Source organism: Brevundimonas sp. DW-iso22, from assembly GCF_058725425.1.
This window is the reverse complement of sequence record NZ_JBZXEB010000002.1, coordinates 54,910-111,394: the sequence shown is the minus strand read 5'-3', so window position 1 is coordinate 111,394 and position 56,485 is coordinate 54,910. Positions and strand designations below refer to the sequence as shown.

The following is a 56,485-nucleotide window of genomic DNA, read 5'->3' as shown; positions in this document are numbered from 1 at the left end:
CGACGGGCATCGCCCAGCGCGTCGTCAGCGACTGGCGTGCAAGCCCGCGTGGTGCGGACCTGCGTCCGGCCATGGGTGTCACCAACGGCGACGCCTATGCCAAGCTGGCCTCAGGCTCTGACGCTCGCTACCTGCTGCCGGTGGGCGCGGTTCTGTCCGTGAACAATGGCGACGTGGTCAAGCCGGGCGAGATCATCGCCCGCGTCCCGACCGAAGGTGCCAAGACCCGCGACATCACCGGCGGTCTGCCGCGGGTGGCCGAGCTGTTCGAGGCCCGTCGTCCCAAGGACTGTGCGGTCATCGCCGAGATGGACGGCCGCGTGGAATTCGGACGCGACTACAAGAACAAGCGTCGCATCAAGATCACGCCGGAACTGGACGCCGATGGCAACCAGGCTGAACCGGTCGAATTCCTGATCCCCAAGGGCAAGCACATCTCCGTCCACGACGGTGATCTGATCAACAAGGGCGACTACATCATCGACGGCAACCCGGATCCGCACGACCTGCTGCGCATCCAGGGCGTCGAGGCGCTGGCCGAATATCTGGTGAACGAAGTGCAGGAGGTCTACCGACTGCAAGGCGTGCCGATCAACGACAAGCACATCGAGGTCATCGTCCGTCAGATGCTGCAGAAGGTGGAAATCCTGGATTCGGGTGAAACCACCCTGATCCGCGGCGACACCGTCGAAGTGGCCGAAGCCGTTCTTGAAAACGCCAAGGTCGAGAAGCGTGGCGGCCGGATCGCCACCACCCAGCCCGTCCTGCTGGGCATCACCAAGGCGTCGCTGCAAACGCGCAGCTTCATCTCGGCGGCGTCCTTCCAGGAGACCACCCGCGTCCTCACCGACGCCTCGGTCAACGGCAAGAAGGATATGCTGGAAGGCCTGAAGGAAAACGTCATCGTCGGTCGCCTGATCCCGGCGGGCACGGGGGCCTATCTCCGCAGCCTGCAGAAGATCGCCAACGAGCGCGACGCGGTCCTGACGTCCGCCCGCGAAGAGGCCATCGAGGAACTGCCGGCCGATCTGGCCCTGGAGTTGGAGGGCAGCGAAAGCTGATCTTCGGGTTCAGACTGAACTGAAGAAAGCGGTCCCGGAAACGGGACCGCCTTTTTCTTTTTTAGGGCCTATCGCTCGGCCCACGGGGCCTCTCTACGTGAGCGCGTCTGCGTGTTCAGCCTGTTCAGCGCGGTCCGTCGCGGCGATTGGTGCGGACATTTTCGGTTGAGTCAGGACGGAGCGAAGGGTCCAGGTGTGCACCCGCCACGCCCATTCCGAAGTTGGAGCCCGGTCCGTCCTGGGGGCCGACATTGCCGTTGCCGCCCGACAGCGGGCGACGCCGCGCCTCGTATTCAGCCAGTCGTGCGGCACCTTCGCGGGCAAAGCGACTGTCGGTGTCGGGATCGCCGGAGCCGCGCATGGCCGGGGTGCTGTTGGCCGCATTGGCCATGCGGTCTGAGCAGCGGTCACGTTCTGCGGGCGTCAAAAGTTCCGGCGTGCGGCAGGCCAGGTTGCTACCGATCAGGCCGCGCTGAATCCGGTCGCCCAAAGTCTCTGGCCGCACGGTCCATCCCCCGGATGCGGCAGATCCGGAAGGGGCGGGGACGCCCAGTGCCGGTGTAGCGACACGCGGGCTGGGGGCCGAGGGCAGGCCCTGGGCTGCCTCTTCGTCTTCACGTGGATCGCGCAGGGGCAAGGCCTGGCTGGCCGCCGCCTGATCGGGCAGGGTCAGACGGTCGGGCGTGGCTTGCGTGGTTGTCGGCGTCCGGACTCGCGCCGTCTCGTCTCTCAGCATCGGTCGAGGCGCGATGTCGAGGAAGACGACGGGCGGTTGAGGCTGGTTCGGGGCTTCGTTGAATTCAACCGCCTGAAGGCCCAGCACGGCCAGCACGACAGCGTGAAACGCCACCGACGCCGCGACCAGCGCAGGCTTGCGCCACCGCTCGGGCAGTCCCCGCCTGCTGACCTGCGCCGCGTTCATCTGTCCCCCAAACCCCGTTCGAGGACAGGGGAGGGTGTCAGCATGGCGGTATTGGGGCGGGCGTTCCTGATCGACAATGTAGCTTGGAGGAGCTGGCCTTTCGAAGCCTACGGTAAAGGCCCTTCTGCAAATCTGGACATCTGATAGTTTACTCAGACGAACTGGTTGGGCTCATTCTCAAAGAACAAAAATGCCTCTGCTAATAGCGATGCTCGTTGGGCTTGAACTGGTTGGCCAGGAGGTGGCCCCGCAGGTGCATCCGCCAGCGGTGCAGCCTTCTGTAGCCGCGAGGCTGGATAGGTCCTCTACCGCGGCGGAAGGAGAGGTCACGTTGCTATGCGGCTTTGGCCCAGATGGCAGTCTGAAAGATTGTGTCATCGTTTCCGAAACTCCCCCCGACCGAGGTCTTAGCCAATCTGCCTTGGCAACCACTGAACGTGCACGACTATCACCAAGCACCGTCGAAAGTTTTCGGGCTGGCAGTAAGGTTCGCTTCACAATGCGGTTTCCGCTCGTTGAGTGACCGCCCTTGACCAAACCGCCCCTCCGGCGTAGAAGCCGCGCACTTTCGAGGTGTCCGGTTCGCCGGGCGTCGGGATCGTGACAATTGAACGGACGGGCTGTGTCCCGCCGGAACGCCCGAAGCGCGCGTTCCGGTTTTTTCGTTTGGCAGTCATCTCACGGCTCGAAACTCAACCCGGGGCGGCGCAATCGCGTCGTCCGAAAAGAAGGCTCACGAGGCGCTCCGGCCGAAAGGCACACGCCTCCACCGATTTGAAAGAGACGAGACCTCTATGCCGACTATCAACCAGCTGATCCGCAAGCCGCGCCAACCCAAGCCGGTCCGCAACAAGGTGCCTGCCCTGAAGGGCTGCCCCCAGCGCCGCGGCGTCTGCACCCGCGTCTATACGACGACCCCCAAGAAGCCCAACTCGGCTCTGCGTAAGGTCGCCAAGGTTCGCCTGACCACGGGCATCGAAGCCGTGTGCTACATCCCCGGCGAGGGCCACAATCTGCAGGAGCACTCGGTGGTCCTGATCCGCGGCGGCCGCGTCAAGGACTTGCCCGGCGTGCGTTACCACATCCTGCGCGGCGTGCTCGACACGCAAGGCGTCAAGGACCGCAAGCAGCGCCGTTCGCACTACGGTGCCAAGCGTCCGAAGTAAGCGATCCGCTTCTCCATTCGCCGGTGAGAACCGGACCCCTCGATACGTCTTTAGAAGGCCAAGCCCATGTCACGTCGTCACCGCGCCCAGAAACGCGAAGTTCTCCCGGATCCCAAGTACAAGGATCTGATCGTCACCAAGTTCATGAACTACGTCATGTACGAGGGCAAAAAGGCCGTCGCCGAGAACATCGTCTATGGTGCGTTCGACATCCTGGCCGACAAGAAGAAGGACCAGGAAGCGGTCGCCACCTTCCATTCGGCCCTCGACAACGTCGCCCCGTCGGTCGAAGTGCGCTCGCGCCGCGTCGGTGGTGCAACGTACCAGGTGCCGGTCGAGGTTCGCCCCGAGCGTCGCCGCGCCCTGGCCATCCGCTGGCTGGTCAATGCCGCACGCAAGCGCGGTGAGAACACCATGACCGAAAAGCTGGCTGCCGAGCTGCTGGATGCGTCCAACAACCGCGGCACTGCCGTCAAGAAGCGTGAAGACACGCACAAGATGGCCGAAGCCAACCGCGCCTTCTCGCACTACCGCTGGTAAACGCCTTCAAAGCGTCACTTGCGCTGACTATCTAAGGGTTTCCGGCGCGGGCGGTTTGAGCTAAATCGCCCGCGCTCGCTTATCCGCACAGACTGATCTTCCCGAGGGCGCCTGACGCGTCCTGAACTCACTTCAAGGCACGCCTCATGGCCCGTACGCACAAAATCGAAGACTACCGCAACTTCGGCATCATGGCCCACATCGATGCGGGCAAGACGACGACGACCGAGCGGATCCTGTTCTACACCGGCAAGTCGCACAAGATCGGCGAAGTGCACGACGGTGCCGCCACCATGGACTGGATGGACCAGGAGCAGGAGCGCGGCATCACCATCACGTCCGCCGCGACGACCGCCTACTGGAAAGAAAAGCGCCTCAACATTATCGACACCCCCGGTCACGTGGACTTCACCATTGAGGTCGAGCGTTCGCTGCGCGTGCTTGACGGTGCCGTGACTGTTCTGGACGGCAACGCGGGCGTCGAGCCCCAGACCGAAACCGTCTGGCGCCAGGCCGACAAATATTCCGTGCCGCGCATCGTCTTCGTCAACAAGATGGACAAGATCGGTGCCGACTTCGACGCCTCGGTTCAGTCGATCCGCGACCGCCTGGGTGCCAAGGCCGTGCCGATCCAGTTCCCGATCGGTTCGGAGAGCAGCCTGTCCGGCCTGGTCGACATCGTCGAGATGAAGTCGGTCGTCTGGGACAACGATGCCCTGGGTGCCAACTACACCGTCGGTGAAATCCCCGCGGACCTCGTCGACAAGGCCAATGAAGCTCGCCAGTACCTGATCGACAACGCTGTCGAACTGGATGACGAGGCGATGGAAGCTTACCTCGAAGGCACCGAGCCTTCGGTCGAGGTTCTGAAGAAGTGCATCCGCAAGGCTGTGCTGACCGGTGCCTTCTATCCGATCCTGTGCGGCTCGGCCTTCAAGAACAAGGGCGTGCAGACCCTGCTGGACGCCGTGGTCGACTACCTGCCTTCGCCGCTGGACATCCCGCCGACGCCGGGCATCGACTTCAAGACCGAAGAGCCGATCACCCGCAAGGCCTCGGACGACGAGCCCCTGTCGGTTCTGGCGTTCAAGATCATGGACGACCCCTTCGTTGGTTCGCTGACCTTCTGCCGCCTGTACTCGGGCAAGATGGAAACCGGCATGTCCCTACTCAACTCGTCGCGCGACAAGCGCGAGCGCGTCGGCCGCATGCTGCAGATGCACTCCAACGACCGTCAGGACATCAAAGAAGCGTTTGCCGGCGACATCGTCGCCCTGGCCGGCCTCAAGGAAACCCGCACCGGTGACACCCTGTGTGACCCGCTGAAGTCGCCGGTCATCCTGGAGAAGATGGAATTCCCGGCCCCCGTGATCGAGATCTCCGTCGAGCCCAAGACCAAGGCCGACCAGGAGAAGCTGGGCGTCGCCCTGGCCAAGCTGGCATCGGAGGATCCGTCCTTCACCGTCTCGACCGACCACGAGTCGGGCCAGACCATCCTGAAGGGGATGGGCGAGTTGCACCTGGACATCAAGATCGACATCCTGAAGCGCACCTACAAGGTCGAGGCCACCATCGGTCAGCCGCAGGTCGCCTATCGTGAATCGCTGGGTCGCAAGGTCGACATCGACTACACCCACAAGAAGCAGACCGGTGGTACGGGTCAGTTCGCCCGCGTCATGCTGACCTTCGAACCCGGCGAGCCGGGCTCGGGCTTCGTGTTCGAGAACTCGATCGTCGGCGGTGCCGTGCCCAAGGAATACATCCCCGGCGTCGAAAAGGGTCTGAACTCCATCAAGGATCAGGGCCTGCTGGCGGGCTTCCCGCTGATCGACTTCAAGGCGACGCTGACGGACGGCAAATACCACGACGTCGACTCCAGTGTGCTGGCGTTCGAAATCGCGGCCCGCGCCGCCTTCCGCGAACTGAAGGAAAAGGGTTCGCCCAAGCTGCTCGAGCCGATCATGGCGGTCGAGGTCGTGACCCCCGAGGAATACCTGGGTTCGGTCATCGGCGACCTGAACGGCCGTCGCGGCATGATCCAGGGTCAGGACATGCGCGGCAACGCCACCGTGGTGAACGCCTTCGTGCCGCTGGCCAACATGTTCGGCTATGTGAACACGCTGCGTGGCATGTCGCAGGGTCGCGCCCAGTTCACCATGCAGTACGACCACTACGAGCCGGTGCCGCAACACGTCGCCGACGAAGTGATCAAGAAGTATTCCGCCTGATAACTTTGGATAAGCCGGCGGATATTTCCCGCCTTCACCCCTGATAAACTGGATAGAGCCCCTGCTCAGGGGACGGAGAGAAGAGAATGGCCAAGGAAAAGTTCGAACGTAACAAGCCGCATTGCAACATCGGCACGATCGGTCACGTTGACCACGGCAAGACGACGCTGACGGCGGCGATCACGATGACGCTGGCGAAGGCCGGTGGTGCCAAGGCGATGGCCTATGCGGACATCGACGCTGCGCCGGAAGAAAAGGCCCGCGGCATCACGATCAACACCGCGCACGTGGAATATGAGACGGCCAACCGTCACTATGCCCACGTCGACTGCCCCGGCCACGCCGACTATGTGAAGAACATGATCACCGGTGCCGCCCAGATGGACGGCGCGATCCTGGTGGTGTCGGCCGCCGACGGCCCGATGCCCCAGACCCGCGAGCACATCCTGCTGGCCCGTCAGGTCGGCGTGCCGGCCCTGGTCGTGTTCATGAACAAGGTGGACCTGGTCGACGACGCCGAGCTGCTGGAGCTGGTGGAAATGGAAATCCGCGAGCTGCTGAGCTCGTACCAGTTCCCGGGCGACGACATTCCGATCACCGCCGGTTCGGCCAAGGCCGCCACCGACGGCGTGAACCCGGAAATCGGCGAGCAGCAGGTGCTGAAGCTGATGGAAACCGTCGATAGCTACATCCCGCAGCCTGAGCGTCCGGTCGACCTGCCGTTCCTGATGCCGGTGGAAGACGTGTTCTCGATCTCGGGCCGCGGCACCGTGGTCACGGGCCGCGTCGAGAAGGGCATCGTCAAGGTCGGTGAGGAAGTCGAGATCGTCGGCATCCGTCCGGTCCAGAAGACGACCTGCACGGGCGTGGAAATGTTCCGCAAGCTGCTGGACCAGGGCCAGGCGGGCGACAACGTCGGCGTGCTGCTGCGCGGCACCAAGCGTGAAGACGTCGAGCGCGGCCAGGTGCTGTGCAAGCCCGGCTCGATCACCCCGCACACCAAGTTCCTGGCGGAGGCCTACATCCTGACCAAGGAAGAGGGTGGCCGTCACACGCCGTTCTTCACCAACTATCGCCCGCAGTTCTACTTCCGCACGACGGACGTGACCGGCATCGTGCACCTTAAAGAGGGTGTCGAGATGATCATGCCCGGCGACAACGCCGAGCTGAACGTCGAGCTGATCACGCCCATCGCCATGGACCAGGGCCTGCGCTTCGCCATCCGCGAAGGCGGCCGCACCGTCGGCGCCGGCGTCGTGGCCAAGATCGTCGAGTAGTCGCCGGTCTTCCAATCAGCCTCGCTGAGGCTTGTTGAACCGAACAATCAGCCCCGCTGGAGCAATCCGGCGGGGCTTTTTGCTGTGAATTTGTCGCCGGCTACGCGAGGCGTGTTGCAAGGAACCGCGATCCCCGTCTTAACGTTCTTCACTGACGTTAAGGATTTGGTAACTATGATGCGATCGATACGCACCGGCCTGTTCATCGGCATCATCATCGGCATGTCGGCGTGCGCGACCCAGCCCACCGAGGGCTTCAAGCCTGGGGCCTATGGCACAGTCGATGCCGGGCGCAGCGGCAACTGATCGACCTTTGACAGGAAACCGTGGCGCACGCCGGGATTTCCCACTATCATCGTCGGTGCGGACTGCCGACTGTCGCGCCGCGCCGGTTCCGCCTCACTAGATGTTAGCCATCGCCATTGTCGTCGTACTGCTGCTCGTGGTGCTGAACGGCCTGTTCGCCATGACCGAGCTTGCGGTCGTTTCCTCGCGCAAATCCAGGCTGCAGAGTCGCGCCGAGCGGGGAGACAAGGGGGCGAGAGCCGCCCTGAAGCTGTCCGAAAATCCGACCCATTTCCTGTCGGCCGTCCAGGTCGGCATCACCGCCATCGGCATTCTGGCCGGTGCCTATGGTCAGGCGACCATCGCGGGTGAGCTGGACAAGATCCTGACCGCCGCCTTTCCGGCGCTGGATGACTATACCCAGATCTTCTCCACGGCCCTGGTGGTGCTCTGCATCACCTATGTGTCGTTGATCGTCGGCGAACTGGTGCCCAAGCGGCTGGCGCTGATCTTTCCTGAGGCGATCGCGGCGAAGATGGCGGCTCCGATCTCGACCCTGGCGATCGTCCTGCATCCGTTCGTGGTGCTGCTGACGGCCTCGACCTCGGGTATTCTCAAGATCATGGGCGTCAAGGACCGCGACGGCTCTGACGTCACCCAGGAAGAGGTGGAGACCATGATCGCGGAGGGCACCTCCGCCGGTCTGATCGAGCCCGAAGAGCAGGAGATGATCGAGGAGATCCTGACCCTGGGCGACCGGCCGGTGCGGGTGGCCATGACGCCGCGCACGGATGTCTACTGGGTTGCGCTGGACGACACGCCCGAGGTGCTGCGCGAGGAAATCCGCGTCTGTCCCTATTCGCGCATCGTAGTGGCCAAGGACGGTGATCTGGATCACCCCATGGGCGTGGTGCACAAGAAGGACCTTCTGGACAGCCTGCTGACGACCGGCGAGCTGGACGTGTTCAATCACGTGGCCGAGCCCGCCTTCATCCCTCAGTCGACCTCGGTGCTGAAGGCGCTGGAGATTTTGAAGGGCACCCATGTCCACATGGCCTTCATCGTCGATGAATACGGTGCCTTTGAAGGCGTGATAACGGCGACTGATATTCTGGAAATGATCGCCGGCGACTTCAACGAGGGTCACGACGACGACCACGCCTATGTCACCCAGCGTGCCGACGGCAGCTGGCTGGTGGACGGGCGGACCGATCTGGACGAACTGTGCGACATCCTCGGCGAGGATTTCGGTGAGAACGACAGCTTCCACACCGTCGCCGGACTGATTCTGCATCAGCTGTCGCGCCTGCCTGACGAGGGTGAAGTGATGCAGGTCGGACGGTTCGAGGTCGAGGTCATCGACATGGACGACCGCCGTATCGACAAGCTGATCTTCCGACAGGTGGTGAAGCCCGAGGACGAGGCCCGAGCCGTGGCCAGTCATCACGACGATTGATCCTCCCCAATGGGGGAGGAATAGGCAGGATAACCCTTGAAAACCCTGTCCCGGTCGGGCATACGCCCCGGTCTGGCGATGCGCACGCGCCGTTGGGGAAACCCACGGCGCGTTGTGTTTTGTCCGGAACCTGAAGGAGTGTAGCTCAGCTGGTAGAGCATCGGTCTCCAAAACCGAGGGTCGTGGGTTCGAGTCCCTCCACTCCTGCCATTTTACCCCTGTCGCCGCCGGGTGGGACTTCCCATCTGGTGGGCAGGATCAAGAGTTGAAGAGACGATAGATGGCCAAGGCCAAGACCCCCAAGGGGCGTCGCACCCCCACAGCCCAGACTGCCCAGCCCGTGCTGGCGGGTCAGGCCGTGGGCACCGATGCGCCAACGCCGAAGAAGCGGACCTCCATCCCGCAGTTCTTCAGCCAGGTCCGCGCCGAAGGCCGCAAGATCGTCTGGCCGTCGCGCAAAGAGACCTGGATCACCTCGGTGATGGTCTTCATCATGGTCATCATCGCCGCGATCTTCTTCTGGATTGTCGATTGGGGTCTGGCCAAGATCTCGATCCTCGTCCTGTCCTTCGGCCAATAAGGAGACGCGCCCATGACGGATGCAGCGCCCAAGCCCGCCCCCAATCCCCGCCACAAATGGTACATCGTCCAGGCCTATTCGAACTTCGAAAAGAAGGTCGCCCAGCACCTGACCGATCAGGCCAAGCAGCAGGGGCTGTCGGACCACTTCTCCGAAATCCTGGTGCCGACCGAAGACGTCGTCGAGATCCGTCGCGGTCGCAAGGTGAACTCCGAGCGCAAATTCTTCCCCGGCTATGTGCTGGTGCGGATGGAACTGACCGACGAGGCCTATCACCTGGTCAAGAACACACCCAAGGTCACAGGCTTCCTGGGTGCCGCTGGCGGTACCAAGCCACTGCCGGTCTCGGAGCGTGAGGTCCAGAACATCATCGGTGCCGTGGAAGAGGGCGTCGAGCGTCCCAAGCCCACGATCCATTTCGACATCGGCGAGACCGTCAAGGTCATCGACGGCCCGTTCGCCAGCTTCGACGGCCAGGTCGAAAGTGTCGACGAGGATGCGGCCCGCCTGCGCGTCGCCGTGTCGATCTTCGGCCGTCCCACGCCGGTTGATCTGGAATACAGCCAGGTGGAGAAGGTCGCGGCCTGATCGCGCTCTTCATGGATTGAATAAAGCTACGGCGGCCCTGCGGGCCGCCGTTTGCGTTTGGGGCGTCCTTCCGCTATACGCGCGCCTCGCTCTGAACAGGGCGGTGCGGGTTCGCTCGCATAAATCCGTGGGAGGCAGCCATGCCAGACCACGGCTCACCGGTCCTGATTGAGTTCAGGGCCATCACAGGAGAGACCAATGGCCAAGAAGATCCTCGGCTATATCAAGCTGCAGGTGCCGGCTGGCAACGCCACGCCGTCCCCCCCGATCGGGCCCGCACTGGGTCAACGCGGCGTTAACATCATGGGCTTCGTCAAGGAGTTCAACGCGCGCACCGAGAAGGAAGTCAAAGGCACGCCCCTGCCGACCGTGATCACGGTCTATCAGGACAAAAGCTTCACCTTCGTCACCAAGACCCCGCCCGCGACCCACTACATCAAGCAGGCCGCCGGCATCACTTCGGCGTCGAAGCTGCCGGGCCGCGAAGTGGCCGGCAAGATCAAGCGCAGCCAGCTGCGTGAGATCGCCGAAAAGAAGATGAAGGATCTGAACGCGAACGACCTGGACGCCGCGACCAAGATCATCGAAGGCTCGGCTCGCGCCATGGGCCTCAACGTCGTGGAGGGCTGAGCACATGGCCAAGCAAACCAAGGCTCAAAAGGCCCGCACCGGTGACACCCTGGCCCTGATGCCGTTCTCGGACGCCATCGCCGCAGTCAAGGACAACGCCAAGGCCAAGTTCGACGAATCCATCGAGATCGCCGTCAACCTGGGCGTCGATCCCCGTCACGCTGACCAGCAGGTCCGCGGCGTAGTCAACCTGCCGTCGGGTACGGGCCGTGACGTTCGCGTTGCTGTCTTCGCCAAGGACGCCAAGGCTGACGAAGCCCGCGCGGCCGGCGCCGAATACGTCGGTGCCGAGGATCTGTACGAACAGATCAACGGTGGCCTGATGGACTTCGACCGTGTCATCGCCTCGCCCGACATGATGGCCCTGGTGGGTCGTCTGGGTAAGGTGCTGGGTCCGCGCGGCCTGATGCCCAACCCCAAGGTCGGCACCGTGACCCCGAACGTCGCCCAAGCCGTCAAGGACGCCAAGGGCGGTGCGGTCGAGTTCCGCGTCGAGAAGGCCGGTATCGCCCACGGCGGCATCGGCAAGGCCTCCTTTACCCAGGAAGCCCTGGAAGCCAACGTCAAGGCCTACGTCGACGCCCTGAACCGCGCCAAGCCGGCCGGTGCCAAAGGCACTTATGTGAAGCGCATCACCCTGTCGTCCACGATGGGGCCTGGCTTCAAGGTTGATCCCGCCTCGCTGGCCTAACACCGGGCCAGAATCGTCTGGCTTTCGGGACTTCCCGATGTGGCCGGTACTGCGATCACCTGAAGAAACGACAAGAATGGCGGCGGCGGAGAGCGATCTCCGCCGCCGCTTTCGTATTGAAGCGCTAAATGGGAACGGCAGCGTTTGCGGCGCGCTTCCGTCACCACCGCCGTGACGATTGCCAAGGAGTCTGCATGTCCATTTCCAAGCTCGCTGTTCTGGTCGGCAGCGCCCGCCAAGGCTCCATCAATCAGTCCCTGGCGCACGCCCTCGCCAAACTTGCCAAGGGACGGCTTGAGTTCGACTTCGTGCCATTGGTCGATCTGCCCATGTTCAACGGAGATATGGAGAACGATCCGCCCGCCGAAGTCTGGACCTTCAAAAGGCGTGTGGAGGTGGCGGACGGCCTGCTGTTCGTTACGCCCGAGTACAATCGCTCCCTTCCGCCGCTTCTGAAGAATGCCATCGACTGGGCATCGCGCCCCTGGGGTAAAAACTCGTTCAAGGGCAAGCCGGGCGCCGTGATCGGTGCCTCCCCGGGCGCGCCTGGTGCGATGGCCGCCCAACTGCATCTGAGGCAATGCGTGGCAGGCCTGGAGGTTATCATGATGACCCAGCCGGAAGCCTATACGCAGCTGAAGCCGGGCTCGATCGATGACGACCATGTCATCACTGACGAGGGGCAGCGTGAGTTTCTGGATGGCTATGTAACCGCTCTGACGGCGTGGGTCGGCCGGCTGTCGGTACCGGCGTTGCCGGAGCCCGCTCAGGACGATTGACTGAAATTGACGCGCTTGGCTGTTGCAAGGTTCGGCCTAACCTCGAAAGGTGCAGTTTCAGAGGGGGAGCCGTTCCATGCGCATTCTGATCATTGCATTCGCCGTATTGGGGCTGACAGGCTCTGTGGCCCAGGCGCAGGACACTTCCTCGCAAAATCCGTTGGTTGTCGTCGAGACGGATCCCCGTCTGGCGCTGGCCGACCGTTATCTGGCCCTGACCGTCGATCTGGATGTCGACAAGCTGATGCGCGAGCAGATGGAGCAGGGCTTTGCCGGTAGCCCCGCCACGCCCGAGCAGCGGGCATGGATGACCGACCAGATGACCGGCCTGTACGAGGATGTCATCGGCAAGGCCGTGCGTGACATGCGCAGCGACGTCGCGGAACTCTACACCCAGCCCGAGCTGGAGGCCCTGGTGGCGCTGTATGAAAGTCCGCTGGGACCTTCGCTGGCACGCAAGAACATGGAAGCGGGCATGCTGATGCAGGAGGCGATGATGCCGCATCTGATCACAGGCATGACGGATGTGTTCGAGAAATACTGCCTGCGGTTCGACTGTGAGGCTCTGGGGGCGGCGGCGGCCAAGCAGAATGGTCAGGGTCGCTGACGTAATCCGTATACGGACGACTTGACGTCCGGTGGCGGGCGGGCGACGACACCGGCATGTTCGAACCGCCCATCCGTACCCAGCGCGCCGAGCGCCGTCAGGTCGCCGCCCTGTGCTGGCGACGCGGCATTGTGGGGGCGGAGGTGCTGCTGGTCACCTCAAGAGAAACCCGGCGCTGGGTCACGCCCAAGGGCGGTCGAATGCCGGGGCTGACCGACGCTCAGGCCGCGGCTGTCGAGGCGCTGGAAGAGGCAGGCGTGGAGGGCAGGATCGCCGAACACCCGATCGGCACCTTCCGCTATCTGAAATGGCTGAGGCGCGGCGAGGGGCGCTGGTGCGTGGTGTCGCTTTATCCGCTGGAGGTGAAGGTCGAGCACGATACCTGGCATGAGCAGCACCAGCGCGAGCGCAGATGGATGTCGGCTGAACAGGCGGCCGTCAGTGTCAACGAGCCCGATCTGGCTGATCTGTTCAGAAAATTCTCGAAAACTATCGTTGTGTAGGCCGCCAGCTCGCGCAAAAGTCACCCCGACAAGAGGGGGAAAAGTCATGCGTTGGATCATCGCAACCGCGATAGCTGTGCTGGCGACGTCAGGCGTTGCCGTGACACAGTCTCAGGCCCAGACGGCCATGGCCGCTGCGCCTTCGGCACGTCAACTCGATCTGACCCGCCGGTACATCAATCTGATGATGTCAGATCAGCTTGAAGACGCGATCCGTCAGGTGATCGGCGACGACATGGCCAATGACACAGCCACGCAGGCTCTGCCGAGCGAAGACCGCCGCTTCATACTGGACCTGACTGCTGAACTGGTTGCCGATCTGGTGCCTCAGATGGTGGATCAGATGGTGCCGGTCTATGCCGCCGTGTTCACTGAAGAGGAACTGGTGGCCCTGGTCGCCTTCTACGACACCGAGATGGGCCGCTCTATCGCCGACAAGTCCGTCATGATCATGCCTGACTCCAATCGCGCGATCATGTCCGTTATGCCGCAGATGATGGAGAAGATGGCGCATCGCATGTGCGAATATTATAGCTGCACGCCCGCTGAACTACAGGAAATGCGGAGCGGCTTGATGGAAGCTACGGGCGGTTCGCCCTCCGCGACACCAGCCCCGCGCACCAAATAGACCAGGCGCCACAGCATGAGGGGCTGATCGTCCCGGGTGCCGGTCGCGACGGTTGCATGCCGCGACCTTCGTCCCCACAACGAGGGGCATGAACGCACATGTCACGCCCCCGACCGACCACGCCGACGCCCCCCTGTGGGATCTGACCGATCTCTATCCCTCGCGCGAAGATGCGTCGGTGCAGGCCGACCTGGACCGCGCCACCGAGGTGGTGGGCCAGCTGAATGCGCTGGAGGGGCAGCTTGTCGCCGCGCGGGCGGATGCGGCGACGCTGGGTCAGCATCTGGACCGGGCCATCGACTTGTATCAGCAGGCGTCAGACCTGCTGGGGGCCTTGGGCGCCTATGCCTTCCTGTCGGCATCGACCGATCGCGGCGATGCGGCGGCGCAAGGGTTCGAGGGGACGCTGAGAGAGAAGATCACAACCATCGTCACACCCACCGTCTGGGTCACGCTGGAGATCAACCAGCTGGAGGAGGCCGAGATCGAGGCGGCATTGGCCGCCCATCCTGTCGCCGCCCGCTGGACGCCCTGGCTGCGCCGGGTGCGGGCCATGAAGCCGCACGAGCTGTCTCAGGAACTGGAGACCTTCCTGGCCGAGCGTGGGCCGATCAGCGCCCAGTGGCCGCGTTTGTTCGACGAGACCTTGGCCGCCATCCGGGTCCTCGCGGGCAAGGAATATCTGACCTTGGCCGAGGCACTGAACCAGCTGTCGGACGCCAAGGCGACGCGGCGCAAGGCGGCGGCGGAGGGACTGAGCGAAGCCCTGGGGGCACGCACCCAGACCATGGCTCTGGTGCTGAACACCGTAGCGGCAGACAAGGCGCTGGAAGACCGCTGGCGCGGCTTCAAACGTCCCGCAGACGGTCGCCACCTGGCCAATGAGGTCGATGGCGAGGCCGTGGATGCGATGGCCGAGGCGGTGGCCGCCGCCTATCCGCGTCTGTCGCACCGCTACTATGCGCTGAAGGCCCGGGCGATGGGGCGGGCGACCCTGGATCAGTGGGACCGCAATGCGCCGCTGGACGAGAAAATCGCGCCACGTCGCTATGGCTGGAGCCAGGGGCGCGACCTGGTGCTCGAAAGCTTTGCCGATCTGGGCGGCGACTTCGCCGATCGGGTCCAGACCTTCTTCGACAAGCCGTGGATCGACGGACGGGCGCGGCCCGGTAAGCAGTCGGGGGCCTATGCCCACCCGGTGACCGCCGACCGTCACCCCTATGTCTTCCTGAACTGGATGGGCGAGCGGCGCGATGTCCTGACCCTGGCGCATGAGCTGGGGCATGGCGTGCACCAGACGCTGGCGGCAGGGCAGGGCTCCCTGCTGGCCGATACCCCCCTGACATTGGCCGAGACCGCCTCGATCTTCGCCGAGGGGCTGACCTTCGACCGCCTGCTGAAGACGGCACCCAAGGCCGAGCAGCGCGGCCTGCTGGCAGGCCGGATCGAAGACGGGCTCAATACCGTTGTCCGCCAGATCGCCTTTCATCGCTTCGAGACCCGGTTCCACGATGAACGCGTGCGCGGCGAGGTGTCAGTCGAGCGGATCGGCGAAATCTGGCTGGAGGAAATGGGCGCGTCACTGGGCCCTTCGGTGACCCTGAACCCGGGCTATGAGCACTGGTGGAGCTATGTGAGCCACTTCGTCCACTCGCCCTTCTATGTCTATGCCTATGCCTTCGGCGACCTGCTGGTCGCGGCCCTGATGGAGACGCGGGCCAAGGACCCGGAAGCGTTCACGCCGCTGTATCGCGAGCTGCTGGCCGGGGGCGGGACCAAGGGCTACGTAGAGGCGCTGAAGCCCTTCGGACTGAACCCCCGCGACCCGGCCTTCTGGGCCATCGGCACCCGGCGGCTGGAAGGCCTGATCGATCAGTTCGAGGCTCTGGTTTGAGTAGACGTGGTGACGGCGGCGGGCGAGCGTCGGCGTATGCGCCTCCTGACCCTCGCCGCCGCCCTGATTGCCACGCCTGCATGGGGCCAGACCCCGGCGGGAGAGCTTTCTCCGAGCGTTCGTGCCATGGCAGCGGGCTATAAGGCGCTGACGGTCTGCAGCGCCCTGAACAATGCGGCAGCAGCGGGCGGTGAGCGGACGCTTGAGAGTGTCGAGGCCAACGAACTGGTCGGCATCTATCCAGAGCTGGATGGGCTGGTACGTGAGATGCCGGTGGAGATGACGGGCAATCAGACGTCTGTAGTCTGGAGCGATGCCATGCCGCCGCGCGTGGCGGTGTGGGGCGTGGGCCAGGGCTGCACCATCATGCCGGTCGGCTGGATCGGAGAACCGGCCTATGTTCGACCCACCGCACCGCGCAACAATCTGCCGATGGCCACGTCGCCTACGTCCGCTGAGCTGGATGCCGTTACGCAGCGGGCAATGATCGGCGGCTATGGCGAGGGCACCAACACCACGGCTGTGGTCGTCTTGCAAAACGATCGGACGGTGGCGGAGGCCTACGCAGACGGTTTCGGCATCGACACCCCGCAACGCACATGGTCCGTCGCCAAGTCGCTGGCCGGCACGATTATCGGTGCCGCCGTTCAGCGCGGCGAGACTGATGTCAGTGCACCCGCCGCCATCGCCGACTGGAGCCGCGAGGGTGATCCGCGCGCCGCCATTACGCTTGATCAGCTGATGCGGATGGCCTCGGGCCTGACCAGCGACACGGCTGGCAATCGCACGGACGCCCTGTATTTCGGTGGCGTCGGGGTGGACGAGCAGACTACGACCTGGCCGCTGATCGCCACGCCGGGCAGCCGGTACCGCTATGCCAATAACGACACCTTGCTGGCTGTGCTGGCCATCGCGCCGACGTTCGAGCACCAGCCGCCGTCCGAGCTGTTCCGGCGGCTGGGCATGTATGACACCTGGGCGGAGACGGACTGGCGGGGGAATTACATGCTGTCCAGCCAGGTCTGGACCACGGCGCGCGATCTGGCGCGCTTCGGCCAGCTGTATCTGCACGACGGCATGGTGGACGGCGAACGTGTCCTGCCCGAGGGCTGGCGCGACTACGTTTCCACGCCGTCAGGCCCTCAGCCCGGAGGCGAGCAGGGCTATGGCGCGACATTCTGGTTGATGAACCGGTCGGACGGCATTCCCGCTGACACCATCTCCGCCAACGGCAATCGCGGTCAGTATGTGATCATCGTGCCCAGCCGGAACATCGTCATTGTGCGGCGGGGGGAGGATGCGACCGGAAAGCGGTTCGACCCCATCGGTTTCACGCGTGACGTATTGGCGGCGCTGGACTGAAACCTCTGCGAGGAATCGTCGCCTGTGGCTTGAGCGGCCCGCCGTCCCCGCTATAAGGACGCCAGACTGACCCGTAGATTCCGGATAACCGACATGGCCGACCCGCACACCGCCGACGCCCACGACAGCCACGACGCCTACGCGCGCGGCACCCAGGAAATCAGCGAGCAGGTTGCGACCTTCAATCTGTTCCAGGGCCTGACGAAGTGGGGCTCGCTGGCTGTCGCCGCAGTGCTGGCGTTTCTGACCGTCTGGTTCATGCCGGGCGGCAGCTTCATAGCCGGCTTTATCGTTGCAGCAGTTCTGCTGGTCGGCGGCGGCTTCTTCCTGCGCTCGGGCAAGTCCGAGGCGCACTGAACCGGTCACCGGTAAAGCCTCAGTGTGAGTTTTCCAGAATTGGCCGGGCTGTTCATTCAGTCCGGCTTTTTCGTGCCCGGTGGGAGGGGGTCTGCGGCCCGACAGGTGATCCGTGCCCGAAGACACCTCGCACCATGATCGTCGGGCCGCGTCCCGCCTTCTGAAAGCCCGATCAACGTATCAGCGGCATCGGCCCATGCCAGACGCAACCGCACAATTCATGCTGCGACGCAGCATAATATCGACCCGTGTTGCGCCAATGCTTCGGTATGGCTGCGCTTAGGCGACGGCGGTCGTACGGACCGGCACCAGGTGCGGGACGCTGGGGATGGTGCTGACGCTGACGCCCGCTTCGTCCGGGATGGCCAGATAGCCGGCCTTGGCCGCCGCATCGCCCAGGCGGCGGCGCGAGGTCAGGACCACCAGGGGGGCGGCGAACAGCAGGGGCAGGACGACCGGGGCAAACCAGACGATCATGTCGGGACGCACCACCAGACCTGCGCAGAACATCAGGCCGGTGGCCATCTGCCAGCGCATGGACTTGAAGGCGGCGGACCAGCTGACGCCGTCGGTATCGCGGTCCTGGGTCTGCCAGCCGGCGTCGTGGCCGAGCGCAATCTGGATGATGGCCTTGGTGGAGGCGACCATCATGATCGGGGCGATCAGGGCGGACAGCAGGATTTCCAGCGCCATGCCCTTGACGATCTGTCGGGCCCCACCGAAGGCGCGGCGTTCGCGCGGGCGGCTGAGGACCAGCAGGGCCCCCATGATCTTGGGTCCGATCAGCAGCACGCCCGACAGCAGGGTCGCCAGCATGAAGGGCGTGAACTGTGGGTTCAGCATATAGCCGAAGGACGCCCAGTCGATCGGGTACTGCATCTGGATGACCATGCCCGCGACCAGCGACGCCAGCCACAGGGGCGACGAGAAATAGGCCATGAAGCCCATGACCATCTGGGTGCGGCTCATCAGGCTGAGACTGCGGGTCTTCAGCAGGCCCAGGTGCTGCATATTGCCCTGGCACCAGCGGTGGTCGCGGCGGATGAAGTCCAGCATGGTCGAGGGGGTTTCCTCGCAACTGCCGTCCAGGGCTGCGGTGACGTGCACGGCCCAGCCGCCACGACGCAGCAGGGCGGCCTCAACCGTGTCGTGGCTCAGGATCGCGCCGCCGAAGGGCTCGCGACCCGGCAGGACGGGCAGGTGGGCACACGATGCAAAGGCTTCGGTCCGCAGGATGGCGTTGTGGCCCCAGTAGCTGGCCTCGGCACCGGCCCACCAGGCCAGGCCGGCGGCGGCGACGCGGCCGTACAGGCGCACGCTGAATTGCGACACGCGCGCGAACAGGGTCTGGCCCTTGATGATGGTCGGTGTGGTCTGCAGCAGGCCGATGCCGGGATTGCGCTCCATGCAGTCGACCATGCGCAGGATGGTCTCGCCCGCCATGGTGCTGTCGGCGTCGAGCACCAGCATGAAGGGATAGGCCCCGCCGAAACGGTGGGTCCATTCGGCGATGTTGCCGCATTTGCGCTCGATGTTCTTCTCGCGGCGGCGATAGAAGACCCGGCTGTGGGCATGGGCGCGGAAGCCCAGATAGGCCTGATGCTCCTGATCGGCGGCCTCGGCCTTGGTCGAATCGCTCAGCACGAAGATGTCGAAGGCACCGGACACGCCCAGGCGGGCCAGGGAGTTGTCGATAACGGCCAGACGCGCGAAGGCGGCGCGGGCGTCCTCGTTATACAGCGGCATCAGCAGCGCCGTGCGCTGCGTCGGCTCCGGCGGATGCGGGCGGAACTTCAGGTCTTCCTGTTCGCGACCGGTCAGCAGCACCCAGAAGCCGATGGCGGCGCTGGAGAACCAGCAGGCGATGGCGGTGATCAGCACCAGGAAAAGACCCAGGGCCGCGATCTCCAGCGCATCGAAGCCATGACGGGCGTACAGGGCCACAGGCGCAATGGCGGCCAGGGCGGTGACGATGACGGTCAGGGCGGTCAGGATCAGGCGGCGACGGCCGATCGAGACGGGCGAGGTGGCGGGGGCGGCACGCTTGACGAAGGCATCGCGGCTGTCCAGCGACTGGCGCGGCATGGCCATGGGAGCCTCTTCGGGCAGCCAGGTCCAGGCAGGCCGCGTGGACTCGAGGTCCAGCGGGGCATTGGCGGCGTCGATCCGTGTCGCGAGCAAAGTCATTCGGTGCGGGCCTTTGATCCAGATTCCGGTCCGAAGAACCGGGCGGGATTGCTGCATTGCAGCACAGGCGCAATGTCGATCACTTTCACGCGATTATCAATCACGGAATGGTGATATGACGAAAAAATATGGAACCGGACCGCTTTAGGGCGCGAGGTCGTCCGGACTGTGGCGATCGGCGTGGGTTCTAAGCCGCCGCTCAAGCACGAAGGCGGCGATCCCGACCCACCCGACCAGAATGATCGCATAGGCCCGTTCCCACCAGCCGACATTGGCCGGATTGACCGTGCCGGGCAGGACCATGTGGTGGGTGAAGACCGTCAGGATGGCCATGGCCACGAAGGTCACGAACAGAAACACCTTCAGCCGCCGCAGATCGACATGGCTCCACAGCCCCCACAGCAGCAGCAGGGGCGCGATCTGGATGCCAAGGCCGAGGTTGATCGCCATGTGCCGCGGGTCTGGCCAGGGATAGAGGCTGGACACCGACAGGCCGATTCCGGCCAGGATGAAGACCACGGCTGTCAGCGACGCGACGATCCAGCGCTCCGTCAGGCCGTGGATGGCCAGGCCGAAGCCGACGCCTGCGCCCATGCACATCAGGCCCGCGATGAAGACCCCGCCATTGAAGATCAGGGGCAGGGGGGCCGAGGCCCCGCCCAGTTCGCTCAGATACTGCCGCGCATGATCGAAGCCCGGATAGGTCGCGACCCCGATCAGCACCGCGACCAGTGCCAGCAGTGGCGCGGCCATGCCGACGATCAGCAGTCGGCGACGGCGGGCATAGCGGGGCCGCACGATCGTGTCGGGCAGGGGCTTCAACCCCCACAGCGGCCGGATCAGGGGAATGCGCCTGACGATCTCATAGATCAGCAGGCTGACGCCAAAGGTGATCCCGACCAGGGCCGCCGCTTCCAGCGCAGCGGGCAGGTTGGCGGGGCGGATGAACCAGACGGCCACGACCAGCACCGTCTGATGCGCGAGGTAAAGCGTGAAAGTGGCATCCACCAGATAGCGCAGGGCCGGTCCCGAGGCCTGTCTCAGATAGCGGCTGCCATAACCCAGGATGGCGGCGATCACGGCCCACTGGTCGATGCCGAAGACGATGGCGCGCGGAATGCCGAACCAGGTCGCGCCGCCGGGATGGGCCGCCTGCGCCATCATGATCGGCAAGGCGATCAGGGCGACGATGGCGGCCGTCCGCCGGTGCCGCTCCAGCCCGGCCCAAAGCCCTTCGTGGCGCACCATCAGGAAGCCGAACAGAAAGGCCCCCAGCGACAGGAAGTGATTGTAGCCGTCCCAGCTCAACCGGTTGGTGATGCCGAACAGCGGAAACAGCACGATGCGGATGCCGATCAGATAGGCGATCGGCACGACCAGCACCCGCCACCCCGCCGTGGCCCGGACCAGCCATCCCTCCAGCCGCACCATTAGCGCCGGACGCGTCATCAGGGCGACGGCCACCAGGCTGTAGACCGCGATATAGACGATGAACCACAGGTGGTTGACCGGCACGCCATTGGACAGTCCGCTCGGCCCGAACTCATGCACCAGCCAGTCGATGAAGGTGCCGCTGAACCCGCCTTTGTCGATGGCCTCGATCCACGACTGGATCGGCACCAGCACCACTGTGCCGAAGAGTAGCGGCGGGATCAGCCGCTCGGCCCTGTCCCTCAGCGTGCGCTGGGGCGTGCGCCGCGCCGCCATCAGCCGCAGCGCGGCCCCCGACACCAGGAACAGAAGCGTCAGCCGCCAGGGATTGGTGATCAGCAGGGCCTCATGCAGCCAGCCGAAGGTGTGGGCGCTGTGCACGTGCCAGTCGTAGGGGGCATAGACCAGCGCCACATGATACAGGATCAGCAGGCCGAACGCCGCCACCCGGATCCAGTCCAGGTCGTTTCGACGCGTGCTGAGGGCAGGGGTCTGGCTCACGCGGCGTCTATGGTCGAGCCGCCGGTTTCTGTCCATGCGACAACGCTTTGACGCGCCGCGCCGGAACGGCCTAACGTCGGTTCAACGAGACTGGACGGAGGGATTCGCGTGGGCCTGACCATCGCCGTGACCCGCGAACGCCGCGAAGGCGAAACGCGCTGTGCCGTCACCCCTGACACGGTCAAGGCCTTGATCAAGCTGGGCGCGGCCGTGACGGTCGAGGCCGGGACGGGGGCGGGCTCCTACATCCCCGATGCGGACTATGCCGCCGCGGGCGCGACGGTCGCCGCCGACACGCGCAGCACGCTGGAGGGGGCCGACATCGTCCTGAAGGTGCGCGGCCCGACGGCCCAGGAAACCAGCGCTTTGAAACCCGGCGCGATCGTTGTGGCCATGCTGGATGCCTATCGCGAAAAGGAGACGGTCCAGGCCCTGTCCGGCGCGGGCATCACGGCCTTCGCCATGGAATTCGTACCGCGCATCACCCGCGCCCAGGTCATGGACGTGCTGTCGTCCCAGGCCAATCTGGCGGGCTATCGCGCCGTGATCGAGGCGGCGGCGGCCTTCGGCAAGGGCTTCCCCATGATGATGACGGCGGCGGGCACCGTCGCCCCGGCCAAGGTCTTCGTGATGGGCGTGGGCGTCGCGGGCCTTCAGGCCATTGCCACCGCCCGACGCCTGGGCGCGGTCGTCACTGCCACCGACGTGCGCCCGGCCACCAAGGAACAGGTCGAGAGCCTGGGAGCCAAATTCCTCGCCGTCGAGGACGAGGAGTTCAAGAATGCCCAGACCGCCGGTGGCTATGCCAAGCCCATGTCGCCGGAATACCAGGCCAAACAGGCGGTCCTGACCGGCGAACACATCAAGAAGCAGGACATCGTCATCACCACGGCCCTGATCCCCGGCCGGGCCGCGCCCGTGCTGGTCACCGCCGATCAGGTGGCGACGATGAAGCCCGGCTCGGTCATCGTCGACCTGGCCATCGAGAACGGCGGCAATGTCGAGGGTGGCCGGCTGAACGAGGTCGTTACCACCCCCAACGGCGTCCAGATCGTCGGCCACGCCAACCTGCCGGGCCGGATCGCGGCAGACGCCTCCGCCCTCTACGCCCGCAACCTGTCGGCCTTCGTCGGCCTGCTCATCAAGGACGGGGCGCTGGCGCTGGATCTGGAGGACGAAATCCTCAAGGCGGCGGTCGTCACCCACGGCGGAGCCGTGGTGCATGAGGGCGTCAAGGAGTGAGTGAAGACGAGCTCTATTTCAGAGGTAGTGTTGGTTTAGGAGCCGTGGTCGGTTTCCTGACTTTCGTCGGATGTTGGATATACGCAGTCCAATCTTGGGGTTGGTTTCTTGGAATTGCATTTGGGTGGATTCCCGCTGCCATAATCGGCGTTATCGCTGGACTCCTCGCAGGGCTGCTTTGGCCCCTGATACTTCTAGCTGTGCTCGGCATTTTCTTGTGGTCACAATACGCAGGCTAACTATGGAACACGTCGATCCCACCATCTTCCGCCTGGCCATCTTCGTGCTGGCGATCTTCGTCGGCTACTATGTCGTCTGGTCGGTGACGCCGGCGCTGCACACGCCGCTGATGGCCGTAACCAATGCCATTTCCAGCGTGATCGTGGTCGGCGGCCTGATCGCGGCGGCGGCGCTCAGCGGTGACGCGGGGCCCAATGGCTGGATCGCCAAGGGGGCAGGCGTCGCGGCGGTAACCCTGGCCAGCGTCAACATCTTCGGCGGCTTCATGGTCACGCGGCGCATGCTGGCCATGTACCGCAAGAAGGAAAAGCCCAAGGTCGAGGTGAAGTCCGCGTGACCACAGACATCGTCCCCTTCGCGGTCGGCGCGTCCTGGGTCGCCTCGGCGATCGGGGTGGCTCTGTGGCTGTGGAGCTGGTTCGGCGCGCGTGATGCCATCGCCAAGGTGCGGTTCCTGGACTGCGGCATGGTGCTGTTGTTCTCGTCGGTCCTGCTGCGCATCGTGGCGCAGGACAAGCCGATGGGGGTGTTCGACTGGGCGATGGTGCTGCTGGGGCCGCTGTTCATCGCGGCGGGGCTGTGGCGACTGGGTCGGACCGCGTGTCCGCCGCCGGGTCGTTGAGAGACGTGAGGGGAAACTGAGCGCATGAACGCATCGCTGGCCGCACTGGCCTATCTGGTCGCCGGGGTCCTGTTCATCCTGTCCTTGCGCGGGCTGTCCAGTCCCGAGACCAGCCGTCAGGGCAATACCTTCGGCATGGTGGGCATGGCCCTGGCCGTCGGCGTGACCCTGCTGACCCTGTGGTGGACGCATACGCTGGACCCGCTGACTCTGGCGCTGATCGCGGGCGGCGTCATCGTGGGTGGCGGGGCAGGGGCCTTCATCGCCGCCAAGGTCAAGATGACCGACATGCCGCAACTGGTCGCCGCCTTCCACAGCCTGGTCGGTCTGGCCGCCTGTCTGGTCGCGGTCGGGGCCGTTTATGCGCCCGAAAGCTTCGGCATCGCCACCGAGGCAGGCGGCATCAAGACCCTGTCGATCATCGAGTTGTCGCTGGGCGTCGCCATCGGGGCCATCACCTTCACCGGCTCGGTCATCGCCTTCGCCAAGCTGGACGGGCGGATGAGCGGGGCACCCATCATCCTGCCGGCGCGGCACCTGATCAACATCGGCCTGGCCCTGGCTCTGGTCTTCCTGATCGGCATCCTGATCGGCACGGGCGGGACGGCGGTCTGGGCCTTCTGGGGCGTGTTCCTGATCGCCCTGATCCTGGGCGCGACCCTGATCATCCCCATCGGCGGGGCGGACATGCCGGTGGTGGTGTCGATGCTGAACTCCTATTCCGGCTGGGCGGCGGCGGCCCTGGGCTTCACGCTGGAGAACATCGCCCTGATCATCACCGGGGCGCTGGTCGGCTCCTCCGGCGCGATCCTCAGCTACATCATGTGCAAGGGCATGAACCGCAGCTTCATCAGCGTCATCCTGGGCGGCTTCGGCGGTGAGGCGGCGGCGGCGGGCGGCGGTGCGGTCGAGACCCGCCCCGTCAAACAGGGCAGTGCCGAGGACGCCGCCTTCATCATGATGAACGCATCCAAGGTCATCATCGTCCCCGGCTACGGCATGGCCGTCGCCCAGGCCCAGCACGCGCTGCGCGAAATGGCCGACAAGCTGAAGGAGGAGGGGGTCGAGGTGAAATACGCCATCCACCCCGTCGCCGGCCGCATGCCCGGCCACATGAACGTCCTGCTGGCCGAGGCCAACGTGCCCTATGACGAGGTGTTCGAGCTGGAAGACATCAACTCCGAGTTCGCCAACTGCGACGTCGCCTTCGTCATCGGCGCCAACGACGTCACCAATCCCGCCGCCAAGACCGACCCGACCAGCGCCATCTACGGCATGCCGATCCTTGACGTCGAAAAGGCCGGCACCGTGCTGTTCATCAAACGCGGCATGGGCAGTGGCTATGCGGGCGTCGAGAACGAGCTCTTCTTCCGCGACAACACCATGATGCTGTTCGCCGACGCCAAGAAGATGGTCGAGGGGATCGTGAAGGGGCTGTGAGGTGATCCACCCCGACGACTGGGAGATCCTGCTGCGAGAGCCGCGTGCCGATACCGTTGTCGATTGGCTAATCTGGCTATTTTTCACTGGGCCAGTGATGATCTTGGCACTCGCTGCGGGGTGGCGAAGGTTGCGAGATCGCCGCGCGCCAGCGAGGGCAGGCCTCCTGACTGTCGGGGCGCTGCTGATACTGCTTACCGGCTACGGCATTTGGCACGGTGTAAACATTCGGCTTGTGCAAGCGGCTTGCTGGCGGGGCGGACCGGACGCCGTCTCTGAAACCTGGAAGGCCTACTGCCGTGACATACCCCCTCAGGGCGTGGAAGGTTACTATTGATTGCCTTGTCGGCAGAGCGAGCAGGGTGGGTTCAACAAGGAGACAGCCATGGCCGAGTTGAAGACCCAAGCCACCGACGCCTCCGTCGCCGACTTTCTGGCGGCGGTGGAGCCGGCGGGTCGGCGAGCGGATGCCCAAACGCTGGCGACCCTGCTGACAGAGGTATCGGGCGAGACCCCCGTCATGTGGGGGACGTCGATCGTCGGCTTCGGGCGCTACACCTATGTGAACACGACGAAGAAGCCCGCCGACTGGCCGATCATCGGCTACTCGCCGCGCAAGGCGAACCTGACCATCTACATCATGCCCGGCTTCGATGGTTACGAGGACCTGCTGGCGCGACTGGGCAAGCACAGGACCAGCGTGTCCTGCCTGTATCTGAACCGGCTGTCCGACGTCGATCTGGACGTGCTGCGCGAGATGGCGACGCGCTCCGTGGCCTGGATGCGCGCGCGATATCCTTCCGCAGGCTGAAGACCCTATCGCCCACCCTGCAGCGGCGCTATCACGCGCCCGTGAACACCGCCGCCGCCCAGACCCCCACCCCGCATCGCCGTTTCGAGGCGCTGGATTCCCTGCGCGGGGTCTGTGCGATCCTGGTGGTCATGTTCCACATGCCGGTGGCCAGTCACTGGCGAGACTGGGGGCTGGTCCAGCACGGCTATCTGTTCGTCGACTATTTCTTCGTTCTGTCGGGCTTCGTCATCGCTCATGCCTATGCCGAGCGGCTGAGGACGCCGCGCGACGCGGGGCGGTTCATGGTGCGCAGGCTGGGGCGGGTCTGGCCTCTGCATGTCCTGATGCTCGCCGCCTTCATCGGGCTGGAGCTGGCGCGGCTGTGGTTCAGCATCGATGCGGCCACGCCCTTCACGCGCGATCGGTCGGTGGAGTCGATCTTCACCAACCTGCTGCTGATCCAGGCCTTCAACATCCATCCGTCCCTGACCTGGAACGGGCCGTCGTGGACGCTGAGCGTGGAGGTCGGCTGCTATGTGGTCTTCGCCGCTCTGCTGCTGCTGACCCCGCGTCGTTGGCGCTGGATCGGGGTCGTGCTGGCCGTGATCGGGGCGGTGCTGGTGCTGTTGTTCGCGAAGCGCTGGATGAACACCACCTATGACCTGGCCTTTCCGCGTGCGGCCTATGGCTTCTTCCTGGGCTGCATGCTGCAGGGGCTGTGGCTGCGCATCCCGCGCCTGAAGGGTGGCGCGGCGACCCTGCTGGAGATCGCCGTCCTGCTGGCCATCGGCCTGTTCATCGCCTGGGCGACCGGGCCGGTGACGGTGGCGGTCACCCTGCTGTTCGTCCTCGGTGTCTGGGTCTTTGCGGGCGAGGAGGGGGCGGTGTCCCGCTGGCTGGACACCCGGCCCCTGATCACCCTGGGCCGGTGGTCCTTCTCGATCTACATGGTCCACATGTTCGTGATCGTGGTCACCCTGATCGTGGCGCGAAAGCTGGACTGGATGCCCGGCGGTCGCCGCATCGACTTCGGCTCGGTCTGGCTGAACGACCTGTTCGCCGTGGGTCTGTTCGTCGGCATCGTCGGACTGGCGCTGCTGGCGCACCGGTTCGTGGAAATCCCCGCCCAGCGCTGGATCGACCGCAAGACCAAGCCGTCGTCAGCTCGCTAGACCTTGCCGCCACGCGCTTCCAAGCGCCTTGCGATCAAACACTGCCAGCCAGATTACGGCGGCAAGACCGGCCAGGATTCTCAACGACCATGTGACGATCACGATGGCCAGTTGCAGCAGGATGATCGCCGCCTGAAGCGCCAGCGTGCCGAAATAGACGAGGAAGAAATACCCGCCCACAATCCAGAATGCGAAAACCATCACGCCGCCATGCGGAAATCTTCGGACGGGTCGAAGGCTGGCCGTGCCTCGTCCCACAGGGCGTCCTCGTCGGCATAGCGGGCTGACAGGCGGGCATCGATGACGTCGATCACCTGCTCTTCCAGACGGTCCCAGACGACGGCCAGCGCGCCCAGGCCATCCCCTTCGCAGGGCACGATCAGATAGCGGGACGAGGCGACTGCGGAAGCGGGGGCGAAGCGGCTGGCGATGCGGGTCATGGGGTCAACTCCGGTGGCGCGGGACTGCGTCGAGACTGACCATGAGACAGTGTTGCGTCAGAAACGGTCGTATGTCAGAAAAAAATCATGAGACACGAGAAGGCCGGCATGATGATCGAACTGGCGCGCCGCATGGCCGCCAGCGCCGAAGGCCTGACGCTGGACGATATCGTGCGCGAGATGGACGTCGGGCGCCGCACCGCCGAGCGGATGCGCGACGCTATCCTGGACTTGTACCCTCAGACCGAAGAGGTCTCCGACTGGCCCAACAAGCGCTGGCGCATCCGGGGCGGTCTTTCTGCCTTCGAACAGGCCCCGACGGCCGAGGAACTGGTCGAACTGACGCGGGCCGCCCAGGGCCTGCGCGCCACGGGAGAGCCGGGGCGGGCCCAGGCGCTGGAAAGTCTGGAGCGCAAGCTGAAGTCGGCCATCCGTTCGACGACCCTGAACCGTCTGGCCCCCGATCTGGAGGCCTTGGTGCGGGCCGAGACCCTGGCGGTGCAGGCGGGACCCCGTGCCTCGGCCGACGAGGCCGTGCTGGCCGAGGTGCGGCAGGCGGTGCTGGCGGGCCAGCCCCTGGGCTTCATCTACAGCCGTCCGGGGGCCGAGGCGCGCCGCCGCGTCATGACGCCCTGCGGCCTGATGTTCGGCCGCGCCAACTATCTGGTCGCCGCCGAGCCGGACAGCGGCACGATCAAGACCTTTCGCCTGGACCGGATGAGTGCGGTCAAGGCCGAGCCCGGCACCGCCACTCCGCCCGCCGACTTCGATCTTCAAGTCTTCGCCGGCCAGTCCTTCGGCATCTATCAGGACGCCATCGAGGATGTGGTGCTGAAGATCACGCCCGAGGGGGCCGCCGAGGCGCGCGTCTGGCGCTGGCACCCGACCCAGTCGCTGGAGGACCAGCCGGACGGCGGCGTCATCGTCCGCTTCCGCGCCTCGGGCATGCGCGAACTGGCCTGGCACCTGTTCAGCTGGGGTCAGCAGGTCCGCATCCTGGCCCCGGAGCGGCTGAAGACGGTCATGGCCGACGAACTGGCGGCGGCTCAGGCTGCCCTTGCCCAGCCCCAGACGTGAACCGAATTTAAGACGACGGCCCGCGCCCGACCACGCTAACGTCGGTCATCGAACCAGCAGGGGGATGAGGCGTGAGCAGGCGGTTTTTGGCATCTTGTGCAGCGGTAATCCTGACTGCCTCCGTCCTTGGTGCCTGTGCGACCCCATCGCCCCCCATGATCACCCAGACACCCGGCAAGGCCCAGCCCGCTGCCGAAGTCGCGGTGACGCGCGACGGTGACGTCTGGACCGCCGACTATGTGTTCGCCGACGATGCGCCCGTCTGGGGCTTCGAGCGATCGACGGTGATCGAGGGCACGCGTGAGCCCTGGCGGCCGCGTGACTGGCAGGTGACGACGCCCGGTGTCGTGTTGGAGCGGGTCGGCGATCTGGACGTGCTGCGCAGTCTCGACGGTCGTCTCGTGCCGCGCCAGGTCAGCCTGCGCCTGACGCCCAGCAGCGACGATCTGGAGGCCGATTATTCGATCCTCAAGTTCACGGACGGCTCCGTGGCCATGTACAGCGGGGCCTTCGACGTCTTTCCGCTGCCGTCGCTAGAGGCCATTCCTGAAACGATAGAGCGTGGCACGGAGCGCGAATGGGGGGCTGTGCGGATCACCTGGACCGACCGGGCCGGGCCGGTCCTGCTCAAGGGGGAGCGGCTGGCCCAGGCGACGGCGCAGGACGCCAATGCCTATGTCCTGTTCGGTCAGGCCCAGATGAAGGAAACCGACCGGCTGGTCACGGTGGTCGATCCCGAACTGCCCGCATGGCTGGTCGCCACCATCGAGGACTTCGCGCCGCGCGTGATCGACTACTACGGTCAAAGGCTGGGGCCGGGCGAAACGCGACGGCCGACCATCATGGCCAGCTGGTATGGCCCCAATCCCACCCACACCAGCCTGAGCGGCAGCGTCCTGCCCGGACTGATCACGGCCAGTTTCGAGGGCAAGGCCCTGCTGACCGAGGAGCCGGACATTCTGGCGCGGAACCGCTGGTTTATCGGTCATGAGGGCGCGCATTTCTGGCTGGGCCAGACGGTGCGCTACGAGCGGGCGCGGGATTCCTGGATCACCGAGGGCGGGGCGGACCTGATGGCTGTCCGCGCGCTCAAGACGCTGGACCCGACCTACGACGCGCAGGCCGAGCTTCAGCTGGAAGTCGATGACTGCATCAAGCTGGGCACCCGGCCGGTCAGCGAGGCGGGGCGCCGCGGCGAACACCGCGCCTTCTACGCCTGCGGGGCCGTGTTCGCCCTGGCGGCGGAGGCGGCGCAGAAGCGGGCGACCGGCGGCGACTGGTTCGACTTTCTGAGGCCCCTGATCGACGAAAGCCGCGAGGACGGCGTCCTGACGCGCGAGGAGTGGCTGGCTCATCTGACGGCGGTGTCAGGCGATCCCGAACTGAGGGCGCGGATCGAGGTCCTGCTGGACAACGGAGCTGCCGATCCGACACCGGTCATCGCCGCCCTGTTCGACCGCTCGGGCGTCGCCTACCGCCTGCTGACAGACGGGAAGATCGAGCTGATCTAGGTCGCCGCGAACGGATAGGGGCTGACCGACTTGGACCAGTCGTCGACCGTCAGGGGGCGATCCACGGGCGGTGCCGCGCGCTCGGCGCAGGGGTGGCGGTGGCACAGGCGGCAGGCAGGGCCAATGGGCGTGATCTCGGGCGCGGTCAGGTCGAGGCCGCGCGCGTAGGTAAGGCGGTGCGCATGCTTCAGCTCGCACCCCAGGCCGATGGCCAGGTCGTGGCCCTCGGTGAAGGCGTCGCTGCCCTGGCGATCAACGGTGCGGGCCAGGGTGAACCAGCGGCCTCCATCGGGCGTCTCGATGATCTGGGTGACGATCCGGCCCGGCGTGCGAAAGGCGCTGTGCAGCCGCCAGCGCGGACAGGCCCCGCCGAACCGCGAGAAAGGAAAGCTGCCGGAGGCATAGCGTTTGGAAACATTGCCCGCCTGATCGACCCGCATCAGGAAGAAGGGCACCCCTCGCGCCGTCGGCCGCGACAGGGTCGTCAGGCGGTGCGCCGCTTGTTCGTAAGAGGCCCCGAACCGCGCCTGCAGCCGGGCCAGATCATAGCCTGTCTCCTCCGCCGTGCGCTGGAAAGGGCCGTAGGGCATCAGGATGGCGGCGGCGAGCGTGTTGGTCAGAGCGACCTTCAGCAGGCGGCGAGTAGCCTCGTCAGGCGCGGCGGCGGCCTCGGCCATCGCCGTCAGTTCGGCGTCGTGCTCGGACAAAGCCAGTTGGAAGGCGACGGCAAAGGCCCGCGACGACGGCCCCAAGGTCTCGGACAGCAGCAGGCGGCGGCGGTGAAAATCGAACCGCCGCGTCCACTGCACCATGACTTCGGCGGGCAGGGTGCGCACGCTGAGGCCATGGGTCGATTGCAGGCGCGCGCGCACACGCGTCTCGAACGGTTCGCCCGGTGTGGCGGCGTCCAGTGCAGTCGCCAGCGTCTCGCCCAGCGTATCCAGTTCGGGAAAATGGTTGGCGCGGGCCTGAATATAGTCGCGGACCCAGTCGGCCGGGCTGTCGTCGTCACCGCCGGTCTCGGCCCGGTCTCGCGTCCGCCGGTCGGCAAAGGCGCGGTAAAGCCGCAAAAGGGCATCCGCCGCCGCGGGCTGATCCTCGGCCATCTGCACGATCTCATGGCGCGGGACGCTCAGTCCCTGAAACAGGGGATCGGCAAAGGCCTCGGCCAGTTCCGCCTCCGACGCGGTGCCCCCTGATTGGCCCAGGGTGCGCAGATCGACGTCATAGGTGTCGGCCAGACGCAGCAGAAGCTGGGCCGACACGGGCCGCTGGTTACGTTCTATGTGATTAAGATAGCTGGGCGAAACGCCCAGATCGGCGGCCATGGCCGTCTGGGTCAGCGACAGATCGCGCCGCAGCCGTTTCAGCCGCCCGCCCAGAAACAGTTTGCGATCCGCCGTGTCCATACCGGCATAATGTCACATCATGACTTAACGGCAAGTGTCATAGTATGACCGAATGACATCATTTAGGAATCTTCCACTGTATCATTCATGACTTCGGCGTGTTTCCTTGGCTCGACACCCGGCACATCCGGCCGGACACCCTGAGCAGAGACCCAGACCATGACAACCTTCGCCGACCTGGTCCCTTCGCCCGCCGGCCGTTTCGACGGTATCGAGCGCCCCTACACGCCTGAGGATGTCCTGCGCCTGCGCGGCTCCGTGCCCGTTACCCACACCCTGGCCGAGCGCGGTGCCAACCGCCTGTGGGAACTGCTGCACTCGGAACCCTACATCAACGCCCTGGGCGCCGTGACCGGCAACCAGGCCATGCAGATGGTCCGCGCGGGTCTGAAGGCCATCTATCTCTCGGGCTGGCAGGTCGCCGCCGATGCCAACACCGCCGGGGCCATGTATCCGGACCAGTCGCTGTACCCGGCCAATGCCGCGCCGGAACTGTGCCGCCGGATCAACCGCACCCTGCAACGCGCCGACCAGATCGAACATGCCGAGGGCGGGGCCAAGCGCGACTGGTTCGCCCCCATCGTCGCCGATGCCGAGGCCGGCTTCGGCGGCCCGCTGAACAGCTTCGAGATCATGAAGGCCTTCATCGAGGCGGGTGCTGCCGGCGTTCACTTTGAGGATCAGCTGGCCTCCGAGAAGAAGTGCGGCCACCTGGGCGGCAAGGTCCTGATCCCGACCCAGGCCCACATCCGCAATCTGGTCGCCGCCCGCCTGGCCGCCGACGTCATGGGCACGCCCACGATCACGGTCGCACGCACCGACGCCGAAAGCGCCCAGCTGATCACCTCGGACATCGACGAGCGCGACCAGCCCTTCATCGACCGCGACAACCGCACGCCCGAAGGCTTCTTCCGCCTCAAGGAAGGCACAGGTCTGGACCACTGCATCGCGCGCGGCCTGTCCTACGCCAACATCGCCGACCTGCTGTGGTGGGAAACCAGCCACCCCGATCTGGACGACGCCAAGAAGTTCGCCGAGGCGGTCCAGAAAGAGCATCCCGGCAAGCTGATGGCCTACAACTGCTCGCCCTCCTTCAACTGGAAGGCCAAGCTGGACGACGCCACCATCGCCAAGTTCCAGCGCGAGCTCGGTGCCATGGGCTACAAATTCCAGTTCGTGACCCTGGCCGGCTTCCACAGTCTGAACAACGGCATGTTCGAACTGGCCGACGGCTACCGCGATCGCGGCATGGCGGCCTATTCCGAGCTCCAGCAGCGCGAGTTTGCCAACGAAGCCATCGGCTACACCGCCACCCGCCACCAGCGCGAGGTCGGCACCGGCTATTTCGATCAGGTCGCCACGGTCATCTCCAACGGCCAGTCCTCGACGACCGCCATGAAGGAATCGACCGAAACCGCCCAGTTCCAAGCCGCCGAATAGTCAGGAAACAGACCATGGAACCGCTGCAACGCCCCCAGGCCATCATCGACTTCTGCCTGGCCCCACTGGACCTCGATCCCTCGAACGACGCCGCCACCGAGGTCCGCCGCCGCCTGGAACACGTCATCAAGACCTTTCAGGCCAAGGCCCCCACGCCCGTCGCCGTCGACTTCTCGCGCATGCCGTCACAGGTGATTAACGAGGCTGCACACGGCTACGAATAGGACGGGTTGGTCCCGCCGCCTGGCCCCGGTCAGGCGGCGAGGGCGGCCGTGCGGTGGGGCAGGGTGCTGACCAGCTGGATCAGCTCTGCCGCATCGAAGGGCTTGGCCAGATGCCGGTCTGCGCCCGCCGCGACACCGGCCTGGATGTGCTCGCTCAAAGCATTGGCGGTTAGCATGACGATCGGCGTGGGCTTGAGGCCCGCAACAGCCTCCCACTGCCGGATTTCGCGCGTCGCCAGCAGGCCATCCATGACCGGCATCTGCATGTCCATCAGGACGATGTCGAAGTCGGACTGGCGGAAGGCCTCGACGGCCTCGGCTCCGTTCTCGGTCTCGACCAGCTCGATACCGATCTGGGCCAGGATCATCTGGACCACCTTGCGATTTACGGGATGGTCGTCGGCCAGCAGCACGCGCAGATGACGGGATGTCGTCGCTTCGGCCACGGGGGGCACAACCGCAACCGGAGCTTCGGCCTTGGGCAGGGGCACGGTCAGGATGAAGGCGGAACCGCCACCCACTTCGCTCTCGCAGTCCAACTCGCCGCCCATCATGGCCGCCAGCTGATGCGAAATGGCCAGGCCCAGGCCCGAGCCGCCGAACTTGCGCGTGATGGCCCCGTCCGCCTGTTCAAACCGGCTGAACAGGCGGCTGCGCGTCTCCGCATCGAAGCCGATGCCGGTGTCCTCGACGGTGAAACGAACCATGGGCCGGCCCTCGCGGTCGGGCACCGGCAGGGCGGTCAGGGTGACCATGCCCCGGGCCGTGAACTTGACCGCATTCAACACAAGATTGGTCAGGATCTGCTTGATCCGCACCACATCGCCGACCACCCAGCCGTCCAGTTCAGGCGCGACCTCCACGATCAGGCGCAGGCCTTTTTCGCCGGCCATAGCTTCATACAGCTGCGCCGCCTCGCGCACGGCGCGTCCCAGGTCGAATGGCTCGGGCGTCAGCTCCAGACGCCCGGATTCGACCCGCGCCAGGTCCAGAATGTCGCTGAGCAGAACCTGTAGCGTCTGCCCCGACGAACGGATCAGCTGCAGCATTTCCTTCTGCTGAGCCGATAGTTCAGTCTGGGCCAGGGCTTGGGCCACGCCGATGACGCCGTTCAGTGGCGTGCGGATTTCATGGCTCATATTGGCCAGGAACTGGCTTTTGGCGGTGTTGGCGGCCTGGGCGGCATCCCGCGCCTCAGCCAGAGCCTGGGCATCGCGCTTCAGGTCGGTGATGTCGTTGACCAGGGTGACGATGCCGCCCTCGGCGGTGGCGCGATCCTGCACTCTCAGCCAGCGACCGTCCGAAAGCTGCTGCTCGACCGTCTCGGACAGGCTGGCGCGGACCTTCATCCGCTCCTCGATCCACGCTTCATCGTCGCCACCCGTGTCGGGGTGCACGCCGGCTTTCAGATCCAGCCGCAGAATCTCACGGAAGGACATGCCGGTAACGAGCCTGGGTCCCACCTGGGGGTTGAGCTCGGCATAGCGAGCGTTCCAGAGGATGAGCCGATCACGCGCATCGTAGAACCCCATACCGTCAGGCATGGCCTCGATCGCTTCCCTGATCTGGGCAATGGCACTGTGCCGGGACCAGTAGACCAGGCCGCCCAGAAAGCCCGCAATACCGATCCCCAGCGCAACCGAGCCGCGGACCCAACCGCTGACGATGTTTTCGCCGACCAGATGGCTGGCTGGCACTGCCAGAGGATCGGGCACCAGTGTCACGGCACCCATGGTGATGAAATGGGAAAGCAAGACGCCCGTCGATGCCAGCAGGGCGGCAATCATCAGCTGCCTGACGCTCTTGTTATTGTTTTGCCAGGCCCCCGCACCTGTCACCAGAGCACTGACGACTGCGGCGATGGTGACGACCGACCAGTCGAGCCGGATCGCATAGCCCTGAACGAAGGTCGCCTTCAGGCTGAGGACGGCCATGACGACGAACAATACGGCCCCCGAACCACCGGCGACGGCGCGCCAGGGGGCCGTCTTGCCGCGGGTGGAGATCACATAGGTCGTGCACACTGATGTCAGGGCCGCCAGATAGGAGGCTATCACCAGTCCGACGTGGAAATGCAGCATGCTGCCGAAGTCGTAGCCGTTCATGGCCACGAAATGGGTCGTCCAGATCGTCAGGCACCCTATGACCAAGGAACCCAGACCCTTGGTCAGACGCCCGCGATGGGCCCCCTCCCGGGCGTCTGCCAGTAGCTTGAAGGCAATGGACACGCCGACAAAACAGATCAGCGCCGCCAACGCGGCCCATCGCCAGTCGTGATGCGAGACCAGATTGTCGAAAAACGTCAGCACTCGTCCCCCTGTCCGACAAGCGTGACAGGAGAAGGTGAAAAAAAGGTACGGACCTAGGCTGTAGCGGGCCGCGCAACGACTACGGGCAGCGAGCGGCCCAGAACTCTTACGGGATTGATCTGACGATCGTCGCGACGCACCTCAAAATGCAGATGCGGGCCGGTCGAACGGCCGGTCGAACCCACCAGGCCGATGCGCTCACCATCACTCACGGCGGTGCCAGAGGCGACGTCGACCCTGCTGAGATGGCCGTACAGGGTCGTCATGCCATTGGGATGCCGGACCTCGATGAAACGCCCATAGCCATTGGCGTCATAGCCAGTCCGCAGCACGACGCCCTCGCTGGCGACGTAAACGCTGGTGCCCATCGGAGCAGCGATATCGACACCGTCGTGGTGGCGCGCCGCCGCCTCGTCGGCCAGACGACGCAGGCCGAAGGGCGAGTTGATCGCATAGCCGCGCACGGGCTCGGAAAAGGCGATCAGCCGGGTCACGGGGCCGGGCGCCTGCACAACGGCCGTTGTCTCAGTGACTTCCGGGGCTAGTACAGCTTCGACTTCAGTCTGCATGGCAGGGGGCAGGGGGGCTGCAGCAGCAGCGAAGACAGCCACACTGGCCAGGATGGCCAGTTGGCTGGAGTGGATCAGGAAAGACCGGGCGGTCAGCATCAGGCGTCGCATGGGCGGCGTCGGCTCCGTCTGGCTCTAAGAGCGGTTGGGGTGCCGACGGGCCGCAGACTTCAGGCGACGCTCTCGGTCGGCGACCGGGAAGGCCGCCTTTCTAAGACTCCGTGGGGCGACTTTGGGGCGTCCGTAGCGGCAGGTCGTCGCAGGCATGGAACACAAAAGGGGCGCACGACCCGATGATCGCGCGCCCCTTGTTCAAGTTCGAAAGGTGCTACTGGAGCGGCAGTTTCAACGTTATCGCCCCGACATGGCTGTCGGCACTGTCACCGAAGCGGCCACGATAGCCCGCCGACATCCGGAACGGTCCGACGTCCGCTTCCACGCCGGCAGACGCCATCAGAGAGCCCCCGAACGGATCGTCGAACGAACGCGACAGGATCTGGGCCGGATTGCCGGCGATGCCGACCCGAACGTCGTCGCTGCTGTCACCGAAGGTGTCGCGATAGCCGCCCTCGACATAGAAGTTGACGTCGTCCCCTCCGCCTTCGGCCCTCAAGGAGACTTCGCCGCTGGCGGCGGCCACCGTGCGGTCCTGATAGCCGTATTCAGCCGCGAAGCCCGTTTCGTTGTAGGCATTCACGTCCGTCGATACGTAAGACAGGGCCGCGCGCGGCGAGATGGCGATGCCGCCCATGTCGAACCACAGACCTGCCTGAACCTTGGCCCCCAGGCTGCCGCCGTCGGTCTCGCCCATGTGCACGATCGGGGCCAGGGACGTTAGGCGCGAGATGTCGTCATACTGGTCGATCGAGCCGCCTGCAGTCGCGTTCAGGAACATGTCCCCCATACGCCAGCCGGCATAGGCGTCGATGGCATAGGAGCGTACGTCGAACTGCATGGCCCCGGCCTCGACCTCGGTCTCGCGCAGGGTGGCGGTGAAACCGTACCGGGCGGTGGGCGATGCGACATAGTCCAGACCGGCCCGACCGCCCCAGCCTGTGGCGTCGGCAGAGGCGATGCTGCCACGTGCATCTGTCTCGACGCTGTCGGCGATGACGGCAAAGGTCATATGGGTCCCTGGCACCCAGGGTGCATAGCCGGACACCATCTCTCCCGTCAGGTCCAGAAGGTCCTGGCGCTGACGGAAGCCGGTTTCGGCCTGGACCGTCGATTGGGCGCCGATGTCGCCGTAGTAGAGGTAGTCGTTGGCCAGTTGCGCCAGCAGACGGTGGCCTGCAGCAGTGGGGTGAACCCCGTCCCAGTAAAGGTAGCCATCGGGATTGGCGCAGACGCTGACCCCCGTGAAACAGCTATCCGTCACATTGGTCAGGCCGAACCGGCCCGGGTTGGCCCTCAACGGATCGCTGATCTTGTACAGGTCCATCAAGATGATGTTGCTGCCCGGCCGAGCCGCCGCCGTCGTGAACAGGTTGGAGAGCAAGGCGCTGTTGAACGTCGTGCCCGAAAAATCCGCCAGGGCCGATCCGGCCGGACCGACCAGAGGATTTGTGGCTGCGAACTGTGGCGTAATGCCCAGTCGCGGCAGATTGCTGACCAATATGGTCCCTGCGCCTGCCTGCGCGATGCTGTTGACGATCACATTGATGTCGCTGGCGGCCGACACCGCGACCGCTTGCATGGTGCTTTGCGCCGTCAGCGGATTTGCCGCGGCACCAGGGAATGCCTGGAAGATGTTATTCGCCCCGCCCAGGACGCTGACCAGATCATTAGCTCCGAAGGTGCCGCCCGCGCCGGTGTAGCTGGCCAACTGTGCCCGCATGCCTGGAGGGGAGGCGGCAAAGTCTGTCCGCGCACCGCCGAAGGCATAGTTGACGCTGCCGGTCACCGGGGCACCAGCTGTAAACCGCCCGGCGTTGAAGCCCAGCAATTCTGTGAAGACGGGACCATTCGAGAAGCGACCCTGGAAATAGGGTGCGGGCGGCTGGCCCGAGATGGCGAACAGATTTCCATTGTCGCTCAGGCTGTCGCCGAACACGACCAGGCGATTGTAGGTCTGGGCCTGGGCGGCGCTGGTGACTGTGCCGAAAGCGGCCACGGCCAGTGCGGCCGCGCAGGCGTTGCGCAGAAAACGAGACATGTTGATCCTCCCTCGGCCGTCATCATGCGACCGTTGAGGGGACTGTGCGCCCGTTCGCGCAGGACGCAAGATGCCGCTGCGTCAGCTTTCAGTGCAACATTCGAAAGCGCAGCGTTCCGGCAACACTCTTCAGGGCACGGAGCGCTTCTGGATCATAGTCGCGGTCCACGTCGGTAATGACATAGCCGGTCCGTTCGTCCGTCTTCAGATGTTGTCCCAGGATGTTCAGCCCGGCAGAGGTCAGTTCGCGGTTCAGCTCGGCCAGCACCCCCGGTTGGTTGGTGTGGATGTGCAAGATGCGGTGCGCGCCGGACACCTCGGCCAGCTGGACGTTAGGCAGATTGACGCAGAAGGTCGTGTCGCCCCGGTTCAGATAGCCCAGCAACCGCTCGGCCGCGAACTCGGCGATGGCCTCCTGCGCCTCCTCGGTTGAGCCGCCGATGTGGGGCGTCAGAATGACGTTCTTAAGCCCCATCAGTGGACTGTTGAACGGGTCGGCATTGGTGCGCGGCTCCTCGGGGAAGACGTCCAGCGCCGCTCCGCCGATCCGGCCCGCGCCGATCGCCTGGGCCAGGGCTCCGATATCGACGACATGGCCGCGCGACAGGTTCAGGAACAGCGTTCCCGGCTTCATGGCCTGGAACTGCGCCGCGCCGATCAGGGCGGTGTTGTCGGTCCGGCCATCCACATGCAGCGACACGACATCGGCCTCGCTCAGCAGGGCCTCCAGCGAGCGCATGCGCCGCGCATTGCCCAGCGCCAGTCGCTCGGACAAATCGTGGAAGATCACCCGCATGCCCAGCGCCTCGGCCAGGACCGACAGCTGCGAACCGATGGCCCCATAGCCGACGATGCCCAGCGTCTTGCCACGCAGTTCGCGCGAGCCGTCGGCGGACTTGTTCCACTGACCCTGGTGCATCGCAGCAGACTTGTCGGCCACGTCGCGCATCAGGGTGATGGTCAGGCCGATGGCCAGCTCGACCACGCTGCGGGTGTTGGAATAGGGGGCATTGAACACCGCCACGCCGCGCGCCGAGGCCGCCTCCAGATCGATCTGGTTCGTCCCTATGCAGAAGGCGGCGACGGCCATCAGCCGGTCGGCCTGTTCCAGGACCCGTGCGCTGACCGTGGTCTTGGAGCGAATGCCCAGGACGTGCACGCCCTTGAGGGCCGCGATCAGTTCGTCCTCGTCCAGCGCGCCCTTGCGGGTCTCTACCGAATAGCCTGCCTCTTCCAGTCGATCGACGGCGGCGGGGTGTATGTTTTCCAGCAGCAGCATGCGAATGCGACTGCGGGGATAGGACCAGCGCCCGGCCAGACCCTCGGCATGCAGCAGTTCGTCCATGGACGGGGCCTCGGCATCCGCGACCTCGACCACCCGCTCGCGCCGCACGATCTCGGTATAGGCATAGAAGCGGTCTGCGGCCCCGGCCAGCTTGACCTCGGCATCGTTCCAGCCGTCACCGATCATGACGATGGGGCGGGGGAAGTCGTGCGCCGCGATGACCTTCGGTTTGCCGTCGGCATGGGCCAGGGGATTGGTCTCAACTGCGCCCGTCACGCGGCCTGTCGCATCGTAGGTCAGGTCGTTGCACAGGACCCGATCGGGCGCGATGCCCAGGCGCTCGGCGATCGGGGTGATGATCTCACGAAAGCCGCCGGACAGGATGACGATGCGGTGCGCATTCTCGCGGAAGAAACGCAGGTTACGCCGGACGGATGGCGTGCCTTCTTCAAGGATGCGGTTGGCCAGCGCCTGGACGTGTTTGTGGGTGAGGGGAAGCAGGGCCAATCTCTGCTTCAGCGCCTCGCCGAAGCCGATCTGGCCATTCATGGCCTGATCGGTCAGGCGCGCGACATCCGCGCGGATCGCGTCAGCTTCCGAATGGCCGGCCAGGGCGACGTCGGCCAGAGCCTCCAAGGTCTCGATCCGGACCAGCGTGGAATCGAAGTCAAAAATAAGGGTCGCGGGATCAGACATCCCGCGACCTTGTCTCACCTTCGCAAGTGCAGCAACCGCTTAGGTCGCCGTGGTCCTAGAAACGGCCCAGCTTGCGGATCTTGCTGTCGGGCTGCTGGGTGTCATAGGCGGCCGCGGCGATGGCAGCGGCGATGGTCACCAGCGCCAGAATGGCTCCGCCTTCCTTGGCATGGTCGCGGGCGTAATGGCCTGCGTCGCTGGCATAGCGGCGCGCCGTCTTGCCATGCTTTTTCAGGGCCTTGCGCGAACCGCGACGTGTGTCGTCGAACCAGCGGCTAGAGCGGTGACGCGCTTCATCCGTGAAGTCATGCGCCCGTTCACCGGCGTCGGACAGCGTACTGCGGACCGTGTCGGCCAGGCCGCCAAATCGACCACGCAGGCCGTCGGTATCGACCCAACCGCGCGGGTCGAAGCGCTCACGCAGGCGCTCGTAGCGGGTCGGGCCCGACCGCTGGCTCAGCAGCAGGGCGGCAATACCGACACCGGCCAGAACGGCGACCACCCCGCCGGTGATGCCAGGGTGCTTGCGGATTTCGTCGATGGGGGAAAACTGCTGGTCCATGAAATGTCTGCCTTTTCGTGGGCGGCGTCGTGGGACGCCGGAGGTCGCGAAACGCCCGTTCCGCGTTGCAGCAACAGCGATCCACGCCGCAAGAAGTTCCCACTTATGGCCAAGGTTTTCCTGACGAGAAAGCCTACACGGGTTGCAGGACTTACGTTTGCCGTCCGGCCTACCTATCTTGCGACCCTTCCGATTATCGCCGTCATTCCAAGGAGACGCCGTGACTGATCACGCGCCCCCCACCGCCGTTTCGCCGATCCGCGACGACCTGGCCGCCGCCTTTCAGATCGAGGGCTGGCCCGTACGCGGCCGCCTCGTGCGCCTAGGCGACACCATCGACACCATCCTGGCGGCTCATGACTACCCCGAGCCTGTCGCGGCGCTGCTGGGCGAGGCCTGTGCCCTGGCAGCGCTGGTCGGCTCCAGCCTGAAGTTCGAGGGCCGTCTGATTGTTCAGGCCCAGGGCGATGGGCCGGTGCGTTATGTGGTGGCCGATTACGACACCGACGGCCGCATGCGCGGATATTGCCGGTTCGATGCCGATGAGGTGGCTGCGGCATCTCAGGGCTTCTTGCGGCCCGGCGCGCGGGCATTGCTGGGACAGGGTGTCTTTGTCATGACCCTGGACCGCGGCCCCGACTTCGAGCGTACCCAAGGGATCACGCCCATCGAGGGTGAAAGCCTGTCGCTGGCCGCCGAACATTATTTCCAGCAGTCCGAACAGATCCCGACCAAGGTGCGCCTGGCGGTTGGCGAAGTCTCGACCGAAGCGGGCCGCAGCTGGCGCGCGGGCGGGGCGCTGATCCAGCTGATCGCGGGCGACGAGGCGCGGGGATCGACTGAAGAGGCCTGGGACCGCAGCCGTGCCCTGTTCCAGACCCTGGCCGACGACGAACTGCTGGACCCCACGATTACGCCGGAGACCTTGCTGTTCCGTCTGTTCCACGAGGATGGTGTGCGGCTGGAGGACGCCCGCGCTCTGGTGGCCGAATGCCGCTGTTCAAAGGGCCGCATCGCCGGTGTCCTGACCTCCTTCACGCCCGAGGAGCGTGGCGACATGGTCGAGGCCGATGGCAAGATCCGCGTCACCTGCGAATACTGTGCGACCGTCTATGAGCTGGAGCCGGAAGAGGTCGTGGCGGGCTGAAGTGCGGCGGGCGGAGAGGCGGTGGTCGGTCCCACCGCCAGCACGCCATCGAACGCGCCTTCCTCATGCGGTGCCAGAATGATGCCGCGTGCCTCGGCGTCGTGGATTTCCCGGTCCGTATGAGGGCCGCAAATCTGGCGGCACCCCCAGCTGCCACCACCCTGCTGAGGCGTGTTAAGGGTCAGGGTGTCGGGGCCGTAAAGATGGCCGGCAGCAGGCAGGCCAACCTCAGGCCAGTCGGCGAATGGCAGTTTGCGTGCATGTAGATTGCCGACCAGAATGAAGATGCGCGCCTGTGGACGGTCGACCAGTGGACGGCTCATGCCATAGGCCATCTCCAGCTCCCACCAGCCTTGGTCGCGCCCGGTGATCACTGACATCCGCGCCGCAAAGGGTCGCAAGGCGATGTCATGGCCCGCTGCCTTCAGCCTCCAGAAGCCGATGATCATGTCGAACATGGCTTGGCTGTGCCGACCGTCATCGCGGCGTGGATCACCGAAATCTCCAGCTTTGAGAAAGCGCGTAGCCGTCGCCTCATCAGGTGCCGCCATGACGAAATCCAGCAACGGCTTGTCCGTCTCCGGCAGCTCCAGACCCACCGACACCGGACCCTGACGCGCTGCCTCACAGACAATCGACAAGAAAGCCGTGGGAGTCTCGACCGTGCCGTGTGTTTCGCCGACGACGATGATGCGCTCCGGTCGCTCCAGCAGTGCGGGTGTGCCTTGCGGCGCATCGCAGGGTGACTGGCTCGACAGCAAGGCCGCAGCGAATAGCGCAATCATAAGAACCCCCGTCCACGCAGCCAGCGCTGCCCGACAACTATGGGTGGGCGAGATTGTGGCGGACGCATGACCATGAGTTCATTTGAACCTACCGCAGCTGTCGGACATTAAGCCCGGCCATGATCCTCAGTTTCTTGTCCGCTTTGACCTTGTCCGCTGCGCCGCTGATAGAGCCTGCGCCGCCCTGTCGGTTTGCAGGCGGGGTGCGCAGCTGGACGGCTCAGGCGCTGGGGGCCTGGGATCGGCTGGATCGCGAGCGGCTGCGCATCGCCCAGCCTGTGACGCCGGTCATTACCCTGTTCGATGCACGCTGCGCCTATACCCTAACCCCTGATCGGCGTGGTGACTTCCGTGTGGGCCTGCGACGTTACTCAGCCCAGGCCAGCGCTCATGCGGGGCAGGTGGCCCTGCCGGATGGCTCATCTGTGCCGGCCACGCGGCTGGCCTTCGCGTCTCCGACATCGGACGGGGGCATGTTCTTCATTATGGCCCTGCCTTCGCTGTGGCAGGCAAACGGCTCGGAGCCACGCGATTGGCGGCTGCTGTCTATGGTCGTCTTCATGCATGAGTTCGCCCATACCCAGCAGGGTCTGGGGCTGGGGCGTCGGGTCGATGATTTGCTGATGCGCGGTCTGCCCGAGGATACCGACGACGACATCGTCCAGGATCGGTTCGGTGCCCGCGCTGGCTACCAGGCTGCCTATGAGGCCGAACGCGACCTGTTTTACGGTGCCGCCACGGCCCTGGGAGCCGAGGGGGCGCACACTGCCCTGTCGCAGGCTGCGCAGCGGATGGGCCAGCGTCGTGAGCGGTGGTTCACCGGCGCGGATACCGTCTACGCCGAGGCTGACGATGTCTTTTTGACGTTGGAAGGCACCGGCAACTGGGCCGCCTGGACGTGGCTGACTGATCCCCGCGGCGGGCGGTTGTCCCCCGTCGATGCCACCACCTTCGTGCGCGGGGGCCAGACCCAGTGGAGCCAGGATCATGGTCTGGGCATCATGCTGGCCCTGGACCGCATCAGCCCGGACTGGCCTGCCATCGCCTTCGCGCCGCGCGGCGTGACGGCGGACGAACTGATCGCGCGGGCCCTAGTGCGTCAGTAGGCGATGGCGATACCATCCTTGCGCATTTCGGTCGCCGCACCATAGGTCCAGGGGCCGCGTTCGTTGATCTGTCGTACCACGTTCTGATAACCGCCAAAGCCGCCGTCGGGCGGACCCAGCACCCAGCCCATCTGCTCCAGTGCGCGCTTCGTCGCCTCAGGCACGCCGGTCTCCAGGTGCAGGACGCCGACGCCCTGCGCTGGCTGCCCGGTCGGCTCGGACGAGCCGTAGTGCTGCCAGCGCGGGCTGTCGCCGGCTTCTTGCGGGTCCAGGCCGTAGTCGACCATGTTGATGATGATCTGAGCCTGGCCCTGAGGCTGCATGCCGCCGCCCATGACGCCCATGGCCATCCAGGGCTCGCCATCCTTGCAGGCAAAGCCGGGGATGATGGTGTGGAAGGGCCGCTTGCCTGGCGCATAGACGTTGGGGTGGCCGTCGGTCAGGGCGAACAGCTCGCCCCGGTCCTGGAACATGAAGCCCAGGGTCTGGCCATCGACCCCGTCGGGCACCAGGCCGGAGCCCATGCCGCGATAGTTGGACTGGATCCAGCTGACCATCATCCCGTCCTTGTCTGCCACGCTGAAATAGGTGGTGTCACCTTGCGTGGGCGCATCGCCGGGGAAGACGCGGTCCATGACCCGGTCGGGCCGGATCAGGCGGGCGCGCTGGATGGCGTATTCCTTGGAGTTCAGCCACTCGACCGGTGTCTGGCTGAAGCGCGCATCGGCGAACCATTTCGCCCGGTCTTCGAAGGCCAGTCGCTTGGCCTCGGCCTGGTGGTGGACCGATGCGGCGGACTGAAAGCCCATGCCCTTCAGATCGAACTGCTCGCAGATGTTCAGGATCTGATTGGTCGACAGCCCCTGGGTATTGGGGCCCAGGCCATACACCTCGACACCGCGATAGGTGGTGCGGATCGGCTCGACCCATTCGGTGCGGTGCGCGGCCAGGTCAGCGCGGGTCATCCAGCCGCCGATGCGCCGGAAATAGGCCTGCATCTGATCGGCCAGCGGCCCGTCATAGAAGGCATCGCGCCCGCCCTCGGCGATCAGACGATAGGTGCGGCCCAGGTCCGGATTGGCGAAGACCTCGCCGACCCTGGGTGTGCGGCCGCCCGGTGCGTAGACGCGCTTCCTGTTCTCGTTCTCTTCGATCAGGGCAGCGCGGCGGTCGAAGCCGGCCATGCCGCGCTCCAGGTACCAGGCGATCAGTTGGGGCATGGGCACGCCCTGTTCGCACAGCTCGGCGACGGGCAGCAGAACATCCTTCCACGGCAGCTTGCCGTACCGCTGATGCGCGCTCCACCAGGCGTCGACGGTACCGGGCACATTGACTGTCACCGCCCCGACCGCGGGCAGATAGCCGTCCACAGCCTTTGAGCGCGCCGTCGCCAGCGACAGCCCCTGCGGGCTGTTGCCCGAGCCGTTGAAGCCGACGACCTTCCGCTGAGCCGGGTCCCACATCATGCAGAACGCATCGCCGCCAATGCCGTTGGCCACCGGCTCCAGAAAACCCAGCGCCGCATTGATGGCGATGGCCGCGTCAATGGCCGAGCCGCCGCGCTTAAGCGTCTCGATCCCGATCAGGGTCGCGGTCGGATGCGCCGTCGCCGCTGCGCCATTGGCCCCCCAGACGGTCGAGCGCCCGACGAACTTCACCCCGCTGTTGCGGTCGCCGGGGCCGATGCCGGCATACGGATCGACAGGACGGGGTCGGGGAGGTGGGGTTGCTGCAGGCACCTGAGCCTGAGTCTGCGACCACGCCTGAGCGTGCCCTGCGCTTGCACCAGCAATCAAGGCTCCTGCGGGCAGGGTCGAAAGAAAGGTCCGACGGCGCATAAGGCAGGCTCCCTGAAGTCAGGGCTCGAACCGTATAGCGTTCGCACGACTTGTGAAGCGCCCTCGGTCCTGCCGGATCAGCCGGTCCGCCAGTCGCTCAGCACACTGCCGTCCGTATCCTCGAAGGCGACACGATCCAGCTGCACTGCTGCGATACACACAGGGCGCTGGTCCACGCTGCTGGCGCGGCAGTGTATGGCCCGGCCATCCGGGAAGGCGGTGAACCGGCCCTCCAGCACCAGCCGGTAGCCACCCGTGTGCGGGGGCGGGGGTTGGTCCCCCTCACCACGAATGGTGAAGCTGTAGGCCCGACCGTTGCGACGATCCAGACGCGATCCCTCGGGCTCGAATACGGCGGCCAGGCCTACGGTCTGAGGCGAACTGACAGCTGCGGGGCCGGCCGGGGTCTGGTCCGCGCGAACCTGCGGACAGGTGTCAGCACGCAGCCAGGGCCGGGCGAGCCATATCCCTTCGGCCGCCTCCCAGATCGGCTCTTCGCCTGCGACGAGCGCGGTATCCGTCCAGTCGCCGGGCGTCAGTGTCAGGCGCTGTGTCTGGCCGTCCTCGCTGGCCGACCAGCCGGCCAGGCCATCGCTGACCACGGCCGTAGAGGGTAGGGGCCCACCGCAACCGAAGGCCTGACGGATCATGAAGCGACGCCCCACCAAGGTGTCCTGGCCTGACAGCGAAGCCCCGCTGGCATAGGCCGCAACGGCCGTGTCGACGGCGGCCAGAAATCCTGCGCGATCAAAGACGATGGGCGTGGCCGCAACCGTGATCGGCGCGGGGGCTGGCGCAGGCGTCGGCACTTCGACTGGCGCTTCAGTCTTCCGGTCGCAGGACGCCAGTCCCACAAGCAGGCTGGCGGCGGCGAGGGCGAACAGGGGAGAGCGAAGACGTAGGGGCGGTCTGGGCATGCAACCACCCTAGCACGTCAAACGCTTTCGTGTGGACCCGCGTCCGCCTTATGGTTGACGTCGTGGGTCTGCGGGGGCAGCAGAGCGTATGAATTTCGATCAGATTGCCGCTCTGGTGGTCCTCGTCGCCGTCATCGGCGCGTTGATTCATGGGAAGCTCCGCGCCGACGTGGTCGCCCTGACGGGTGCGGCAGCGCTGCTGATCATGGGTGTCGTACGGCCGGTCGAGGTGCAGGGGGCTTTTGCCAGCCCGGCAGTCATCGCCCTGGCCGGTCTGTTCGTCATTGCCTACGCCATCGAGGTTACGGGCCTGCTGGGTCTGCTCATTCGTCAGGCTTCGGCCCTGGCAAAGAGGGTCGGCGCGCGCGGGATATGGATGGTCATCGGCATGTGCGGTGCCGTCGGGGGCTTTCTGAACAATACGCCCGTTGTCGTCTTGGCCGCGCCGGTCATCCGCGACGTGGCCGAATCGCTGAAGCTGTCCCCGAAGCGGTTCCTGATGCCCCTCAGTCACGTCAGTGTTCTGGGCGGACTGCTGACCCTGATCGGTACCTCGACCAACCTGCTGGTCAACGACATGGCGCGCAACGCGGGCCAGCATGTCTTCACCCTGTTCGAGATCACACCCGTCGGTCTCAGCATCGCCCTGGTGGGCGGACTGTGGCTGTATTTCGTGGGTGCGCGGCAACTGGGTCGTTCCGTGGCCGAAGACGAGGCAGAACGCGCCCGCCAGGCCGAGATGGAAGAGGCGCGTCGTCTGGAAGCGGAGGCCGCCGCCAGCAAGCGCCGGCGGATCCTGCCGTTCGGCCTGCCCCGGCTGGGCGAATCCCGCAACCAGTCCGATGGCTCCGGCGATGCCCATCTGGGGGATGTCACCCTGTTCGGTGCAGCAGACCGGCCGTTCAATCTGAAACAGGCCATGATCGCCTTGGGCGTCTTCGTGATCGTCATTCTGTCAGCGGCCATGGGCTGGGCCCCGATCGCGGCCTCCGCCTTTGCCGGAGCGGTCGCCCTGATCCTGCTTCGGGTCATCACGACCGAGGAAGCCTATGCCGGTCTGCGTCCTGAAATCCTGCTGCTGATCGCGGGCATGGTCGTTGTCGGCACGTCCATCGAGGTGACGGGTCTGGCCTCGGCGGGGGCCGAGCGGCTGATCGATGTGATCCGGCCACTGGGTCCGCTCGGGGCGCTGATCGTGCTCTATGGCGTAACCCTGTTTGCGACCGAACTGCTGTCCAATGCCACGGTGGCGGTGCTGATCACGCCGGTCGCGGTGGCTCTGGCCGAAAGTCTGGGCGTTGATCCCCGTCCGTTTCTCGTCTGCGTCATGATGGCCGCGTCGGCGGCCTTTGCCACGCCGTTCGGCTATCAGACCAATGTGCTGGTCTTCAACATGGGCGGCTACAGCTACATGGACTTCGTGCGGATCGGCATCCCGCTGAACCTGATCACCTGGGCCGCCGCCATGGTGGCGATCCCGATCTTCTTCCCGTTCTGATCGCGGTTCAGCCGCCCAGATCCAGCGAATAGCCCGCCGAGCGGACGGTCCGGATCGGGTTCACCGTGCCCTCGACGTTCAGCGCCTTGCGCAGCCGGCCGACGTGGACGTCGACGGTGCGCGCCTCGACATAGACGTCGCTGCCCCAGACGGAATCCAGCAGCTGTTCGCGGCTGAAGACGCGGCCCGGGTGCTGCATGAAGTGGTCCAGCAGGCGGAATTCGGTCGGGCCCAGATGGATCTCATTGCCAGCGCGGCGGACTCGGTGGGCCACGCGGTCGATAACGATGTCGCCGTGATTGATCCGGTCGTCGGCCAGGCCGGGGCGGATGCGGCGCAGCACGGCACGGATGCGGGCCGTCAGCTCGGTCATGGAAAAGGGCTTGGTTAGATAATCGTCGGCCCCGGTATCAAGACCCCGGATACGGTCGCTCTCCTCGCCGCGTGCGGTCAGCATGATGATCGGCAGGTTGCGGGTCTCGGCCTTGCCCCGGATGCGGCGGCAGACCTCGATGCCCGACAGCTTGGGCAGCATCCAGTCCAGCAGGACCAGATCGGGCAGCCGCTCGTCGATCTGCAGCATGCCTTCCTCGCCGTCGGAGGCGACCACGACGTGGTAGCCCTCTTTCTCGAGATTGTACGACAGCAGGGTCGCGAGCGCGTCCTCGTCTTCCATCACCAGAATATAAGGCTGCACGGCGTATTCTCCGGTCTAGCGGGGTCGTCTAGTTGGGGCCGACGTCGGCACCCGGCTGGTCCTCGGGATTCCAGCGGGGACGCTCCCCGCTGAACTCCTGGCCCGTGATCTCGTAATAGATGGTCTCGGCGATGTTGGTCGCGTGGTCGCCGATACGTTCCAGGTTCTTGGCCATGAACAACAGATGGGTACAGGCGCTGATCGTGCGCGGATCGCCCATCATGTAGGTCAGCAGTTCGCGGAACAGGCTGTTGTAGTGCTCGTCGACTTCGTCGTCGGTGTTCCAGACGGCGACGGCCCGATCGACCTCGCCGGCGGCATAGGCATCCAGAACGTCGCGCAGGCGCATCGACACCAGCTTGCCCATCCGTTCGATGGAGCGGGTCAGGGGCTGCATCGGCTCGCCCTCGGCCAGGATCAGGGCGCGCTTGGAGATGTTCTTGGCCAGGTCGCCGGTCCGTTCCAGATCGACGGCCAGCTTCATCGCCGCAAGCGCCCGGCGCAGGTCTGAAGCGACGGGCTGGCGCAGCGCGATCAGGCGGATGGCCTTCTTCTCAATCTCGCGGTGCATGGCGTCCAGCTTGGCGTCACGCTCGACGACCGCGCGGGCCAGGGCCACGTCGCGGCGGGCGACGCTGTCGACGGCGTCGGCCACCTGAGCTTCGGCCAGGCCACCCATGCGGGCGACCTCTGCCGTCAGCTGGTTAAGCTCGTCGCCATACGCTTTTACGGTGTGCTGGTTCATCAGCCGAAGCGTCCCGTGATGTAGTCCAGCGTGCGCCGTTCGCGCGGATTGGTGAAGATTTCTTCGGTGTCACCCGTCTCGACCAGACGGCCCATGTGGAAAAAGGCGGTGCGTTGCGACACGCGGGCGGCCTGCGCCATGGAGTGGGTGACGATCACGATGCAGTAGCGCTCGCGCAGTTCGTCGATCAGCTCCTCGATCTTGGCCGTGGCGATGGGGTCCAGGGCCGAGCAGGGCTCGTCCATCAGGATGACTTCGGGCTCGACCGCGATGGCGCGGGCGATGACCAGACGCTGCTGCTGACCGCCCGACAGGCCGGTGCCCGGCGAGTGAAGGCGATCAGCGACCTCTTCCCACAGACCGGCGCGCTTCAGCGAGGCCTCGACAACCGCGTCCAGCTCGCCCTTGGTGGAGGCCAGGCCGTGGATGCGCGGACCATAGGCGACGTTTTCGTAGATGGTCTTGGGAAAGGGGTTGGGCTTCTGGAACACCATGCCGACGCGTGCACGCAGCAGGACGGGATCGACGGCGCGGGCGTTGATGTCCTCGGCATCCATCTCGATCCGGCCGGTGACGCGGGCGCCCGGTATGGTGTCGTTCATGCGGTTCATGGTCCGCAGGAAGGTTGACTTGCCGCAGCCAGACGGACCGATCAGGGCCGTGACCGTCTTGTCCGGGATGTCCAGCGAGACGTCGTACAGGGCCTGTTTCTCGCCATAGAACACCGAGACGTCGCGGGCGGCGATCTTGGTCGGACCCACAGGCGCGCTGCCGTGAACTACGGGCGGGGCGCTCATGACGGGCGTGGTGCTGGCGGGGGCACTTTCCGTGCCGTCGGGTGCGCGAAAGATGTTGAACTTCATAACACTACCACCGGCGTTCAAAGCGCCGACGCAGAATGATTGCGGCGGCATTCATGATAATCATGAAGGTGAGGAGGACCAGGATGGCCGCAGCCGTCCGTTCGTGGAAGGCGCGTTCCGATGCGTTCTCCCAGATATAGACCAGCGAGGGCAGGGCACCCGTCGGCTCGATCAGGCTGGTCGGAATGCCAGGAATGAAACTGACCATGCCGATCAGCAGGAGGGGGGCGGTCTCACCCAGGGCATGAGCCATGGAGATGATCGAGCCGGTCATGACGCCGGGCATGGCCAGGGGCAGGGTGTGCTGGAATACCGTCTGGGTCCTGGACGCGCCCATGGCCAGGGCCGCCTCGCGGATCGACGGCGGCACGGCCTTCAGCGACGAGCGGGTGGCGATGATGATGGTCGGCAGGGCCATCAGGGCCAGGACCAGACCCCCGACCAGCGGGCTGGCGCGAGGCAGGTGCATCCAGTTGATGAACAGGGTCAGACCCAGCAGGCCGTAGATGATCGACGGCACGGCGGCCAGATTGTTGATGTTGACCTCGATCAGGTCCGTCAGCCGTCCGCGAGGCGCGAATTCTTCCAGATAGACCGCCGCGCCGACACCCAGCGGAATGGCGATGACGGCCGTGATCATCAGCATCAAGGCCGAGCCGACGATGGCCCCCAGCACGCCCGCCAGCTCCGGCTCGGTCGAGTCACCCTTGGTGAACAGGCCGGTGTTGAAGTGCGACGAGACGTTGCCCGAGGCCTCCATCCGGTCCAGCCAGTCGATCTGCTCATCCGTCAGGCGGCGCTGATCCTGCGGCGTGTCGCGGCTGATCTCGTCCTTGAAATACAGGTCCGCATCGTCCGACAGGGGCGCGGCGATGGGCAGGGTCTGGCCGATGACGTTCGGATTGCTGGTCACGCGCTCGGCGGCCACGAACTTCAGCTCGGACGAGAACAGGCTGCGCATGGCCAGCGCCTTGGTACCGGCCGCATCGTCGGTGATGCCGAACCGCGCCAACTGCTGCTCGGCGACCAGCAGTTCGAAGTTGGTGCCTTGCGGATAGGCGCGATCGACCCGTGCGGGGTCCATATAGACTGGCGTCGTCAGGGTGTGGGCATAGAAGGCCGTATGCCCCTGCTCGATGATCCGGCCCAGCAGCAGCAGCAGGAAGCCAACGGCCACGCCGATGGCCAACAGGCCATAGAGCTTGAACCGGCCCTCGCGCGCATAGCGGCGCTTCAGGCCTGCGCGCAGGCGGTCTGTACGGGCGGAGGTGTCCGCGGGGGTAGTGGTCGCGTCAGTCATACTGCTGCCGGTATTTCTGGACGATGCGCTGGGCGACGATGTTCAGCATCAGGGTCACCAGGAACAGGGTCAGGCCCAGGCCGAAGGCCGACAGGGTCTTGGCGCTGTTGAACTCCTGATCGCCGGTCAGCAGGGTCACGATCTGGACGGTCACGGTCGTCACCGTATCGAGCGGATTGAGGGTCAGATTGGCGGCCAGGCCCGCCGCCATGGTCACGATCATGGTCTCGCCGATCGCTCGCGACATGGCCAGCAGCATGGCCCCCGCGACGCCGGGCAGGGCGGCGGGTAGAAGCACGCGCTTGACCGTCTCGGATTTGGTCGCCCCCATCGCATAGCTGCCGTCGCGCAGGGATTGCGGCACGGCATTGATGATGTCGTCGGACAGCGAGCTGACGAAGGGGATCAGCATGATGCCCATGACCATGCCCGCCACGAGCGCCATCTGGTTCTGCACCAGCATCAGATACTGCCCCAGCCCGTCCAGCGGTCCCCCGACCAGCATGGCTCCCAGATCGTTGAAAAAGGCGCGGAAGGCCGGACCCACCGTCAGGGCGGCGAAGAAGCCGTAGACCACGGTCGGCACGCCCGCCAGAATCTCCAGCACCGGCTTGATCATCGCCCGGAAGCGCGGGCCCGCGTATTCCGACAGATAGATGGCCGAGAACAGGCCGACGGGCGCGGCCACGGCCATGGCGATCAGCATGATCAGGAAGGTGCCTGCGAACAGGGGCAGGGCCCCGAACGCGCCGGTCGAGCCGACCTGGTCGGCGCGAATGGCCGTCTGCGGGCTCCACTGGGTGCCGAACAGGAAGTTGGCGATCGGGATTTCGGAGAAGAACCGCACCGAGTCGTACAGCAGCGATCCGATGATGCCGATGGTGGTCAGAACCGCGACGGCCGAACAGACGAACAGCGCCCCGACGATCCAGCCCTCGACGCGGTTGCGCGCTCGCATGGCCGGACGGATCTGGCTGAAGACGAAAAGCCCGCCCAGCAGCGCCGCCAGCAGGGCCCCGACGCCGCCGCCCAGTCCGATGGTCTGGCCAATTCGCTTGGCGCGCTGGCCCTCGACGGGCAGCAGTTCGGCGTAGGGCGCGGGCCAGATCTGCGCAGTCGGCTTGCCGGCTCCGACATTGCGGGCATCGGCAAAGAAGGCCTCTCGCCGGAAGGGCTCCAGTTCCTGCACGGCCTCGGGCGCGCCAGCCAGGGTCAGCGATCGCTCCATCGGGGTCGAAAAGACGGCCACGCCCAGCAGGACGACCAGCGCCGGTACCGCCGTCCAGATCAGGGCATAGGCCCCATGTTGGCCGGGACGCGAATGGGGGTTCTGTCCCTTACCGCGCTTACGCGCCAGTCGACGCGCCGCCAGATAGGCGGCGACCACGATAGCGATCAGAAAGGGCAGGAATAGCCAGGTCATGGACGTCCGGAAAAGGGAATCGGACCACGCCGGTCGACCGGTTCGTCCGGCGCGGAACCTGCCCCGGAATGGTCAGCGGATTAAGACGTCTGCGTGACAGTTCTGTTACGTCGTCCAGCTTGGCTGTGACTGCACTGTCACAGGGTAGCGATCTGACACCTAAGCCGCTGTTTCGCGGACCGCGTCCGGGGTAGCGGCCACGCGCTTTTCGGACACGGGAAAATACGCCGTGAACGTTGCTCCATGGCCCGGTTCGCTCTCCACCGTCAGACCCCCGCGGTGCCGGTTGACGATGTGTTTGACGATGGCCAGGCCCAGGCCGGTCCCCGCACGCTCGCCGCTTTTCTGACCCTCGACGCGATAGAAGCGCTCGGTCAGGCGAGGCAGGTGCTCCCGCGCGAGACCCGGGCCGTGATCCTGAACCGTCACGGCAGCATAGCGCAGGCCGCTTTCCCGATCCGGCGTGACGAGCGGGAGGCGTGTCGCGCCTGCCCCACGGTTGCCGCCCGACCAGGGCGCAGAGGCCTGGTCCAGCGTCATGTCGGGGCGGATGACGATCTGAATGGTGTCGCCCGGAGCGGAATATTTGATGGCGTTGTCGACCAGGTTCTGGACGACCTGCAGAATCTCGTCCCGATCGCCGTTGACCGGGGCGGTGATGTCGTCGGCATCCAGCTGAATCGCCACCCTGCGGTCGGCCGACAGGATGCTGACAGCGTCCACCACGTCGGCGGCCGCGCGAGCGAGATCGACGCGTCCCGACGGTGGAATGTGCTCGTTGAGCTCGATCCGGCTGAGCGACAGCAGGTCGGCGACCAGGCGGCTCATCCGGTCGGCCTGCGTAGCCATGATGTCCAGAAACTTGTCGCGCGCCTTGGGGTCGTCGCGGGCGTGCCCCTTCAGCGTTTCGATGAAGCCGCTCAGCGAGGCCAGCGGCGTCTTCAATTCGTGGCTGGCATTGGCCAGAAAGTCGACCCGCATCAGCTCCATGCGGCGCACATCGGTTTCGTCACGCAGGACCAGCAGGGCCAGCGACCCGCCCTCGGCGGCGGGCAAGGGGCGGGTGATGGCGCGCCAGTGCCGGGTCTGGGCCCCGGTGCCGCCATAGTCGGTAGTTCGTACCACCCCGCCGAACAGCGCTTCGTCCACCGCTTCCAGTACCCCCGGATCACGCAAGGCCGACACCAGCAACGCCCCCTCGCGCGGTACGCGCAGCAACTCTCGCGCCGCTGCATTAGCCAGGATGATCCGCCGCCCGGCGATGTCGTCGGCCTCGCCGCCCGCGACCACCATGACCGGATCAGCGAGGCCCTCGAACACGCCATCCAGCAATAACGGGTCCGCCACCTCAACCAATTCTATGGAGTTCTCCGTGTACGGAGCATCTGCCGTGGTTGGCGCGGGCTGGCGATGTACCGTCCAGGTCATCAGGGCGATAGCCAGGGCTGCCCCGATCAGCCAGACGGCCATTTCGGGTTGAAACACCGCCAGCACCAGCAGTACCGCGACGGAAATGCCCGCGCTGGCACCGACGGTCCAAAGGCGTGAACCGGATTGCGGGGCGACAGGGGAGGGGGAGGCTTCGTAGGGCATGCAGGAGTCCGATGGGCGGGCATCTTATGCGCGAACATGACACGGAATTCATGACAGTGAACTGTGGATCGCCTTGTAAACTGTCCTTTACATCCCTTATGGTCCCTTCGACAGTGACAACGGGGTTGGACCATGACGGCGGCATTGACGCTTGAGGGCGTGAGCAAACGCTACGGCGATTTCCAGGCGGTGCGCGATCTGAGCTTTCAGGTCGGCAAGGGCACCATATGCGGCTTTCTGGGCCCCAATGGTGCGGGCAAGACCTCGACCATCCGCATGATCCTGGGGCTTCAGTCGTCCAGCGCCGGCCGCATCGAGATCCTGGGGGCCGACGACGGGCGCAAGGTGCGCGACCGGATCGGCTTCCTGCCGGAGGAGCGCGGTCTCTACAAGAAGATGACCCCCATCGACGCCATCGCCTTCTTTGGCTCGCTGAAGGGCGTGCCGCTGGCCGAGGGCCGCAAGCGGGCCAAGGAGATGCTGGAGGCGCAGGGTCTCGGAGCCTCCAGCCGCAAGAAGATGAAGGAGCTGTCCAAGGGGATGGCCCAGAAGGTTCAATTGATCGCCTCGGTCGTGCACCGTCCCGAGTTCGTGATCCTGGACGAGCCGTTCAGCGGTCTGGATCCGGTCAACCAGCAGGGGCTGGAAGCTGTTATTCGAGGCCTGGCCGAGGATGGAGCGACGGTCCTGTTCTCGACCCACGTCATGCAGCATGCCGAGCGCCTGTGCGACAAGGTCGTGCTGCTGGCCCGCGGTCGTAAGGCGTTCGAGGGCACGGTGACCGAGGCGCGCGCGACCTCACCGCGGTTCCTTGAACTTGAAGGGGCCATTGATGCGGCTCAGGCAGCCACCCTGCCGGGTGTCAGCGGCGTCGAGATCGTGTCGGAAACGCAGGGAGTGCGGGTACTGAAAGCCTCGCTGAGCGGTACCGCTCCGGGACAGGAGGCGCTGAAGGCGGCTTTTCTGGACGGGCTGGACGTGCGCCGGTTCGAGCTGAAGGAGCCCAGCCTGCATGACGCCTTCATCGGCCTGACCGGGGATCATCCCGATCAGGACCAGTCCGTCAAAGTCACCGGTGTGGAGGCCGGCCGATGAACCGCATTCTGCTGATCGCGCGGCGTGAATACGCCGCCTATGCCAAGACCGTCGGCTTCTGGCTGTCGCTGCTGGCCCTGCCGTTGTTCGGCGTCATCGGCGGCGGGATCGGCTATCTGACCGCCTCGTCGGAGTCTCCGCCCCAGGCCGTGGCCCTGATCGAGGATGGGCGCGAGGCCACTGGTCTGGCCGCCATGGTGCGCGACGCCCTGGCCGGCGACGCCGAGCGCAGTGCTGCGCGTGCCCAGGCTGCTGTCGCCGAGGCGACCAAGGGCCAGCCCTTGCCGCCTGGCGCAGCCGAAAGCGCCATCGCCTCGGCGACGCGGAACAATCTCAACCTTGTGGCTACACCCGCCGATCTGGCGGCTGCCGCACCGGGTGCTGCCCAGGAGGCGCTTGTCCGCCAGTATCTGGATGATGAGTCAGACAAGACGCCCCATCTCGACGCGGTGGTCTTTCTGACGCGCACGGACGGACAGCCGACCGCCCGCGTCTGGAGTGCCTCGGCCACGGACGACACCGTCTCCGACGCCATCGAGGACGCCCTGAAGTCCGCCAACCGGCGCGAGGCCTTTGCCGCCGCCGGGATCGACGCGGCTGTCGTTACGGCGACCGACGAC

54 protein-coding genes and 1 tRNA gene (2 of these 55 running past the window's edge) are annotated in these 56,485 nt (G+C 65.4%); 35 read left to right on the top strand and 20 right to left on the bottom strand.

Annotation, left to right across the window (positions count from 1 at the left end; all coding sequences use genetic code 11):
- Positions 1-1,061 carry the 3' end of a DNA-directed RNA polymerase subunit beta' gene (gene rpoC, locus AC4PRM_RS00595; protein ID WP_373255591.1) on the top strand. Its footprint begins 3,136 nt before the window's first position, so 1,061 of the gene's 4,197 nt are visible here — the last part of the coding sequence; its start codon lies off the left edge, out of view; the stop codon is at positions 1,059-1,061.
- Positions 1,062-1,185: 124 nt separating this feature from the next.
- Here the strand turns inward: rpoC and AC4PRM_RS00590 are convergent, their stop codons facing one another.
- Entirely contained in the window at positions 1,186-1,983 is a 798-nt protein-coding gene (locus AC4PRM_RS00590; RefSeq protein WP_492038409.1) for a hypothetical protein, read from the bottom strand.
- Positions 1,984-2,173: 190 nt separating this feature from the next.
- On the opposite strand from AC4PRM_RS00590, the gene AC4PRM_RS00585 reads away from it, so the two are divergent.
- The 19 genes from AC4PRM_RS00585 (at position 2,174) to AC4PRM_RS00495 (ending at position 17,554) form a co-directional block, all read left to right on the top strand.
- Positions 2,174-2,506, top strand: coding sequence for an energy transducer TonB family protein (locus AC4PRM_RS00585; RefSeq protein WP_492038408.1), 333 nt, complete (start codon positions 2,174-2,176; stop codon positions 2,504-2,506).
- A gap of 271 nt (positions 2,507-2,777) precedes the next feature.
- The gene (rpsL, locus tag AC4PRM_RS00580) at positions 2,778-3,149 is read left to right on the top strand and encodes a 30S ribosomal protein S12 (RefSeq protein WP_055832311.1); all 372 of its coding nucleotides are present in this window, start codon (positions 2,778-2,780) and stop codon (positions 3,147-3,149) included.
- A 66-nt stretch (positions 3,150-3,215) separates the two neighbouring features.
- Entirely contained in the window at positions 3,216-3,689 is a 474-nt protein-coding gene (gene rpsG / locus AC4PRM_RS00575) for a 30S ribosomal protein S7 (RefSeq protein WP_373255589.1), read from the top strand.
- A gap of 146 nt (positions 3,690-3,835) precedes the next feature.
- Positions 3,836-5,917, top strand: coding sequence for an elongation factor G (fusA, locus tag AC4PRM_RS00570; protein ID WP_373255588.1), 2,082 nt, complete (start codon positions 3,836-3,838; stop codon positions 5,915-5,917).
- Positions 5,918-6,003: 86 nt separating this feature from the next.
- Positions 6,004-7,194: an elongation factor Tu gene (gene tuf / locus AC4PRM_RS00565; protein ID WP_373255587.1), complete on the top strand. Its 1,191-nt coding sequence runs from the start codon at positions 6,004-6,006 to the stop codon at positions 7,192-7,194.
- 174 nt (positions 7,195-7,368) lie between these two features.
- The gene (locus tag AC4PRM_RS00560; protein ID WP_373255586.1) at positions 7,369-7,500 is read left to right on the top strand and encodes a hypothetical protein; all 132 of its coding nucleotides are present in this window, start codon (positions 7,369-7,371) and stop codon (positions 7,498-7,500) included.
- A gap of 100 nt (positions 7,501-7,600) precedes the next feature.
- Entirely contained in the window at positions 7,601-8,935 is a 1,335-nt protein-coding gene (locus tag AC4PRM_RS00555) for a hemolysin family protein (RefSeq protein WP_373255585.1), read from the top strand.
- A 134-nt stretch (positions 8,936-9,069) separates the two neighbouring features.
- Positions 9,070-9,145 (top strand) — tRNA-Trp (locus tag AC4PRM_RS00550).
- 70 nt (positions 9,146-9,215) lie between these two features.
- On the top strand, positions 9,216-9,515 hold the full coding sequence (secE, locus tag AC4PRM_RS00545) for a preprotein translocase subunit SecE (RefSeq protein WP_373255584.1): 300 nt from the start codon (positions 9,216-9,218) through the stop codon (positions 9,513-9,515).
- Positions 9,516-9,527: 12 nt separating this feature from the next.
- Positions 9,528-10,103, top strand: coding sequence for a transcription termination/antitermination protein NusG (gene nusG / locus AC4PRM_RS00540; RefSeq protein ID WP_292172337.1), 576 nt, complete (start codon positions 9,528-9,530; stop codon positions 10,101-10,103).
- Between the two features lie 198 nt (positions 10,104-10,301).
- The gene (rplK, locus tag AC4PRM_RS00535) at positions 10,302-10,733 is read left to right on the top strand and encodes a 50S ribosomal protein L11 (RefSeq protein WP_292172344.1); all 432 of its coding nucleotides are present in this window, start codon (positions 10,302-10,304) and stop codon (positions 10,731-10,733) included.
- A gap of 4 nt (positions 10,734-10,737) precedes the next feature.
- Positions 10,738-11,424 (top strand): 50S ribosomal protein L1, encoded by a 687-nt coding sequence (gene rplA, locus AC4PRM_RS00530; protein WP_292172347.1) that lies wholly within the window; start codon positions 10,738-10,740, stop codon positions 11,422-11,424.
- Positions 11,425-11,618: 194 nt separating this feature from the next.
- Positions 11,619-12,203: an NADPH-dependent FMN reductase gene (locus AC4PRM_RS00525; RefSeq protein WP_492038407.1), complete on the top strand. Its 585-nt coding sequence runs from the start codon at positions 11,619-11,621 to the stop codon at positions 12,201-12,203.
- A 76-nt stretch (positions 12,204-12,279) separates the two neighbouring features.
- Positions 12,280-12,810: a DUF2059 domain-containing protein gene (locus AC4PRM_RS00520; RefSeq protein ID WP_492038406.1), complete on the top strand. Its 531-nt coding sequence runs from the start codon at positions 12,280-12,282 to the stop codon at positions 12,808-12,810.
- 56 nt (positions 12,811-12,866) lie between these two features.
- Positions 12,867-13,313 (top strand): NUDIX hydrolase, encoded by a 447-nt coding sequence (locus AC4PRM_RS00515; RefSeq protein ID WP_492038405.1) that lies wholly within the window; start codon positions 12,867-12,869, stop codon positions 13,311-13,313.
- A 46-nt stretch (positions 13,314-13,359) separates the two neighbouring features.
- Entirely contained in the window at positions 13,360-13,941 is a 582-nt protein-coding gene (locus AC4PRM_RS00510; RefSeq protein WP_492038404.1) for a DUF2059 domain-containing protein, read from the top strand.
- Between the two features lie 88 nt (positions 13,942-14,029).
- Positions 14,030-15,835 (top strand): M3 family oligoendopeptidase, encoded by a 1,806-nt coding sequence (locus tag AC4PRM_RS00505; protein WP_492038403.1) that lies wholly within the window; start codon positions 14,030-14,032, stop codon positions 15,833-15,835.
- Positions 15,836-15,871: 36 nt separating this feature from the next.
- A complete protein-coding gene (locus AC4PRM_RS00500; protein ID WP_492038402.1) occupies positions 15,872-17,197 on the top strand; it encodes a serine hydrolase domain-containing protein in 1,326 nt (441 codons plus the stop codon).
- Between the two features lie 93 nt (positions 17,198-17,290).
- Complete coding sequence (locus tag AC4PRM_RS00495; protein WP_373255576.1) at positions 17,291-17,554, top strand: aa3-type cytochrome c oxidase subunit IV; 264 nt, start codon at positions 17,291-17,293, stop codon at positions 17,552-17,554.
- Between the two features lie 279 nt (positions 17,555-17,833).
- On the opposite strand, the gene mdoH is transcribed toward AC4PRM_RS00495, so the two are convergent.
- Both mdoH and AC4PRM_RS00485 read right to left on the bottom strand, forming a co-directional pair.
- Positions 17,834-19,741 carry a glucans biosynthesis glucosyltransferase MdoH gene (gene mdoH / locus AC4PRM_RS00490; RefSeq protein WP_492038401.1) on the bottom strand — a complete coding sequence of 636 codons (1,908 nt, stop codon included), beginning with the start codon at positions 19,739-19,741 and terminating at the stop codon, positions 17,834-17,836.
- A 144-nt stretch (positions 19,742-19,885) separates the two neighbouring features.
- Complete coding sequence (locus AC4PRM_RS00485; protein ID WP_492038400.1) at positions 19,886-21,673, bottom strand: acyltransferase family protein; 1,788 nt, start codon at positions 21,671-21,673, stop codon at positions 19,886-19,888.
- A 108-nt stretch (positions 21,674-21,781) separates the two neighbouring features.
- Here AC4PRM_RS00485 and AC4PRM_RS00480 point away from each other — a divergent pair, with 108 nt between their 5' ends.
- The 6 genes from AC4PRM_RS00480 (at position 21,782) to AC4PRM_RS00455 (ending at position 27,181) form a co-directional block, all read left to right on the top strand.
- Positions 21,782-22,915 (top strand): Re/Si-specific NAD(P)(+) transhydrogenase subunit alpha, encoded by a 1,134-nt coding sequence (locus AC4PRM_RS00480; protein WP_492038399.1) that lies wholly within the window; start codon positions 21,782-21,784, stop codon positions 22,913-22,915.
- 241 nt (positions 22,916-23,156) lie between these two features.
- Positions 23,157-23,492 carry an NAD(P) transhydrogenase subunit alpha part 2 gene (locus AC4PRM_RS00475; RefSeq protein ID WP_492038398.1) on the top strand — a complete coding sequence of 112 codons (336 nt, stop codon included), beginning with the start codon at positions 23,157-23,159 and terminating at the stop codon, positions 23,490-23,492.
- The gene (locus AC4PRM_RS00470) at positions 23,489-23,776 is read left to right on the top strand and encodes a hypothetical protein (RefSeq protein WP_373255571.1); all 288 of its coding nucleotides are present in this window, start codon (positions 23,489-23,491) and stop codon (positions 23,774-23,776) included. The genes AC4PRM_RS00475 and AC4PRM_RS00470 overlap by 4 nt, the downstream gene beginning before the upstream one ends.
- 24 nt (positions 23,777-23,800) lie before the next feature.
- A complete protein-coding gene (locus AC4PRM_RS00465; protein ID WP_492038397.1) occupies positions 23,801-25,216 on the top strand; it encodes an NAD(P)(+) transhydrogenase (Re/Si-specific) subunit beta in 1,416 nt (471 codons plus the stop codon).
- Positions 25,217-25,601: 385 nt separating this feature from the next.
- Entirely contained in the window at positions 25,602-26,027 is a 426-nt protein-coding gene (locus AC4PRM_RS00460; RefSeq protein WP_492038396.1) for a DUF1801 domain-containing protein, read from the top strand.
- Between the two features lie 41 nt (positions 26,028-26,068).
- Positions 26,069-27,181: an acyltransferase family protein gene (locus AC4PRM_RS00455; RefSeq protein ID WP_492038395.1), complete on the top strand. Its 1,113-nt coding sequence runs from the start codon at positions 26,069-26,071 to the stop codon at positions 27,179-27,181.
- On the opposite strand, the gene AC4PRM_RS00450 is transcribed toward AC4PRM_RS00455, so the two are convergent.
- Positions 27,170-27,382: a hypothetical protein gene (locus AC4PRM_RS00450; protein ID WP_373255566.1), complete on the bottom strand. Its 213-nt coding sequence runs from the start codon at positions 27,380-27,382 to the stop codon at positions 27,170-27,172. The two genes, AC4PRM_RS00455 and AC4PRM_RS00450, sit on opposite strands and share 12 nt — an antisense overlap.
- Positions 27,382-27,621: a hypothetical protein gene (locus AC4PRM_RS00445; RefSeq protein ID WP_373255565.1), complete on the bottom strand. Its 240-nt coding sequence runs from the start codon at positions 27,619-27,621 to the stop codon at positions 27,382-27,384. The genes AC4PRM_RS00450 and AC4PRM_RS00445 overlap by 1 nt, the downstream gene beginning before the upstream one ends.
- An 87-nt stretch (positions 27,622-27,708) precedes the next feature.
- On the opposite strand from AC4PRM_RS00445, the gene AC4PRM_RS00440 reads away from it, so the two are divergent.
- Both AC4PRM_RS00440 and AC4PRM_RS00435 read left to right on the top strand, forming a co-directional pair.
- Positions 27,709-28,698, top strand: a complete 990-nt coding sequence (locus tag AC4PRM_RS00440) for a helix-turn-helix transcriptional regulator (protein ID WP_492038394.1) — start codon at positions 27,709-27,711, stop codon at positions 28,696-28,698.
- Positions 28,699-28,853: 155 nt separating this feature from the next.
- Positions 28,854-30,209 (top strand): hypothetical protein, encoded by a 1,356-nt coding sequence (locus AC4PRM_RS00435; protein WP_492038393.1) that lies wholly within the window; start codon positions 28,854-28,856, stop codon positions 30,207-30,209.
- Here AC4PRM_RS00435 and AC4PRM_RS00430 read toward each other — a convergent pair.
- Complete coding sequence (locus AC4PRM_RS00430; RefSeq protein ID WP_492038392.1) at positions 30,206-31,618, bottom strand: helix-turn-helix domain-containing protein; 1,413 nt, start codon at positions 31,616-31,618, stop codon at positions 30,206-30,208. The two genes, AC4PRM_RS00435 and AC4PRM_RS00430, sit on opposite strands and share 4 nt — an antisense overlap.
- A gap of 159 nt (positions 31,619-31,777) precedes the next feature.
- Here AC4PRM_RS00430 and aceA point away from each other — a divergent pair, with 159 nt between their 5' ends.
- Positions 31,778-33,058 (top strand): isocitrate lyase, encoded by a 1,281-nt coding sequence (gene aceA / locus AC4PRM_RS00425; RefSeq protein ID WP_492038391.1) that lies wholly within the window; start codon positions 31,778-31,780, stop codon positions 33,056-33,058.
- Between the two features lie 14 nt (positions 33,059-33,072).
- Positions 33,073-33,282, top strand: a complete 210-nt coding sequence (locus tag AC4PRM_RS00420; protein WP_373255560.1) for a hypothetical protein — start codon at positions 33,073-33,075, stop codon at positions 33,280-33,282.
- A gap of 29 nt (positions 33,283-33,311) precedes the next feature.
- Here AC4PRM_RS00420 and AC4PRM_RS00415 read toward each other — a convergent pair whose 3' ends face one another.
- The 5 genes from AC4PRM_RS00415 to AC4PRM_RS00395 form a co-directional block, all read right to left on the bottom strand.
- The gene (locus AC4PRM_RS00415; protein ID WP_492038390.1) at positions 33,312-35,591 is read right to left on the bottom strand and encodes a response regulator; all 2,280 of its coding nucleotides are present in this window, start codon (positions 35,589-35,591) and stop codon (positions 33,312-33,314) included.
- Between the two features lie 53 nt (positions 35,592-35,644).
- Positions 35,645-36,271, bottom strand: a complete 627-nt coding sequence (locus AC4PRM_RS00410; RefSeq protein ID WP_492038389.1) for a M23 family metallopeptidase — start codon at positions 36,269-36,271, stop codon at positions 35,645-35,647.
- Positions 36,272-36,488: 217 nt separating this feature from the next.
- The gene (locus tag AC4PRM_RS00405) at positions 36,489-38,315 is read right to left on the bottom strand and encodes an autotransporter domain-containing protein (RefSeq protein WP_492038388.1); all 1,827 of its coding nucleotides are present in this window, start codon (positions 38,313-38,315) and stop codon (positions 36,489-36,491) included.
- 88 nt (positions 38,316-38,403) lie between these two features.
- Positions 38,404-40,296, bottom strand: coding sequence for a phosphoglycerate dehydrogenase (serA, locus tag AC4PRM_RS00400; RefSeq protein WP_492038387.1), 1,893 nt, complete (start codon positions 40,294-40,296; stop codon positions 38,404-38,406).
- 55 nt (positions 40,297-40,351) lie between these two features.
- Positions 40,352-40,858, bottom strand: a complete 507-nt coding sequence (locus AC4PRM_RS00395) for a hypothetical protein (RefSeq protein ID WP_487923261.1) — start codon at positions 40,856-40,858, stop codon at positions 40,352-40,354.
- Between the two features lie 220 nt (positions 40,859-41,078).
- On the opposite strand from AC4PRM_RS00395, the gene AC4PRM_RS00390 reads away from it, so the two are divergent.
- Positions 41,079-42,005, top strand: a complete 927-nt coding sequence (locus AC4PRM_RS00390) for an Hsp33 family molecular chaperone (protein WP_492038386.1) — start codon at positions 41,079-41,081, stop codon at positions 42,003-42,005.
- Here AC4PRM_RS00390 and AC4PRM_RS00385 read toward each other — a convergent pair.
- Entirely contained in the window at positions 41,969-42,790 is an 822-nt protein-coding gene (locus AC4PRM_RS00385) for a hypothetical protein (RefSeq protein WP_492038385.1), read from the bottom strand. The genes AC4PRM_RS00390 and AC4PRM_RS00385 overlap by 37 nt on opposite strands.
- A gap of 119 nt (positions 42,791-42,909) precedes the next feature.
- Here AC4PRM_RS00385 and AC4PRM_RS00380 point away from each other — a divergent pair, with 119 nt between their 5' ends.
- Positions 42,910-43,896, top strand: a complete 987-nt coding sequence (locus tag AC4PRM_RS00380; protein WP_492038384.1) for a hypothetical protein — start codon at positions 42,910-42,912, stop codon at positions 43,894-43,896.
- On the opposite strand, the gene AC4PRM_RS00375 is transcribed toward AC4PRM_RS00380, so the two are convergent.
- Both AC4PRM_RS00375 and AC4PRM_RS00370 read right to left on the bottom strand, forming a co-directional pair.
- Complete coding sequence (locus tag AC4PRM_RS00375; protein WP_492038383.1) at positions 43,890-45,734, bottom strand: gamma-glutamyltransferase family protein; 1,845 nt, start codon at positions 45,732-45,734, stop codon at positions 43,890-43,892. The genes AC4PRM_RS00380 and AC4PRM_RS00375 overlap by 7 nt on opposite strands.
- Before the next feature lie 77 nt (positions 45,735-45,811).
- Positions 45,812-46,651: a hypothetical protein gene (locus AC4PRM_RS00370; RefSeq protein ID WP_492038382.1), complete on the bottom strand. Its 840-nt coding sequence runs from the start codon at positions 46,649-46,651 to the stop codon at positions 45,812-45,814.
- 88 nt (positions 46,652-46,739) lie between these two features.
- Between AC4PRM_RS00370 and AC4PRM_RS00365 the strand changes: the two genes are divergently transcribed.
- Positions 46,740-48,149, top strand: a complete 1,410-nt coding sequence (locus AC4PRM_RS00365) for an SLC13 family permease (RefSeq protein WP_492038381.1) — start codon at positions 46,740-46,742, stop codon at positions 48,147-48,149.
- Positions 48,150-48,156: 7 nt separating this feature from the next.
- Here the strand turns inward: AC4PRM_RS00365 and phoB are convergent, their stop codons facing one another.
- From phoB to AC4PRM_RS00335, 6 genes are all read right to left on the bottom strand, one after another.
- Positions 48,157-48,846, bottom strand: coding sequence for a phosphate regulon transcriptional regulator PhoB (phoB, locus tag AC4PRM_RS00360; RefSeq protein ID WP_292174818.1), 690 nt, complete (start codon positions 48,844-48,846; stop codon positions 48,157-48,159).
- 28 nt (positions 48,847-48,874) lie between these two features.
- Positions 48,875-49,591 (bottom strand): phosphate signaling complex protein PhoU, encoded by a 717-nt coding sequence (gene phoU / locus AC4PRM_RS00355; protein WP_492038380.1) that lies wholly within the window; start codon positions 49,589-49,591, stop codon positions 48,875-48,877.
- Entirely contained in the window at positions 49,591-50,454 is an 864-nt protein-coding gene (gene pstB, locus AC4PRM_RS00350; RefSeq protein WP_492038379.1) for a phosphate ABC transporter ATP-binding protein PstB, read from the bottom strand. The genes phoU and pstB overlap by 1 nt, the downstream gene beginning before the upstream one ends.
- 4 nt (positions 50,455-50,458) lie before the next feature.
- Positions 50,459-51,754: a phosphate ABC transporter permease PstA gene (gene pstA, locus AC4PRM_RS00345; protein ID WP_492038378.1), complete on the bottom strand. Its 1,296-nt coding sequence runs from the start codon at positions 51,752-51,754 to the stop codon at positions 50,459-50,461.
- A complete protein-coding gene (gene pstC, locus AC4PRM_RS00340) occupies positions 51,747-53,177 on the bottom strand; it encodes a phosphate ABC transporter permease subunit PstC (RefSeq protein ID WP_492038377.1) in 1,431 nt (476 codons plus the stop codon). The genes pstA and pstC overlap by 8 nt, the downstream gene beginning before the upstream one ends.
- Before the next feature lie 159 nt (positions 53,178-53,336).
- The gene (locus tag AC4PRM_RS00335; RefSeq protein WP_492038376.1) at positions 53,337-54,770 is read right to left on the bottom strand and encodes an ATP-binding protein; all 1,434 of its coding nucleotides are present in this window, start codon (positions 54,768-54,770) and stop codon (positions 53,337-53,339) included.
- 132 nt (positions 54,771-54,902) lie between these two features.
- Between AC4PRM_RS00335 and AC4PRM_RS00330 the strand changes: the two genes are divergently transcribed.
- A complete protein-coding gene (locus AC4PRM_RS00330; protein ID WP_492038375.1) occupies positions 54,903-55,865 on the top strand; it encodes an ABC transporter ATP-binding protein in 963 nt (320 codons plus the stop codon).
- Positions 55,862-56,485 carry the 5' end (the start) of an ABC transporter permease gene (locus tag AC4PRM_RS00325; RefSeq protein WP_492038374.1) on the top strand. Its footprint extends 765 nt past the window's final position, so only the first 624 of its 1,389 coding nucleotides appear in the window; it begins with the start codon at positions 55,862-55,864; its stop codon lies off the right edge, out of view. The genes AC4PRM_RS00330 and AC4PRM_RS00325 overlap by 4 nt, the downstream gene beginning before the upstream one ends.

Excerpts from the sequence above, each read along its gene's own strand:
- AC4PRM_RS00590 (WP_492038409.1), bottom strand. The coding sequence starts at position 1,983 with ATGAACGCGGCGCAGGTCAGCAGGCGGGGACTGCCCGAGCGGTGGCGC.
- AC4PRM_RS00585 (WP_492038408.1), top strand. The coding sequence starts at position 2,174 with ATGCCTCTGCTAATAGCGATGCTCGTTGGGCTTGAACTGGTTGGCCAG.
- rpsL (WP_055832311.1), top strand. The coding sequence starts at position 2,778 with ATGCCGACTATCAACCAGCTGATCCGCAAGCCGCGCCAACCCAAGCCG.
- rpsG (WP_373255589.1), top strand. The coding sequence starts at position 3,216 with ATGTCACGTCGTCACCGCGCCCAGAAACGCGAAGTTCTCCCGGATCCC.
- fusA (WP_373255588.1), top strand. The coding sequence starts at position 3,836 with ATGGCCCGTACGCACAAAATCGAAGACTACCGCAACTTCGGCATCATG.
- tuf (WP_373255587.1), top strand. The coding sequence starts at position 6,004 with ATGGCCAAGGAAAAGTTCGAACGTAACAAGCCGCATTGCAACATCGGC.
- AC4PRM_RS00560 (WP_373255586.1), top strand. The coding sequence starts at position 7,369 with ATGATGCGATCGATACGCACCGGCCTGTTCATCGGCATCATCATCGGC.
- AC4PRM_RS00555 (WP_373255585.1), top strand. The coding sequence starts at position 7,601 with ATGTTAGCCATCGCCATTGTCGTCGTACTGCTGCTCGTGGTGCTGAAC.
- secE (WP_373255584.1), top strand. The coding sequence starts at position 9,216 with ATGGCCAAGGCCAAGACCCCCAAGGGGCGTCGCACCCCCACAGCCCAG.
- nusG (WP_292172337.1), top strand. The coding sequence starts at position 9,528 with ATGACGGATGCAGCGCCCAAGCCCGCCCCCAATCCCCGCCACAAATGG.
- rplK (WP_292172344.1), top strand. The coding sequence starts at position 10,302 with ATGGCCAAGAAGATCCTCGGCTATATCAAGCTGCAGGTGCCGGCTGGC.
- rplA (WP_292172347.1), top strand. The coding sequence starts at position 10,738 with ATGGCCAAGCAAACCAAGGCTCAAAAGGCCCGCACCGGTGACACCCTG.
- AC4PRM_RS00525 (WP_492038407.1), top strand. The coding sequence starts at position 11,619 with ATGTCCATTTCCAAGCTCGCTGTTCTGGTCGGCAGCGCCCGCCAAGGC.
- AC4PRM_RS00520 (WP_492038406.1), top strand. The coding sequence starts at position 12,280 with ATGCGCATTCTGATCATTGCATTCGCCGTATTGGGGCTGACAGGCTCT.
- AC4PRM_RS00515 (WP_492038405.1), top strand. The coding sequence starts at position 12,867 with ATGTTCGAACCGCCCATCCGTACCCAGCGCGCCGAGCGCCGTCAGGTC.
- AC4PRM_RS00510 (WP_492038404.1), top strand. The coding sequence starts at position 13,360 with ATGCGTTGGATCATCGCAACCGCGATAGCTGTGCTGGCGACGTCAGGC.
- AC4PRM_RS00505 (WP_492038403.1), top strand. The coding sequence starts at position 14,030 with ATGAACGCACATGTCACGCCCCCGACCGACCACGCCGACGCCCCCCTG.
- AC4PRM_RS00500 (WP_492038402.1), top strand. The coding sequence starts at position 15,872 with ATGCGCCTCCTGACCCTCGCCGCCGCCCTGATTGCCACGCCTGCATGG.
- AC4PRM_RS00495 (WP_373255576.1), top strand. The coding sequence starts at position 17,291 with ATGGCCGACCCGCACACCGCCGACGCCCACGACAGCCACGACGCCTAC.
- mdoH (WP_492038401.1), bottom strand. The coding sequence starts at position 19,741 with ATGACTTTGCTCGCGACACGGATCGACGCCGCCAATGCCCCGCTGGAC.
- AC4PRM_RS00475 (WP_492038398.1), top strand. The coding sequence starts at position 23,157 with ATGGAACACGTCGATCCCACCATCTTCCGCCTGGCCATCTTCGTGCTG.
- AC4PRM_RS00465 (WP_492038397.1), top strand. The coding sequence starts at position 23,801 with ATGAACGCATCGCTGGCCGCACTGGCCTATCTGGTCGCCGGGGTCCTG.
- AC4PRM_RS00460 (WP_492038396.1), top strand. The coding sequence starts at position 25,602 with ATGGCCGAGTTGAAGACCCAAGCCACCGACGCCTCCGTCGCCGACTTT.
- AC4PRM_RS00450 (WP_373255566.1), bottom strand. The coding sequence starts at position 27,382 with ATGGTTTTCGCATTCTGGATTGTGGGCGGGTATTTCTTCCTCGTCTAT.
- AC4PRM_RS00445 (WP_373255565.1), bottom strand. The coding sequence starts at position 27,621 with ATGACCCGCATCGCCAGCCGCTTCGCCCCCGCTTCCGCAGTCGCCTCG.
- AC4PRM_RS00440 (WP_492038394.1), top strand. The coding sequence starts at position 27,709 with ATGAGACACGAGAAGGCCGGCATGATGATCGAACTGGCGCGCCGCATG.
- AC4PRM_RS00435 (WP_492038393.1), top strand. The coding sequence starts at position 28,854 with ATGATCACCCAGACACCCGGCAAGGCCCAGCCCGCTGCCGAAGTCGCG.
- AC4PRM_RS00430 (WP_492038392.1), bottom strand. The coding sequence starts at position 31,618 with ATGGACACGGCGGATCGCAAACTGTTTCTGGGCGGGCGGCTGAAACGG.
- aceA (WP_492038391.1), top strand. The coding sequence starts at position 31,778 with ATGACAACCTTCGCCGACCTGGTCCCTTCGCCCGCCGGCCGTTTCGAC.
- AC4PRM_RS00420 (WP_373255560.1), top strand. The coding sequence starts at position 33,073 with ATGGAACCGCTGCAACGCCCCCAGGCCATCATCGACTTCTGCCTGGCC.
- AC4PRM_RS00410 (WP_492038389.1), bottom strand. The coding sequence starts at position 36,271 with ATGCGACGCCTGATGCTGACCGCCCGGTCTTTCCTGATCCACTCCAGC.
- AC4PRM_RS00405 (WP_492038388.1), bottom strand. The coding sequence starts at position 38,315 with ATGTCTCGTTTTCTGCGCAACGCCTGCGCGGCCGCACTGGCCGTGGCC.
- serA (WP_492038387.1), bottom strand. The coding sequence starts at position 40,296 with ATGTCTGATCCCGCGACCCTTATTTTTGACTTCGATTCCACGCTGGTC.
- AC4PRM_RS00395 (WP_487923261.1), bottom strand. The coding sequence starts at position 40,858 with ATGGACCAGCAGTTTTCCCCCATCGACGAAATCCGCAAGCACCCTGGC.
- AC4PRM_RS00385 (WP_492038385.1), bottom strand. The coding sequence starts at position 42,790 with ATGATTGCGCTATTCGCTGCGGCCTTGCTGTCGAGCCAGTCACCCTGC.
- AC4PRM_RS00380 (WP_492038384.1), top strand. The coding sequence starts at position 42,910 with ATGATCCTCAGTTTCTTGTCCGCTTTGACCTTGTCCGCTGCGCCGCTG.
- AC4PRM_RS00375 (WP_492038383.1), bottom strand. The coding sequence starts at position 45,734 with ATGCGCCGTCGGACCTTTCTTTCGACCCTGCCCGCAGGAGCCTTGATT.
- AC4PRM_RS00370 (WP_492038382.1), bottom strand. The coding sequence starts at position 46,651 with ATGCCCAGACCGCCCCTACGTCTTCGCTCTCCCCTGTTCGCCCTCGCC.
- AC4PRM_RS00365 (WP_492038381.1), top strand. The coding sequence starts at position 46,740 with ATGAATTTCGATCAGATTGCCGCTCTGGTGGTCCTCGTCGCCGTCATC.
- phoU (WP_492038380.1), bottom strand. The coding sequence starts at position 49,591 with ATGAACCAGCACACCGTAAAAGCGTATGGCGACGAGCTTAACCAGCTG.
- pstB (WP_492038379.1), bottom strand. The coding sequence starts at position 50,454 with ATGAAGTTCAACATCTTTCGCGCACCCGACGGCACGGAAAGTGCCCCC.
- pstA (WP_492038378.1), bottom strand. The coding sequence starts at position 51,754 with ATGACTGACGCGACCACTACCCCCGCGGACACCTCCGCCCGTACAGAC.
- pstC (WP_492038377.1), bottom strand. The coding sequence starts at position 53,177 with ATGACCTGGCTATTCCTGCCCTTTCTGATCGCTATCGTGGTCGCCGCC.
- AC4PRM_RS00335 (WP_492038376.1), bottom strand. The coding sequence starts at position 54,770 with ATGCCCTACGAAGCCTCCCCCTCCCCTGTCGCCCCGCAATCCGGTTCA.
- AC4PRM_RS00330 (WP_492038375.1), top strand. The coding sequence starts at position 54,903 with ATGACGGCGGCATTGACGCTTGAGGGCGTGAGCAAACGCTACGGCGAT.